The sequence below is a fragment of the Anabaena sp. 54 genome, from assembly GCF_017355725.1.
Taxonomy (GTDB): domain Bacteria; phylum Cyanobacteriota; class Cyanobacteriia; order Cyanobacteriales; family Nostocaceae; genus Dolichospermum; species Dolichospermum heterosporum.
On record NZ_JAAVWA010000017.1, the window covers coordinates 1 to 57,671 of the forward strand.

Here is a 57,671-nt window from a genome sequence, read left to right on the forward strand (position 1 = left end):
CCCCCAACTCCCCCAACTCCCCCAACTCCCCCAACTCCCCCAACTCCCCCAACTCCCCCAACTTCCCCAACTCCCCCAACTCCCCCTACTTCCCCTACTTCCCCTGTTCCCTATTCCCTCCCAAAAATGATTGACAGAAAATCAAAAAAAAAGATATAATCAGGATTTGTTAAAACTTAGATCATAAAGCAGCTTCACGCGCTGTAACTCATGCCAACAATACAGCAGCTAATACGTAGTGAACGCGAACTAGCGCGTCAAAAAACCAAGTCCCCTGCTCTGAAGCAATGCCCGCAACGGCGAGGCGTTTGCACCAGAGTATACACAACTACACCTAAAAAGCCTAACTCAGCACTCCGCAAGGTAGCCAGGGTAAGACTTACCTCTGGATTTGAAGTAACAGCTTACATCCCAGGTATCGGTCATAACTTACAAGAACATTCCGTAGTTATGATTCGTGGTGGTCGGGTCAAAGACTTGCCCGGAGTTAGATACCACATTATCCGTGGCACATTAGATACAGCCGGAGTTAAAGACCGCAAACAAGGCCGTTCCAAATATGGAACTAAGCTCCCAAAAGCAGGTAAAAAATAGGTAGGCGGCGGTTAATCGCGTTAAATACGGTTAATCGTCCTCCCTGCAAACTGCGTAATAAACCAGCAGTAACGAATTTTTTTTCAGAAAATCAAACTGGATCTGGCATAAAAACAAGTTGTATGAGTTTGGAGAAGATAATCTTGTCAACGATAACAGCACTTTAATCTAAATTTTAAAGTTGATTACGTTGTCGTCTTCTGTGTCTGGTAGCAGATAATAAGTGAATTAATTCAGCCTCCTCTCAACTGATAGCGATCGCATGGCGCAAGCCATAAAGGAAAATGCAGGAAAAATCAGCGGCTAATTAAACCGCTTTTAGTTTCCTGTGTTCTGATAGCATATAATTTCGTGGTCAAATTCCGTATTCAAGGATGAAGTATGTCTCGTCGTGGTGTTAGTCAAAGGCGTGCAGTCCCGCCTGACTCAGTGTATAATAGTCGCCTAATCAGCATGATGATGCGACGGATAATGCGTCATGGCAAAAAATCAATTGCCGCAAGAATAGTTTATGACGCTTTGAAAACTATTGAAGAACGCACTGGTGGAAGTCCATTAGAAACTTTTGAAAAAGCAGTGCGTAACGCTACACCATTAGTAGAAGTAAAAGCTCGCCGAGTTGGTGGAGCAACTTACCAAGTACCAATGGAAGTACGTACAGATCGCGGTACTACCCTAGCGTTGCGGTGGTTGGTGCAGTATTCTCGCCAACGTCCAGGAAGAACTATGGCTGGGAGACTAGCTAATGAATTAATGGATGCTGCGAATGAAACTGGTAGTGCTATTCGTAAGCGCGAAGAAACACATCGGATGGCGGAAGCGAACAAAGCGTTTGCACATTATCGTTACTAACTAGAAAAACGATATATCGTCTTCTCGTGTGCGGTATATCGTAGAATTTATAGCTAATGCCCAAAAAGGCAACTGCCTAGCTAGGCTAACAAAAAAAGACGGTTTTCCGTAAAAGTATAGAATCTTAACAAAGAGTAATATACGAGATATCATGAGGCGACAACGTTAGGAGGTAACTGTGGCACGCACGAACCCGCTAGAGAAAGTACGCAATATCGGCATTGCGGCGCATATAGATGCGGGCAAAACAACGACAACAGAGAGAATATTATTTTACTCTGGGATCATTCATAAAATTGGCGAAGTTCACGAAGGAACTGCTGTTACAGACTGGATGGAACAGGAACGGGAGCGGGGAATTACCATCACTGCTGCTGCCATTAGTACCAGTTGGAATGATCATCAAATTAACATTATTGATACTCCCGGTCACGTGGACTTCACAATTGAAGTTGAACGTTCCATGCGAGTATTAGATGGTGTAATCGCTGTATTTTGTTCCGTAGGTGGTGTCCAACCACAATCAGAAACAGTATGGCGACAAGCAGACCGCTATAAAGTCCCTCGCATTGCCTTTATTAATAAGATGGATCGCACTGGTGCGAACTTCTATAGAGTGCATGACCAAATGGTCGATCGCTTGCGAGCTAACGCCATTGCTATTCAACTGCCTATCGGTAGTGAAACTGAATTTAAAGGGATTATAGACTTGGTGAAAATGTGTGCATATATGTACACAAACGATCAAGGAACTGATATCCAAACCATAGAAATTCCCGCCGAACTAGCCGAAAAAGCAGCCCAATACCGCACCAAGTTGGTAGAAGCAGTATCAGAAACTGATGACACGCTGATGAATAAGTACTTCGATGGCGAAGAACTGACAGAAGCAGAAATCCGTACTGCTCTCCGTAAAGGAACAATTGCTGGGACAATCGTACCAGTGCTTTGCGGTTCAGCCTTTAAGAACAAAGGCGTGCAATTGATGTTGGATGCGGTGATAGATTACCTACCATCACCACTGGAAGTTCCACCAATTCAAGGCACACTGCTCAACGGTGATCCCGTTGAACGTCATGCTGATGATGAAGAACCATTATCAGCTTTGGCATTTAAGATTATGGCTGATCCTTACGGTCGCCTCACCTTCGTTCGTGTTTATTCTGGGGTGCTGAAGAAAGGTAGTTACGTTCTTAACGTCAGCAAGAATAAAAAAGAACGGATCTCTCGGTTAGTGCTGATGAAAGCAGATGACCGACAAGACGTAGATGAACTACGGGCGGGTGATTTAGGTGCTGCTTTGGGATTGAAAGACACATTGACAGGTGATACCCTTTGTGATGAAGGTTTCCCAGTAATTCTGGAATCCCTGTTTATTCCTGAACCTGTGATCTCGGTAGCGGTTGAACCCAAAACCAAGAACGACATGGATAAGCTTTCCAAAGCGCTGCAATCTTTGAGTGAAGAAGACCCCACCTTCCGTGTGCGTGTTGATCCAGAAACCAACCAAACCGTAATTGCGGGCATGGGAGAATTGCACCTAGAAATTCTCGTAGATCGGATGTTACGGGAATTTAAAGTAGAAGCAAACGTTGGTGCGCCCCAAGTGGCTTACCGCGAAACCATTCGCAAAGCCGTCGAGAAAATTGATGGTAAATTTATCCGCCAGAGTGGTGGTAAGGGTCAGTACGGTCACGTGGTGATCAATTTAGAACCAGGTGAACCCGGTACAGGTTTTGTCTTTGTTTCTAAAATTGTCGGTGGGATTGTACCTAAAGAGTACATAGGACCGGCTGAACAGGGCATGAAAGAATGTTGTGAATCTGGTATTTTAGCCGGATATCCACTCATTGATGTCAAAGCCACATTAATACATGGTTCTTACCATGATGTAGACTCTTCAGAAATGGCTTTCAAAATTGCCGGTTCTATGGCAATCAAGGAAGCGGCTACAAAAGCCTCTCCTGTGATCTTAGAGCCGATCATGAAAGTTGAAGTTGAAGTACCTGAAGACTACATCGGTAACGTGATTGGTGATTTAATCTCCCGTCGGGGACAGATTGAAAGCCAAAGCACTGAACAGGGACTGGCAAAAGTGGTATCGAAAGTTCCATTGGCAACCATGTTTGGTTATGCCACTGATATCCGGTCGAAAACCCAAGGTCGAGGTATCTTTACAATGGAGTTTAGTACCTACGAAGAGGTGCCTCGCAGCGTGGCTGAGGGCATCATTTCAAAAAGTAAAGGGAACGCTTAATTAAAAAAGGAAACGATTATTCATGGCACGCGCAAAGTTTGAAAGAAATAAACCTCACGTTAATATCGGTACTGTTGGTCACGTTGACCACGGCAAAACTACTTTAACAGCAGCCATTACAATGACCTTAGCGGCTATGGGTAACGCTGTGGCTAAAGGCTATGACCAAATTGATAATGCACCTGAAGAAAAGGCACGGGGTATTACAATCAATACTGCCCACGTTGAGTATGAAACCGAAAAACGCCACTATGCTCACGTAGATTGTCCTGGACACGCTGACTATGTGAAAAACATGATCACTGGTGCGGCGCAAATGGATGGAGGCATCCTCGTAGTTGCAGCCACAGATGGTCCTATGCCCCAAACCCGTGAACACATCCTCTTGGCAAAACAAGTGGGTGTTCCTAGTCTGGTCGTCTTCTTGAACAAGGAAGATATGATGGATGACGAGGAATTGCTGGAATTGGTAGAAATGGAATTGCGGGAACTGCTCACCGACTATGATTTCGATGGTGACAATATTCCCATTATCAAAGGTTCAGGTCTACAAGCTCTGCAAGCAATGACTGAGAATCCTAAAACCCAGCGCGGTGAGAATAAGTGGGTAGATAAGATCTATGAATTGATGGATGCTGTAGATGCTTACATTCCCACTCCTGAGCGGGCTATAGATAAGCCCTTCTTGATGGCTGTAGAAGATGTGTTCACCATCACAGGTCGCGGTACTGTGGCTACTGGACGGATTGAGCGTGGTGTTGTTAAAGTCGGTGATACTGTAGAATTGGTAGGTATCAGAGATACCAAGACTACCGCAGTCACTGGGATCGAAATGTTCAAGAAGAGCCTTGATCAAGGTATGGCTGGGGATAACGCGGGTGTACTACTACGCGGTATGAAAAAGGAAGACATTGAGCGGGGTATGGTAATAGCTAAACCAGGCTCAATTACACCTCACACTCAGTTTGAAGGTGAAGTTTACGTTTTAACAGAGAAAGAAGGTGGTCGGAAAACACCATTTTTCTCCGGTTATCGTCCTCAGTTCTATGTGCGGACAACTGATGTAACTGGTACAATCAAAGCCTTTACCGATAGTGATGGTAAAGATGTGGAAATGGTTATGCCTGGCGATAACATCAAGGTAACAGTAGAATTGATCAATGCGATCGCTATTGAACAAGGTATGCGCTTCGCTATTCGTGAAGGTGGACGGACTATCGGTGCTGGCGTTGTCGCTAAAATCTTGAAATAACACTCACCTTTTTGCTCTTATTCAAAAGGAGTAGAGATGAATTATATAATCTCTGCTCCTTTCTATTCCCATAAACAATTTTAAATTTCAGATTTGGGATGGAATTTAACATCTAAAAATCTAAAATCTAAAGTCTAAAATTTACCGAACCTGGAAAACTAAAAATGGCAACTCTACAGCAGCAGAAGATTAGAATTCGCTTGAAGGCATTTGACCGACGTTTATTAGATACATCTTGCGAGAAGATTGTAGACACCGCTAACCGTACCAACGCCACAGCTATCGGACCAATTCCTTTACCCACAAAACGCAAGATATATTGCGTACTGCGATCGCCTCACGTAGATAAAGATTCCCGCGAACACTTTGAAACCCGCACCCATCGCCGGATTATTGACATTTACCAGCCTTCTTCTAAAACTATTGATGCACTCATGAAGCTGGATTTGCCTTCTGGTGTAGATATTGAAGTCAAATTGTAAGTTTGTCATTAGTCAATAAATAAGATCCCCGACTTTTTAGAAAAGTCGGGGATCTCTTGTTTTCTTAATGATAAAATATAAACAAAGTGCGGGTAAATTAGAGAACAATATAATACTTTAAGAATACAATTTATACTCAAATAACCATGACATCTTCCTCTAAAATTGCAGTGCGTGAACTACCTCTATTCCCATTACCCGAAGTGGTTCTATTTCCGACTAGACCATTACCTCTACATATCTTTGAATTTCGCTACAGAATCATGATGAATACGATTTTGGAGAGCGATCGCCGATTTGGGGTATTGATGATTGATCCCACCAAAGGGACAATTGCTAATGTTGGTTGTTGTGCGGAAATTCTTCATTATCAGCGGCTACCCGATGACAGAATCAAGCTATTAGCTTTAGGACAACAAAGATTTCGGGTGTTAGAATATGTCCGCGAAAAGCCCTATCGCGTCGGTTTGGTAGAATGGATTGAAGATCAACCGCCAGCTAAGGATTTACGTCCTTTAGCTTCAGATGTAGAACAACTATTGCGGGATGTAGTTCGTCTTTCGTCCAAGTTAACAGAACAAGAAATTGAATTACCAAACGATTTACCAGATTTACCCACAGAACTATCTTATTGGATAGCGAGTAATCTCTATGGTGTTGCTCCCGAACAGCAAGCATTATTAGAAATCCAGGATACAGTTGCTCGTTTAGAACGAGAAGCGGAAATTCTCACTTCTACTCGTAATCATTTAGCAGCGCGTTCTGTGCTTAAAGATACGTTTAATGAGATGGAATAAACTGACCAAACTTTAGACTTTCAAAGTTTGTACACAGCATCCAGTTTCCAGATTCCACAACTTGATTGTGTTATCTTCACTTGCTGTGGCTAAGATTTGCTCTGTGGGATGAAAAGCAACACTCCATACACAAGCATTATGTCCTTCTAGAGTTTGCACACATTTTCCTGTGGCTAGATGCCATACTTTAACTATATGGTCATTGTTAGCACTTGCAATAAATTGAGCGTCAGGACTAAAAGCCATCGGCTTAAAAATGCTAATATGTCTATTAAATTGTTGTTTACTATTGCTGATTTATTGTTCCTGTATAATTCGCTTCAAGACTTTGTGCAGGTTGCTTTTGGTGACTTTTTCTCCTAAAGCTTGGGAGAGCGATCGCCATAGTTCTGAGCCAACGTCTTTAATGTAACCAAGATCGTAATCGGAATCTATAGCCATGTCTAAGTACGTCTGTCCAGTCCAAGACTGACGGAATACAATCTCTTGAACTGTTCTCAAGCGTCCCCGCTTTAATAACTGTTCAACTAGTACAAGAGCTTCTCTATCCGTAATTATCACTTCTTCAATGGTCATTTACTCTTTTGGCAAAGTTAGTATTACAAGGGTGAGTTGATTGTTGTATTATACGGAGTGCGTGATTTGGTTCTTGTGACATATTTATTTAGTCACAATAGTGACATAAAAACCTCGTCGTTGTCAACGCATAAAAGTAAATTTTAAATATAGGGGAACACCAAAAAATAAATTACCCAATTTTGTGGGATGGGCATCCTGCCCGTCCTTGATGATTAGCGGGCTTTTCGTCCCCCACCACAAGAAATTTTTGGGTATTTTTTTAATTGGAAGTCCCTAGGCTCCTATTTGATTTTGATACAAGTAGGTGGGCGTTAAAAATTGTCGTTGGGGCAAGGGAACAGGGAACAGGGAAGAGGAAGAGAGTTTTGAGTGATTTTACTTTTCTTCACATACCTTTAAATTTTCTGTTCACCTACTTACTGAAAACGGTTAATAGTTTAACCAAATATGAAACCCCTCTGGTAAGTAGTGGGACAGAATTAATTACACAATGTCATTGCGTAAGCGTTGCGTGGCGTTAGCCATATGGAACGAAGTGAAATGAAGCAATCGCAAGGGTTGTGATTGCTTCGCTTCGCTCACAATGACTGTAAATATTTTGGTCCAATTACTTAAACCTCTCCCCGCACCTCTCCCTAACCCTCTCCTAAGAGGAGAGGGAAAAGGAATAATATTTAATACTGGAGAGGCTTTGAACTTGTTCTTTGTAAGTAGTGGGACAGAATTAATTACACAATGTCATTGCGTAAGCACAGCGTGGCGTTAGCCATATGGAACGAAGTAAAATGAAGCAATCGCAAGGGTTGTGATTGCTTCGCTTCGCTCGCAATGACTGTAAATATTTTTGTCCAATTACTTATGATAAAAAGGTCCAGCTTCTAGCAGTTTTGAGTATAGCTTGCGTAGCATAGCCATACGTCGGGAGTTTCAGATCCCCGACTTCTCTAAGCAGTGGAGGATATTTCAGCAAAAAGGTCAACATTCTTACAAAAAAATGCCCTCACAGACGACTTTTATGGCTTACGCTACGCTATCAGCAAACCCTATATAGAAGTTAGGAATAATTTTAATAAAAATAGTCACGTCTGTGAATAAAATCCTGGTATAATCAAAAGATGAACCAACAACAGTTTGAACTTATATTTGAAAACCTGACAACCAGACCAAAGGAAGTCTTGCAAAGGATATTAGCGGGTGAAACAGATGCAGATATAGCAGTAGCTATGGAAATTGGAGAGCCTACAGTCAGAAAACATATTGAAAGAATATGTGAAAAATTTGGACTGAGGAGTGAACATACTGATAGTCGCCGCTACAAACGCTCAGAGTTAGTGACACTGGTTGCTAAGTATAAGCCTAACTTACTAACTGAATATCAGCTTAAATTTACAGATAAAGTAGCAGAAATTACAGATAAAGATGACAATAATATCTGCGAATTTATATTACAATTACTATCAGTCAACCAACCCATAAATGAAGAATTTAAGAAATTTATACTGCGTTTTAATTGCAATGAGCAGGAGAAGAAACAAATTGCTAAATCTCTGAATAAAACCGGATATCAACACTATTTGAATAGTGATCTTAACACAGCCTTATCCTATTTAAAATTAGCAATTGAATTTAAACCTGATTTAGCAGCGGCTCATTATAATTTGGGAGCAACTTACGAAAAAATAGATCATTGGACTCAAGCTTGTGAACATTATAAAATTGCTATGCAATATCAAAATCGGGCTGGAGAAGCTGCAATTAATAATTTAGCTCGATTGGAAATTTTACAAGGAAATAGTTCTGCTGCTGTGGAAATGATTTCGCCAATTTTATCAAAGGTTAAAGATCATACAGTCAAAGCTGCATTACATAAAAACCTTGGTTGGGCTTATTTTCAGCAAAATTTTTATGAACAAGCAAAACAGCATTTATTCATATCTTTAGAATTGGAAAATGATTATGTTCCAGCCTATTGTTTATTAGCACAAGTCCAAGCAGCAGTAGGAGATAAAGAAAATTCTCTAATATTCTGGAGAAAATTCTTAGAATCTTATTCCCAAGAGCAAGAATTAAAAAGTGTTCAATGGCATTTACCAGAACTAGAAATTTGGAAACTTGATGCTATGAGAAATATTATGGAAACAGCGATATAAATATGACTTACGCACAAGTCACAAAAGAATGAACCACGTTCGCGTAGCGTCCCGCAGGGATAGGAACGAAGGACACGATGGAAAGAGAGTTTAAGAGGTTGTTTGAAAAGTCATGATTGTTGTATCAAATGTTTTACCCCTCCCTAACCCTCCCCTTATAAAGGGGAGGGAACTGGATTTTTATTGTTTCCCCCCTTTACAAGCTATCGTGTAGACACAAGTTAAATTACCCCCCTTTCCCCTTATAAAGGGGGGTAACAATGTGATGAAAATTACGGGATACCACTTTAAAAACATCCTCTGAGAGATATTTTGCGTAAGTCCTAATAAATAGGAAAATCGCTGTAATTTTTTTCGATATAATATCAATTGGGAGGAACGATTGGATCATCATCCTCATCATCACCATTAATAATGTTTCCTATCATTGATAATGTAAATATCATGGCTCATTTCTCCATTGAGATTAATTGATGAATAAATCAAGAAGAAGCGAGGGTACCCATTTTGCTGTTTAAGTTTCTTGTTTCATATCTTTTGATTTGATGTTTTTATTATGGGTGGATTTGGAGAAAGTTCAAACACTAAAAAATAGGGAATATTTATCTAGGTTTAGCAGCAATTTAAACTCAAATCAGTAGTAAAAAATAAGTGGGAGTTATATTTATTAATTAAAAAGTAGGGAAAAGTAAGGTAGAACAATAAGATCCCCAAGATCCCCGACTTCTTAAAGAAGTCGGGGATCTGACCCATAAATTAGGATAATTGCTTGATCCAATAATCAAATTACGGTAAAATAATGAACATTGATTTTATGTATATTATTTATGTCTTTCAAAGTAGATATATCTTGGGAGCAAATTCAAGAATTTGTGGATGAAATTGTATGGAAATATACTGACAAACATCTAAGCGATGTGGAAGTACAGGTACTCAAAGGAAGTTGGGAAGGGAAAAGGTATGAAGATATTGCTACAGCACTACATTTAACTACTACATATATTCAAAATGATGTTGGTGCTAAATTATGGAAAAAGCTCACAGATATTATTGGAGAACCAGTGAGTAAAAGTAATTTTCGTCAAGCACTGTATCGGGAAAGAGAAAAACGAAAAACACCACAAATAGTTTTATCTATGAACAGACTGGAACTTCCTCATAACCCAGTATCCCTAAATTCTCCCTTTTATGTAGAGCGATACTCCATTGAGTCTCAAAATTATACGATTGAATCTTTATGTTATCAAGCGATCGCTCAACCTGCTGCACTTATTCGCATCAAAGCACCAAGACAGATGGGAAAAACCTCACTACTTGACAGAATTTTAGCTCAATCACGTAAATATGATTATCTAACAGTACGCATAAATCTACAAGATGTAGATGAATCAAACTTTAGCAATTTAGATAATTTTTTACGTTGGTTTTGTACGTACATTAGCCTAGAATTAGGGATTACAGATCGGGTTGATGATTTTTGGAAGCAGCCTATTGGTAGTAAAATTAGTTGTAAAACCTATCTACAAAACTACATTCTTAAAGAAATTAATAGTCCTTTAGTGTTAGCTTGTGATGAAATAGATCGAGTTTTTAACTACCCTCAAATTTCTCAAGACTTTTTTGGACTATTGCGAAGCTGTCATGAAGAAGCTAATAATCGAGATATTTGGAAACAACTGCGATTAGTTGTGGTGCATTCCACCGAAAATTATGGATTATTAGATATCAACCATTCACCTTTTAATGTGGGAGAACCAGTAGAATTAACGGAGTTTACCGCAGAACAAGTACAAGATTTAGCACAGCGTCATCAACTTAATTGGAATCATAGTTTAGTGCAAAAATTGATGGCTATGATAGGAGGTCATCCATATTTAGTTCGGATAGCATTTTATCACCTCGCTCAACCTGCTCCCGGAAAGTGGGGAGATATCAAACAGTTATTGCGAGATGCTCCTACAGATGTGGGTATTTATACTCAGCATTTACGTCGGCTATTGGGAATGCTCAGGGAAAATACAAGACTAGCAGCAGCATTCACAAAGGTTATTAGCACTACTGAACCAGCACAATTAGATTCCATACTTGGATATCAATTGTACAGCATAGGACTAATTAAATGGCAAAATAATCAAGTTATGCCTCGCTGTGAGTTGTACCGTCAGTATTTTGGAGAAAGGTTGGAAAGTTGACAGTCTCAATGTGTAAGTATTCAGCTATAGCACTCGTTTATACCCAGATCCCCGACTTCTGACATCAATTTATAATTTGTGGACACAATAAGTAATTAGACAAAAATATTTACAGTCATTGGGAGGGAAGGGAAGCAATCACAACCCTGGCGATTGCTTCATTTCACTTCGTTTCATATGACTAACGCCACGCTGCGCGAACAGAATGACATTGGGTATTTCTTTCTGTGGAGTTCTCTAAATAAAAGAAGTCGGGGATCTTATCACCCCACCTGAATTCTTACCTCAATGTGATATAGTAATCCCATCTAAGTTGTAACAATTAATTTTTATTATCCACACAAATGAACTCTGGCGTATCAATTATGTCAGCTTTTAATTATTACAAAGTTGGGGGTAGTTTACCATCTGACATTCCCAGCTATGTAAAACGACAAGCAGATGAAGAACTGTATCAAGGTTTAAAAAATGGAGATTTTTGTTGTGTGTTCAATTCTCGACAAATGGGAAAATCTAGCTTGCGGGTACAAACTAGAGAAAAACTTGAGTATACAGGAATAAGATGTACTTCCATTGATATGACAACTATTGGTAGCTGTGAATCCACTGCTGAAAATTTCTATGCGGGTATAACCTTTGAATTGTGGAATGGTTTTTTTGATGACTCATCTACTTTTTCTCAATGGTGGGAAAACCATATATTTTTGTCACCAGTGCAGCGATTAAGTCAGTTTATTGACAAAGTTTTATTAACCAAATTACCTCAAGATATTGTTATTTTTATTGATGAAATTGATAACCTAATTAACAGAGAAACTAAAGATGAATTTTTAGAATTTATTCGTGCTTGCTATAATCAACGTGCAGAAAAAACAGAATATAAACGAGTTACTTTTTGTTTACTGGGAGTGGTAACACCATCAGATTTAAAGGATAAAATGGGTACACCATTTAATATTGGTAGAACAATTGAGTTGACTGGGTTCAAAATACAAGAAGTGATCCCATCTTTATCTCAAGGATTGCTTGAAAAGGTAGATGATCCTGAAATTGTTTTAGAACAGATATTATATTGGACTGGAGGACAACCATTTCTAACTCAAAAACTATGCAAATTAATTATTGAAAAAGCTGAAACCCGAAAGCCTAATATTAATAATCTAGTGCAAAATTATATTATTAAAAATTGGGAATTTCAAGACGAACCGGAACATTTAAGAACTATTAGGAATCGGCTGATTGCGGAGAAGGAACTTATTTATAAAAAGTTAGAAATTTATAGACAAATATTGAGAAGTTACAGCATAGATACTGATGATACACCGGAAAAAATGGCATTAAGATTGTCAGGACTGGTAGTTAAACAACAAGGAAAAATGAGTATTTATAACCCTATATATGAAAAAGTTTTTAATGAAGATTGGATTGATAAACAATTATCTTTAATATCAGTATCTCCCTCATCAGAGATAAATTCTGATTCAAAAAATATCAAATTTTTAAACAAATTTTTGAGTCATGGTGTATTAGCAACTATAGCAATTATTCTATCTGTAATTAGTGGTACATCACTATCTTTTTCATATATAATAATTGACAGTAACCCTTGGCAGCTTGCATTTAATCAAAATGGAATGGGAGTGATATATGAATTTATTCGTACTTGTTTTTTATTAATGTTAGAAGTGTATTTAGTAGGTTATGAATTTAAGCAAGATGTCATTCATTTGATCTTGGATAAAAAGTTTGTTTTCAGACGCAAGGTAATGTTTTCTATAGCCTTAATATTTTTAACTATTGTGCTATTTCATCACTTGTGGTATGCTCCTCATGAATTATTGGCAAATGATCAAGTTAGCAACAATGAATATTTTGATAGTTATCTACTACCCTATATATGTTATTTGCCATATTCCTTAATTAACTTTATTTGTATAGGTTCTGTTTTAGCCAATTTGAGTATAAATATTGTGATAGAAGATTGTAAGCGGATTGGTCTAAAAATGCAAGAATATAAAAACTATCTAGGAGAAATTAGTAAGGATTCAGGAAAATATACTGCTGAGGATATTTCTGTGATTAATCAGGGAATTATTCAGCAATTAAAGCAAATATATTTAGAGTTTGGTCGAAAAACTCAACCGCATCTTAATCTATTTTTAGGGATTCAAATTGCTATTTCTACATTGGATACAAGTAATTTTTCAAAAAGTGCCTATACATGGACACAATTATTTCTTACATTTAGCTTAGTTCCTCCTATAAGTACATTGATTCTATGGGGATTATTAGGATACAATAAAATATTAGATCAAACTAACGAAGTTTTATTTAATTTAAACTGTGATTTCAGTGAAATTGAAAAAAAGTATAATCCTTTAAATTTGTTAAAGAAAATTTTTATATCAAATTTTTTCTTTTGGATAATTTGTATAATATTTTTATTAAAAATAATCTATTTGATATTTACGTCTTATTTCAAATGGTCTAGTTGATATATATAGCGGTTCTTACAGGATGTTTTAAAAGTGGTATTCCGTAATTTTCATCACATTGCTACCCCCCTTTCCCCTTGTAAAGGGGGGAAACAATAAAAATCCAGTTCCCTCCCCTTTACAAGGGCAGGGTTAGGGAGGGGTAAAAAATATTTGATACATCAACCATAACTTTTCAAACACCCTCTTAGTTGAGTGAAATACAAGAACCCCACCCCCCAACCCCCTCCCCGCAAGCGAGGAGGGGGCTATAATATATCTCATGTGGATACTGCTATAGAATTTTGTGGTTCTAATAGGAAATTTTTCGGCGTTGGTGAATGAAACTATGAATTAGTCTCACGCAAAGGCGCAAAGATTAAGAGTTTCAGGAAGGGAATTTTTGATTTTCATACCTCAGAGGATATTTGAAAAGTATCAGAATTAATCGAGATCCCCCCAACCCCCCTTTGTAAGGGGGGCTAAATTCCTCAAAGTCCCCCTTTTCAAGGGGGATTTAGGGGGATCTGCGGGTGTCAGATCCCACACGAAAAAGTTTTCAAACAACCTCTCAATTCAGCAATACCAATTTTTCACTACCTCCTTGATTTATGTTCAAAATCTCCAAAAGAAAAGTTACAAAAGCAGAAGCAGAGTTACTTGTTAGACAAATAAAACTAACACCTAATATTATGGGTTATTCATTAACGGAATGGATGTCAGCCGAATATATTATAGTTGCGGAAGATGAAAATGGTAAGATGGTAGGAGCTTGTTTAAATTATGATTTTCATACAAATTGGCATAAGATAGCTGCATTATTTGTGATGGAAGAATATAGGGGTATGGGTTTGGGAAAAATGTTATTTTATGAATCATATCAGGATGCGATAATTAGGGGGAAAAATATATATACGATGAGTATTAATGAAATTGTGATCAAAATGATGCAGGATTTAGATTTTTTGACTTTTAATAGTTTATTACAAATGCCAAGAATAACTAATGGAGATAAGTTAATATTTTATTTCCATTCTCTTCTATGGTTGATGAATTTTTACAGGGTTAAGGAAATTATCAGAAAAACCATAGTTTATAACCATCACAAAACTTTTGTTTATGGAATCAAGTATTGCAGTAGTAAATGATAATATTTTTATTAATTTATATGTATATAGGTTTGTCTATGTAGTTTCTAACTAAGCAAAGCTCTTTTTGATGTAAGTATTATGCTCTAGCACGATATTAGATTAATTTATAAGTATATGTATAAATAGTAAGTTTTGTTTATTTAAAACTACAATTAAGAAAGAAAAATTGCAGTTTATTACAGCATACATTGCAGAGTATAGTCTTTTTTTATTTAAAAAGTTTACATAAATTTACTTATCAAAAATATCCGACCTTTTCCGACCTTTAATTTTTATACATAGCTGTAGAGTATTGACATGAATAAATTGGAGTACCAACAAGAAGTAGATAAGGATTTAAACGCCTGTTGTCTCTATTTTCAACAAGTGCTTTAAATGCCATTATGCGATGTCTTAATTTTTAATTATTTTTAGGAGGACTCACAATGCGTAAATTATTTCTGACATTGACCATACCACTCTTCACTATGGCAATTGCACCTGCTATCTTTAATGCACCTGCACAAGCTGAAACAAAAACTTTTAATAGACCACGTACTCGCAGTGTTGATTTAGACTGGTGTTTGACTTGGGATGCTAATTGTGGTGAACCAGCAGCTAAAGCTTTTTGTTGATCTAAAGGCTTTAAACTAGCTACAGATTATGACAAGACTAGTAGAAAAGTCACAAGACCAATACGTGATAATTTTTGTAAAATAGGAGTTAACAGTGATCATTATGATGGTTTTAGCTTCATAGAATGCTCGAATACTGATGATAATTAGAAAAAAACTAGCTTAAATATCTGTGATCGCATTTCCATAATTCTATTATTGTGTGCGATCGCATTTCCATAACTCGATTATTGTATGCGATCACATTTTTACCACAATAACAGCAACAATGGCTGGATCAACCAGTAACCCTAACTAAAAATAAATAAACCTTAAGCGATCGCACCCTATCCCCCACATCAAGCTATGATCGAATAGAGTGCCAAAAATCTGTTGCCAATAAATTCTCAGCATCTACCATGACGACTTCCACACCAGAACCCAATCAACCCAACACATCACTTACTGATACAAATCTGGTAGAAGACCGCAGTAAGCTGAGTAAGATGTATCAGCATTATGTAGAAGTGAAAGATAAATATCCTCATGCGTTGCTGCTGTACAGAGTTGGTGATTTTTTTGAAACTTTTTTTCAAGACGCTGTAACCGTCTCCAGGGAATTAGAATTAGTTTTAACCAGTAAACATGGTGGTGAAGTCGGTCGCGTTGCCATGACAGGTGTACCTCATCACGCTTGGGAACGCTACACAACTCAACTAGTGGAAAAAGGTTATGCAGTGGTAATTTGCGACCAAGTAGAAGACTCTGCTGATGCCATTGGTTTGGTCAAGCGAGAAGTAACGCGCATCCTCACTCCAGGGACATTATTAGAAGAGGGGATGCTCAAAGCCAGTCGGAATAACTACATAGCGGCTGTGGTAATTGCTGTCAATCATTGGGGTTTAGCCTACGCAGATATATCAACAGGAGAATTTCTCACATCTCAAGGTAGTGATTTAGAACACCTGACTCAAGAGTTAATGCGGTTGCAACCTTCAGAAGTCCTGTTTCCCACCAACGCCCCCGATTTAGGTAGTTTACTGCGCCCTGGGGAAACCTCCCCATCTCTTCCCCAATGTTTACCACCATCATTTTGCTATAGTTTGCGATCGCAAGTCCCCTTTTCCCAAGCAGAAGCTAGAAGTAAATTATTGCAGAAATTCAAAGTGCGATCGCTCGAAGGTTTAGGTTGTGAACATTTACCCCTCGCAGTTCGCGCTGCTGGTGGTCTTTTAGAATACATCGAAGACACACAAAAAGCCCATCCTGTCTCCCTGCAATTATTACGCACCTATACCTTAACTGATTATTTAATCGTCGATCATCAAACCCGTCGTAACCTAGAAATTACCCAAACCGTCCGCGATGGTACATTTCACGGTTCTCTATTATGGGCTTTAGATAGAACTAGCACCGCAATGGGTAGCCGAGCTTTAAGAAGATGGTTGTTACAACCGCTACTGGAGATTAAAGGGATTAAATCCCGCCAAGATACCATCCAAGAATTAGTAGAAAATACGCCCTTACGTCAAGACCTGCGGCAGTTATTAAGACAAATTTATGATTTAGAGCGGTTAACAGTCAGAGCCGCCTCTGGTAGAGCAAATGCCAGGGATTTAGTCGCCTTAGCTGATTCTTTCTCCCGTTTACCCGAATTATCTCGCTTAGTTGCCGATGCCCGTTCCCCGTTCTTAAAAGCTTTGCAAAAAGTCCCACCCATCCTCGAAGAACTAGCAGAAAAATTACACGCTCACATCGTAGAATCACCACCGACTCATCTCAAAGAAGGTGGTTTAATTCGGGCGGGGATGAATCCGTTGTTGGATGAAAGAAAAGCCACTGTGGAAAGTGATCAACAATGGATTGCCAACTTAGAAGTTGATGAAAGAGCCAGAACAGGAATCCCCACTTTGAAGGTAGGATTTAATAAAACTTTTGGTTATTATATCAGTATTTCCCGCAGTAAATCCGACCAAGTTCCCGATAATTACATTCGTAGACAAACTTTAACAAATGAGGAACGTTACATCACTCCTGATTTAAAAGAACGAGAAGCACGCATCCTCACAGCGCGAGATGATTTAAATCAGTTGGAATATCAGATTTTTGAAGCATTACGCAATGAAGTGGGTTCTCAAGATGAAATCATTCGGAATATTGCCCGTGCAGTAGCCGCGTCGGATGTATTATGTGGTTTGGCGGAATTAGCTGTCCATCAAGGTTACTGTCGTCCTGAGATGGTTACGGGTCGGGAAATTGACGTAATTGATGGTCGTCACCCAGTGGTAGAACAGTCTTTACCTGCTGGTTTTTTTGTCCCTAATTCGACTTGCTTAGGGGGGAAGGAAATGAACCACGAAGGAGCGAAGGAAGCGAAGGAAGAGGAAAAGAAGAATTTATCTTCCCCTGATTTAGTGATTTTAACCGGTCCAAATGCGAGTGGTAAGAGTTGTTATTTGCGTCAAGTTGGTTTAATTCAGTTAATGGCGCAGGTGGGTAGTTTTGTGCCGGCGCGGTCTGCTAAATTGGGAGTGTGCGATCGCATTTTTACCCGTGTTGGTGCGGTGGATGACTTGGCTACTGGTCAATCTACATTTATGGTGGAAATGAATGAAACTGCCAATATCCTCAATCATGCAACGGCAAAATCTTTGGTTTTGTTAGATGAAATTGGTCGCGGAACAGCAACTTTTGATGGTTTATCAATTGCTTGGGCTGTAGCAGAATATTTAGCAGTTGAGATTAAATCGCGGACGATTTTTGCTACCCACTATCATGAGTTAAATGAATTAGCTACAATTGTTTCCAATGTCGCAAATTATCAAGTTACAGTTAAAGAATTACCAGACCAAATCATCTTTTTACATCAAGTTCAACCCGGTGGCGCTGATAAGTCCTACGGAATAGAAGCCGGAAGATTAGCAGGTTTACCGACAGTGGTAATTCAACGGGCAAAACAGGTGATGGGACAAATCGAAAAACACAGTAAAATAGCCATGGGATTGCGTGAAGGACTTTAATATGAGGCTTCTTCGTCTAATGAAGTACAAAATTATCTGCGTTCATCTGTGTTTATCCTCTTCCATCTGCGGTTAATTCTTTCTTCATTGACTTATAGAAAAATTATCCTTCCCAATCTTGAAGAGTATCGCACAGAAAATTATCAGCAATTATATCATCAAATAAATAGGGGCAATCTTCAGGAAAAGTTCTTAATGGTAAATTAGTTTCTCGTAAGGCTAAATCAACTCCTGTTTCAAAAGCATCTAACATAGCTTCTGTTATCCGAGATTTTAAACTAGGGTTTTGTCTGAGATGTCTTTGAATAGCACGACGTTGTTCTCTAATTGTGAGAAACCAACTGCGAGAACGTTGTTCAGGTTGATATTCCCATTTCAATAAATGACCAATTAACACACCCAAACGACTTATCAATTCTCGATATTCATGTCTTCCCAAAGATTGAATTTCCTCTTGCAAATGTTGCCAGTCTAATTCTACAACTAGCTTTTGTTCTAAAGCTTTTGCTTGTTGTTGTGTCCAAGCATAGAAGTCTTGATTATACAAGGAAAAGTTATCCATATTCAGCGAATTTCATTTTCATTTTTAATGATATTTTAATCATATAACTTACAAAATAAGTCAGCAGTCAGAAATTTTTCAAAAAAGGGGCGTTGCTGATTAAGAGTATGAATTTTAGTCTCACGCAAAGGCGCAAAGGCGCAAAGACGCACTGAGGTTTGAGTTTTAGGTCAATGGATTAATCTTAATATCTTAATTTTTAATTTTCATCTGCAAAACTCTAAATATCCTCTGGTTCAAATTGTGCCACTGTGACAGCATTAAACGCAAAAGATAACACTAAAGGAATCGGACATTTCCACAAAAAAGTATAAATCACTGCTAAAATAGTGGTGGATATGGCAGCAAAAGCCCAGTAAATTTCCTGATTGGTTAAGCCGTTTTCTTCTTTAATTACTCTTAACACATTCATGGGAATTGGTTCTGGCATCACTCCCCCCGGAGGAAACGCCCAATAATTACCACGTCTCTCGACAAATAAATCTGTCCAGCCATTTTCTAAGCACCACGCTTCAATCCATTGAATAGAGTAATGATTTATCATATAAATACCAATTTTGTATTATTGATGTATGCTGTTCGTCAATTTTAATAATTTCAAGATTCTTAGTCAGATATAGCAGCAGTCAATAAGTAAAAGATTTCTACTGGATAATTTTTCCCATAAACTTTTTACCTTATTTAAGTACATACTCGCTATAACCGTTGCTGATGATATTCAATTTCATGTCAACATTTAAATGGTTATCAAATATTTTTAGGCATCAAAAACCCCGCCCCCACGGCTACCTCTACGATCCATACATTATCAGTTTTTTTCACTACTAGACTTTAAAAGATAAAAAACTTTACTTGTCATCAAATTTAATGAATTATTGTAAACAGTAATTGGAAAAAGGAGTAATTGCCATTAACCTTCATGCAACGCCCGAATTATCAACTGTTAACTATTCATCACTAATTGGGACTCATTAACTATGTTTTGGCAAAAAGGCTTAGGATGGATTTTGGGAATTATGCTTTGGTTCATCCCACAAACAGCATTGGCAGACTGGACACATCCTTTATCATATAGTAATGCAGAGTTGTCAAGACAAGACTTTTCAGGACAAAGTTTACAAGCTGCGGAATTTTCTAACGCTAACTTGGAAATGGCTAACTTTACAGGTGCGGATTTGCGAGGAACAGTTTTCAGTGCTTCAGTCATGACAAAGGCAAATTTGCATGGAGCAGATTTAACCAATGCGATGATGAATGAGGTAAAATTAATAGGTGCTGATTTAAGTAATGCCGTTTTAATCGAAGCTCTTTTACTCCGCACTGTCTTTACAGATGTTAATATCACAGGTGCAGACTTTACAGACGCAATTTTAGACAAAGCGCAAATTAAAGAGCTATGTCAAAAAGCCAGCGGTGTAAATTCTCAGACCGGTGTAGAAACTCGTGAGTCCTTAGGATGTCAATAAAACTTGGTATAATCGGTGGTGGACAACTGGCTTGGATGATGAAAGATACAGCAAATAAGCTGGGAGTAGAATTAATAGTCCAAACTCCTAATGCAAATGATCCAGCCGTATCTATTGCCCAAGATAGTGTTTTTGCCGCAGTTGATGATGCCGCAGCCACAGAAATTTTAGCAACAAAGTGTGATATCGTTACCTTTGAAAACGAGTTTGTGGATCTTGCTGCTTTATCACTACTAGAAAAACAGGGTGTCTGTTTTCGTCCGACCTTAGCAGCTTTAGCACCTCTGTTAGATAAATATGAACAACGGTGCTATTTACGGGATTTAGGTTTGCCAGTTCCTCAGTTTTTAGCATTATCAGGGGAAAAAGCGGTAGAATCTCAGATTGAAAACTTGGGATTTCCGGTGGTTCTCAAAGCGCGAAGACATGGATATGATGGTCAAGGAACTTTTATCATTCCCGATTTTCCGACCTTATCAAAAATAGTTAATCAAAGTCGTACCCAGTTTTTAGTCGAAGAATTTGTACCTTTTACCAAAGAACTGGCGATAATTGCAGCCCGTTCTGTAAATGGGGAAATTATCATCTATCCAGCGGTAGAAACTCGCCAAGAAGAACAGGTTTGTCGGTGGGTAATTGCCCCAGCTAAAATCACCCAAGAGCAAAATTTAGAAATTGAAGCGATCGCCCATAAACTATTAACTAGCCTTCAATATGTAGGAGTCTGTGGCATTGAACTATTTCTCACCGCCGCGGGTAAAATTCTAATTAATGAAATAGCACCACGCACCCATAACTCTGGACATTTTTCCCTGGATGCTTGTGAAACTTCCCAATTTGAACTACATCTGAGAGCGGTGTGTGGTTTACCATTAACCAATACTAGATTACGTTGTGCTAGTGCTGTGATGGTTAATCTGCTAGGATATGAAAGCAGCCATAGCGACTATCAGAAACAACGTCAACAACTTGCCGCTATTCCCAAAGCTACTGTCCACTGGTACGGCAAAACAGAAGCTCGTCCAGGACGTAAACTAGGGCATATCACCGTTCTCCTGGAGCAAGATACTCTGGATGAAGCCAAAGACACCATACACAAAATTGAATCCATCTGGTATCCCCCAGCAAAAATTTGCCAAAATTTTCCCTAAATAAATACACAAACTATTTTTCAAAGCTATAATGAGTTAGTTGCACTACGACGATTGGTGACTGCCATCAAGTTTTTTGATCTATGTCTTTAACAACAAGGGAGCTAAACAATTCTCGTGGCAGTATACCGGGCTTGTACCCGGAAACTTTAAATGAGAACCCTCAGTTCCCACCTGGTTTAACCAGGTCATAAACTTAGGTAAAACGGCGTTGTGGTGAACTAAAAATTTTAGCTTAAATAGTAGAAGCCTCTCACCTACGCTATAGGAAGGTGATGAGATGAATACGCATAAGTGACTTTATTGACCAACAAGCAAAATTGAGTATCGTAAGGAGCAGGGTAAGGGAGGTAGGGGAGGTAGGGGAGGTAGGGGAGGTAGGGGAGGTAGGGGAGGTAGGGGAGGTAGGGGAGGTAGGGGAGGTAGGGGAGGTAGGGGAGGTAGGGGAGGTAGGGAAGAAGATTTTTCGGTTCTTCGGTTATTTTTATGGAAAACCTGGTTCAAAATCATTGAAAGCCCTATTATGTAGGCATTTCATTGAAAACATGGAAATAATTGTTTATAACCCTTGTCCCGTAAGGGTTTTGTTATCATCAATCCTCAATCACCATAAAAGAGACGCAAGAGCCGATTTTTCCTAATCACCAATTACCCATTCCCAATTACTCATTCCCAATTTTTTCAAGTCTGTCATGACTAACTGAAGAAATAGGCTACACTCATTTTAGGGGCGAACTAATGCAGTTCGTCACAGTACTTCTTGGAAGATATCCCTGTCGCAGGAAGTGGGTTGAAGCCCACTTTTTTTATTGAATTCTCCCATGACTCATCCTTTAATACCACAAATTATTGATTTGGCGACACCAGTAGCCACAGAACTAGGATTGGAAGTTGTTAGTATAGTTTTTCATACGAACCAAAGCCCCCCAGTCTTGCGAGTAGATATCTTTAATCCTCTACAGGACATTGGCCTGAATGATTGTGAAAGGATGAGCCGTGCCTTAGAAGCGTCATTAGATGCGGGAGAGATCATTCCAGACGCTTATGTATTGGAAGTATCCAGTCCTGGTATTTCGCGGCAACTGGTAACAGACAGGGAGTTTATTTCCTTCAAAGGATTTCCTGTAGTTATTTCCACTTCCCCACCCTACGAACAACAGCAAGATTGGATAGGTCTATTGGTGCGTCGGGATGAAACCACAGTTTACCTTAATCAAAAAGGTCGTGTAATCAAAATCCCGCGTGACCTCATTACCAAAGTACAAATAGATGAGCGTAAGTAGGTGAACACAATAAAACCAAGGTGTGTAAAGAAAAGTAAAATCGCCCAAAGCTTCTTCACTCTTGCCTCTTGCCCTCCCATAACGACAATTTTCAATGCTAACCTACTTAGCTAATCAATTTTAGATTTTAGACTTTGGATTAGGGACTGGTAACTGGTAATTGGTAAGGAGTAATTGGTAGTGAAAAAACAATTACTTCTCACTAGTTATCTAATTGTGCTGACTAGCTTACATAAAATTTTAGGAGATTGCGTATGTCAATGGTGACTTTATCTGGATTAAAAGAGCTAATTGAAAGTATTAGCAAAGAACGAAATTTGCCGCGTTTGGCTGTACAAGCGGCTATTAGAGAAGCCTTAATTAAGGGTTACGAACGTTATCGTCGCGCCCAAAATTTAGAACGCAGACAATTTGATGAAGAGTATTTTAATAATTTTGAAGTAGAATTGGATATAGAGGGTGAGGGATTTCGGGTTCTTTCCACCAAAACTATTGTTGATGCAGTTAGTAATACTGATCATCAAATTTCCTTAGATGAGGTACAGCAAGTAGCCCCTGAAGCTCAACTGGGAGATTCTGTGGTATTGGATGTCACCCCAGATCAGGGTGAATTTGGGCGCATGGCAGCCATGCAAACTAAGCAAGTATTGGCGCAAAAGTTGCGAGATCAACAACGTCAAATGGTGCAAGAAGAGTTTCAAGACTTAGAAGGCACGGTTTTACAAGCTAGAGTATTGCGATTTGAACGTCAGTCTGTGATTTTGGCTGTGAGTAGTGGATTTGGACAATCAGAGGTAGACGCGGAGTTACCCAAGCGAGAACAGTTACCCAATGATAACTATCGTGCTAATGCAACTTTTAAGGTATATCTGAAAAAAGTTTCCCAAGGACAGCAACGGGGTCCACAGTTGATGGTATCGCGTGCTGATGCAGGTTTAGTAGTTTATCTATTCGCCAATGAAGTCCCAGAAATTGAAGATGAGGTAGTGCGGATTGTGGCTGTAGCCAGAGAGGCTAATCCTCCTTCTCGTTATGTGGGACCCCGGACAAAAATTGCTGTTGATACCTTAGATCGGGATGTAGACCCCGTTGGCGCTTGTATTGGTGCGAGGGGATCACGAATCCAGGTAGTAGTTAATGAATTACGTGGTGAAAAAATAGATGTGATTCGCTGGTCTCCAGATCCAGCTACCTATATTGCTAATGCCTTAAGTCCAGCACGGGTAGATGAAGTTAGACTGATGGACCCAGAAAGTCGCCAAACTCATGTGTTAGTTGCGGAAGATCAACTGAGTTTGGCTATTGGTAAAGAAGGGCAAAATGTGCGGTTAGCAGCCCGTCTCACTGGTTGGAAAATTGATATTAAAGATCAGGCTAAATATGACCAGGAAGCTGAAGATATTAAATTTGCAGCGGTGAGAGCGCAAAATCAACCACGAAATGATGAGGATGATAGGTCTGACCGAGAATATGAAATGGCAGAAGAATTAGAATTGGATGAGGATAGATTCAACAATAGGGAGGAAGATTAATTCCCCAAATTTGCCTGCAATAATTTGAGAAAGTAAGGGAAGCAGGGAGCAGGGAGCAGGGAGCAGGGAGCAGGGAGCAGGGGGAATATTTCTTCCCAATGACAACTGACATTAAAAAATACATTGTTTAGTATCAGGAAGATATCTAGCTGAATCTGGCAAAAGACTGATGAAACCGAACTATCGGCGTTGTATTAGTTGTCGTCAAGTCAACTTGAAACAAGAGTTTTGGCGGATTGTCCGCGTCTTTCCATCTGGAAAGGTACAATTAGATCAGGGCATGGGGCGTTCTGCCTATATCTGTCCGCAAGAGAGTTGCCTGCAACTAGCTCAGAAAAAAAATAGACTAGGAAGATCGCTGCATGGGACAGTGCCAGACACAGTGTATCAAGCATTGTGGCAACGTCTAAATCACGGCGATCGCCAAAATCGGATTTAATGGTAACAACTAAAATTGCGATAACCTCTAAAGATATTATGACAAAAGCCGAACTATTCACGCTCTGATCATAACCTTTAGTATCGCTCAAGTTAGTGCCAAAATAGTAAATGGATGTAACTAGCTTTCTCGATCTCCTTTTTTTGGACAAGACGCAAGGCATTACTCCCAAAAAGTTTTTTTTTGATTGTATTGTGGAAGACTCACAAATCAGCAAAACAAAAGAACCAAAAATGGCAACCTGGTAGCGTCAAATCGCAGTTCTGCATCAACCATCATTCCTGGTGGAGATGTCAGTATTAACCCGAAACATCTCTCTTTCCTAACTGGAGGCACCGGCAATATCACCAAGGGCAACCGAAAAAACAGTGATCAAAGGGTGGAGATGTCACAAACCAGGCAACCATCCATTAAAACTGTAAATTAAAGGGGAAAGAGTGGATGAACAACGGAAAAGTTAGAATCTATGACTTATCAAAGGAATTGAATTTGGACAATAAAGAGCTACTAGCAATTTGCGATCAGCTCGATATTGCGGTCAAAAGCCATAGCAGTACGATTTCCGAATCGGAAGCTGAACAAATTCGTAGCGCCGCCGAAAAAGTGGCTGCCGCGAATTTAGTCTCCAAAAAGGAACAGGGTAAAAACGGCCATAAACCAAATTCATCCCCAAACCGTTCCAGTGCCAATCACAAACAGCAAATTCTAGAAATTCGCAAACCGAAAATATTGAGAAACACTACTACCAACTCACCAGATACTTCAGTTGCTACTGACGCTACTGAGGCTAATAGTCCTTCACCTCCACGGCCTTTCGCTACACCTGTCTCATCTATGAAGCCGACGGCACCAACTCGACCAGTTCCCCGGAATCAATCCGAGACTCCGCTCAAACCTAATCCTACCCAACCGGAACAGGCATCTAATCCTCAACCGGTGGCGGAAAAGGTAGTAGGGGAAAAATCAGAGAAGATATCTACTCCTAGACCTAAACCAGAGAAACCGCAAAAACCCCAATTGGTTTCTCCCCCTGCCAGAGTAGATGGCACAAAATCGCCAGATACACCAGTAGTCGGAACATCGGAAAAACCTCTGCTCAAACGCGATCGCACCCAGCGGGTCGAGGAAGACAGGCAACCAGTTAGAAGTAAGGTTAATAAGCCCTCATCTGACCAAAGTTCACCATCTGCACCACCTAAACCTAGTCGGGCTAATTCAGCAGCCCCGACAAGACCAGAACAGCGCAGTGGCAGGCCATCCGTTGGCGGTGATATTCAACGTCCTAGACCCGCACGTCCCGGTGAACCAGCAGCCATTCCCACGGCAACTCCACCCAGGCATAATGCCGGCAGCGCAAAAAAAGAATCATTGGATGAAACACCAATTGTTCCCGATCTCCTTGATTTAAAACGCCCTACACCCCCGCGTTTAAACAAAGGTGGGAAGAAATGGCAAGAAGAAGAAATCATTGACGAAATCAAAGAAAAGGCTAAGTTGGGACCTAAGGGCAAACGGGTCAAACCAATCTTAGAAGATGATTTACTCGATGAGGATGATTTAGATGAAAACGGTCTAGAAATTTCCACAACCGTCCAAGCTAGTCTCTCTATTGCCCGTCCACCCAAACCTAAAGGGACTCGTGCTGGTGCGCCAACTGTAGCTGTTGTAGCTGCTCCTACCACCAGAGGTAAGAAATCTAGTTCTTCCCGCGACCACAATCGTCGTCAAGAAAATATCGAGCAAAAACCAGATCGTCCAGCCACACTAGCTGTCACTGGTCCATTAACAGTCCAAGAGTTAGCTGATGCCTTAGTAATTGCCGATACAGAGATTGTCAAAATCCTGTTTATGAAAGGCATGGCTGTCAGTATCACCCAAAATTTGGATATTCCGACCATTACCCTAGTCGCCAAAGAACTAGAAGTAGAAGTCGAAATCGTCGAACGAGAAGCTGAAGCCCGGAAAGTCACAGAAATGATTGACGTGGCTGACTTGGATCATCTCATTCGTCGTCCTCCAGTTGTCACCATCATGGGTCACGTAGACCACGGTAAAACCACTCTCCTCGACTCAATTCGCAAAACCAAAGTTGCTTCTGGGGAAGCAGGCGGTATTACCCAACATATCGGCGCATATCATGTTGATATCGTCCATGAAGGTAAACCACAGCAGATTGTTTTCCTCGATACTCCTGGTCACGAAGCCTTCACCGCGATGCGTGCCAGAGGAGCTAGGGTGACAGATATTGCCGTTTTAGTCGTAGCTGCTGATGACGGTGTTCGTCCCCAAACCATCGAAGCTATTAGCCACGCTAAAGCCGCCGATGTTCCCATTGTTGTTGCCATCAACAAGATTGATAAAGAAGGCGCACAACCAGAACGGGTTAAACAGGAACTCACCAATTACGGTCTCACCGCTGAAGATTGGGGTGGTGAAACCATCATGGTTCCCGTTAGTGCCATTAAGGGCGAAAATCTCGATACCCTCCTAGAAATGATTATGTTGGTGTCGGAAGTAGCCGAACTATCCGCTAATCCAGATCGGGTCGCAAAAGGAACAGTCATTGAGGCTCATTTGGATAAGGCGAAAGGTGCAGTTGCTACCTTGCTGATTCAAAACGGTACTCTCCACGTTGGAGATATGCTGGTCGCTGGTTCAGCCTTCGGTAAAGTCCGAGCGATGGTAAATGATCGCGGTAAGCGTGTAGATATCGCTAGTCCATCCTTTGCTGTGGAAGTATTGGGTTTAAGTGATGTCCCTGCTGCTGGTGATGATTTCGAGGTTTATGAAAACGAAAAAGAAGCTCGTTCTATAGCCAGCGATCGCGCCGATAAGCAACGTCAGTCTCGATTGTTACAAGGTCGTGTCACCCTCACTACCCTGTCAGCACAAGCACAAGAAGGCGAGTTAAAAGAACTCAACCTCATCCTCAAAGGCGACGTACAAGGTTCTGTGGAAGCCATTATCGGCTCTCTGCGCCAAATTCCGCAAAACGAAGTCCAAATTCGGATGCTCCTAGCTACCGCTGGAGAAATCACCGAAACAGACATAGACTTAGCTGCTGCCAGTAACGCTGTGATCATTGGTTTCAACACCACCTACGCCAGTGGAGCTAGACAGGCTGCGGATGAAGCAGGTGTAGATGTTCGAGAATATAACATCATCTACAAACTCTTGGAAGATATCCAAGGTGCTTTAGAAGGTCTACTCGAACCAGAATTGGTGGAAGAACCTTTAGGACAAACAGAAGTTCGTGCTGTCTTCCCAGTTGGTCGTGGTGCTGTTGCCGGTTGTTATGTGCAATCTGGTAAACTCGTTCGCAACTGTAAAGTGCGCGTCCGTCGTCACAATAAGGTAGTTTATGAAGGTGTCCTCGATTCCCTCAAACGGATGAAAGAAGATGCCCGTGAAGTCAACGCAGGTTATGAATGTGGTATCGGCATTGATAAGTTCCATGACTGGGTGGAAAATGACATCATTGAATCCTACCAATTGGTAACTAAACGTCGGACTTTAACTATGACTAAGTAGTGACGTGCATCCAGCGTTGAGTGCTGAGTTGATGAGTGTTGAATTGAGACTGTTTCGAGTTCAACACTCAAATAATGTAAAATCAGCACTCCGCTTAAAAGGAGTTAGGAATTAATGAACCACGTTCGTGTCCCGTAGGGATAGAAACAAAAAACACGAAGGCAGAAGAAAGAAGGAAGAAATAGGTAAAATCCTGTTTGGGTCGGAGTTTCATTATCTATTGATGTCTTAACCCCCTGGGTTTGCTATAAATTTTAAAAAAATTCCCTGTTTAATTGAAAACAAGTTGTTTTAGAAATTTCTCGCAGAAAACTCTGCATTTAGTGATGAATGCGACAGAATTTTCAGGTATAAAACCATTATCTTGAAAACAGATTAAACAAAAATTTTCAATTTTAGGTTTGGGTAACTAGATTTACGTCTTTCCCGGGAATGTGAAATAAATTATCAATCTGAAATCTAAAATCCCAAATTGTCTAAATCTGGAAGTGAACAACAAGGAATGAGGAATTATGGCTCAATTTCCAACTTCTAGCAACTACGCGCATAGTACCGATAGCAAAGGCTATGTCAATGGTGAGCGTATAAATCATCAATTATCTGCTAATACTCAATTTTGGCATAACCTGAAATACGTGATTTCTGCTAGTTCTGGTTTTCAAAGATGGCAATTAGAATGTAACGCTCAATTACAAAGTTTACGTCTAGATCAGCAAGTACAAATGTATTTAAGAGAGACTTTAGAAACTTTAGCTTATTAACCCTTTGACAAAACAAATATTTACCAATTGCTTTAAGCAAGGACTTTGGGGATAAGAAATCTTATCCTCAATTTTTATGTATAACAGAGAACAACAATAATAATTGGAGTTTAGACTAAGGGAACACCAAAAAATAAATTACCCAATTTTGTGGGATGGACATACTATGGCTAACGCCACGCTACGCTATCGACAAGCTCAGCACAAGTCCTGCCCGTCCTTGATGATTAGCGGGCTTTTCGTCCCGCACCACAAGAAATTTTTGGGTATTTTTTTAATTGGAAGTCCTTAAGTTTGTTACTCGTCCTACCATACCACATGATGTCTAGATATGTCTAGTATGTCATGGTAAATTGCGTTCTATATTCTCTCTAGAGAACTCTACAAAAAGAAATTTTCAATGTCATTATATAAGTTTTGCAGATGAATATCTGTTACACTGCACTCTTGTGAAAGTACCATCATTAAAAGCACATAATTCAGTAAAAAAATGAAAAATCAGGGTTTTCACATTTCTCGTTTGTCTTTACAGACCAGTCTCACCGCTTTGTTATTAGTTGCTGGTAGTTCTACTCTCATACTTAGTCAACTTAAAGCTGGTGCGTCCCCAACTTTAACAGCCCAAGTACCAGCTAGTGGGACTGTCATTTACGTTAACTCTGTCACTGGAAAAGATGCTTCTGGTAATGGAACTACAGAAGCCCCCTATAAAACTATCACTTTTGCCCTTTCTAAAGCTACAGCCGGGACGGTTGTTCAGGTTGCTCCTGGAAACTATAGTAAAGATAGTGGTGAAACATTCCCCCTTGTTCTCAATTCTGGAGTCACGCTTCAAGGTAATGAATCCAACAAAGGTGAAGGAATCGTCATTATCGGTGGTGGCTATTACACTAGTCGCACTTTTGCTAGACAGGATATTACCCTGTTAGCGAATAATGGCACTATCATTACAGGTTTAACTTTTACCAACCCCAATTCACGGGGAACGGCTGTATGGGTAGAATCCAGTAACCCTGCAATCAAAAATAGTACCTTTATTAACAGCATCCGAGAAGGGATTTTTGTGACAGGTACGGGAAATCCCCAAATTGAAAATAACATCTTTTTGAAAAATAAGGGGAATGGAATTTCCGTAGCTAAATCGGCTCAAGGTGTGATTCGTGGCAATTTGTTTCAAGATACTGGTTTTGGTGTAGCGATTGGTGGTAGTTCCACACCTTTATTAGAAAGTAACAATATCACCCAAAATACAGACGGTCTTTTTATCTCGGAAACTGCAAAACCCATACTCCGTAAAAATGCCATTCGCAGTAATAAACGAGATGGCATTGTCGCTACTATTAGTGCAGTTCCTGACTTGGGTACGAGTGAAAATCCTGGTGGTAACCTCATCCGTGATAATGCCCGTTATGACGTGAACAATGCCACTAAAGCTGGCAAAATTGTCGCTATTGGTAACGATATCAACGAGAAGCGGATTTTTGGTGCTGTGGATTTTGTCGCGGCTAAGGTGACTACACCTCCCGATAACAATACTGGGAATACTGGAAATACTGGAAATACTGCTTTTAAAGATGTGCAAACAGGTTATTGGGCAAAAGCTTACATTGAAGCCTTAGCTTCTCAAAATATTATCGCTGGTTTTCCAGATGGTAGTTTTAAACCCAATGAACCTGTAACTCGCGCTCAATTTGCTGCCATTATCAATAAGGCTTTTAAACCTTCAGCAACACGCAAAGGCATTACTTTTAACGATGTCAAAAGCAATTATTGGGCTTATAGCGCCATTCAAACAGCTTCTAGTAGTCCGTTCCTGTCTGGTTATCCTGATTTAACCTTTAAACCAGAACAACAAATTCCTAGAGTGCAAGCAATAGTTGCTTTAGCTAATGGTTTGGGTTTAACTGCGAATACTCAGACTGTGATTAACTTCTATACTGATGCTAGTCAAATTCCCAGTTATGCAGTTAGTCCAGTAGCAGCCGCAACTTCACGGCAATTAGTCATTAACTATCCTACTGTTAAAGAGCTTGCACCTCAGCGTCAAGCAACTAGAGCCGAGATTGCGGCTTTTGTCTATCAAGCCCTAGTTAATGCTGGTCGTGTTCAACCCATTAATTCTCCATATTTGGTAACTGGTAAGTAGGTAGAGGCAGAGGGCAGGGAAATATTTACTCTTGCCTTTTGCCTTTTGCCTCTTGCCTATTCTTCCTGTTTTCCCATTTCCAGAGAAACACCATTAACCCAATTACTCCTAGCTGGATTGCGAAATTAGGCGCTGCTTGTTCAATATCGCGTCCTGCTAGGAGTTGAAAGAAGAAGACGAATGCACCAATAAAGCCAGAAGCACCGACACCAATATAGATAAATTGCCTTAACCCTCGATAGGGTGCGGCTACTTCGGCTTTGAGGCGTTCATATTGTTGCGGGTTGAGATTTTTTGGAGAATTTGGTTTTATCATCAATAAATTATGTTATGATGTGTAACTGTGTACGCCGATGTGGCTCAGGGGTAGAGCAACTGATTCGTAATCAGTAGGTCGTGAGTTCAAATCTCATCATCGGCTTTAAGTAATATATACTCTAAACGGCTTTGTCCTTTGATTCTATAGGTAGGGGTAAAGTAAAAGCTTATTGGTGTCAACTTAAGTTAAAAATGGCTTATCTGTTGCCTTCCACAACCGCCAGGGAATGAATTCCCTGTCTCATAGCTTAATTCCATTGAAACGGACTAATACACGGCGTAAGTGAATAAATCATTTTCAAGCCTTGTAATCAATCAAATTTTCAGAGATTTTAATGATCATGTTATTTACGCCAACCTGTACTAGGTAATGAGAATCATAATCAGCAGATAATTTGAGGGTTTTTGCTAGAGTTAGTGCCATTTCGTGAACTTGGGGAAATTGAGAACTTCCATAAAGAACTATCCCCAAATTAACGCATCTTGCAAAGCTTTTTTTGTCTCCTCAATGGTTAATAAATTTGCTTGATTCATGCGATGTAAAGCATTAGTGATTTCATAATAAAATAATGTGGGAGCAATAATAGTATCAGAATTTTGTTGCCAATTTTACCACAAGATCCAGATCCCCGACTTCTTAGATCAATTTACATTTTATTGACAAGATTAAAAAAGAAGTCGGGGATCTTCTTTACGCTAGCTTTATTTTCCGCTTCTTGTCTGATAGTATCTGTGATGGTATCAATGGGAAGAGTAAATTCTACTTTAGTCATAAGATCACAATTTTCTATTTGTAAGTAGTTCTCATTCTCAAAAAACTTGATACTATATATAATATCATTTCTAAAACAACTTTCATTATTCGTTATTTTCCCTGCGAACTTCTCGCACAATTTCACAAATCTCTTCTGTTGTCAAAGGATGAGGATCATTTACTGCTTCTCTTCTTTTCCTTAATTCATTCCAATCAAATTTAGCAGCTTTTTTAAAAAAAATACCATCTTCAGTCATGGTAACTGAATATTTTTGACCATTAACAAATTGTTCTCGAATTTCTGGAGGAAGTTCTAGGTTTCCTTCTGGCGTGAAAGTAATAGTAATTGTTTGTTCCATAATTACCTCATTTACTTACTTTTCAAAACAAAATAATACTATATATTATAGTATATCTAGAGCTTTTAATCGGGGAACTAAAGCTTTTAAAGCATTACCACGATGACTAATTGATTTTTTTAAATCCGTCGTCATTTGAGCAAAAGTCAATTGTTTATCTGGTACATAAAAAACCGGATCATAACCAAAACCACCATCTCCAGAAGGTGCAAACAAAATTTCCCCGTGACAAATACCCTCAGATTGAATTACTATTTCTCCTTGAGGATTTGCAACTGCGATCGCACACACAAATTGAGCTTGGCGATTTTCCTGATCACCTAATTCTCTCAATAACCTCTCAATCCGTTCTGTATCCGTGTTCCCATAACGAGCAGAATACACCCCCGGCGCACCATTGAGGGTATCTACCTTTAAACCAGAGTCATCAGCGATCGCCCAATTACCTGTAGCTTTAGCAACTTCTGAGGCTTTCAGACAAGCATTTTCCGCAAAGGTTTCTCCCGTTTCTTCCACATCTAAATCTTCCGGTTTTAAAGCTAATTCCCAACCAGAATCAGCTAAGTAAGCTTGCATTTCCTTCAATTTTCCGGGGTTTCCTGTCGCTACTACGAGTAATTTAGTCATCAGTTGTTAGTTGTTAATAAAAAGGTAATTACAGCGGTTTCCGCTCTTATGAGCTACATCTTAGCCCCCTCATCGCTTGCGGGGAGGGGGTTGGGGGTGGGGTTCTTGTATTTCACTCAACCAAGAACCGCCATATCAAATTCTGAGATTATTTATGCTAAATTTTCCGAGAAATTGACTTTTTTATATAATTGCTTTAAAGATAATTCTACATTAATTGATGACAAATTTATCATAGCATCTTCAGTTTCATACTCCGTTAAAATCCATTGATTTTCCGAAGTTTTCACATATTGCATCACATAATATTTAGTTTGGTCAATTAAAATATATTCTTTAAATTCAGGAATTGAGCGATAATAAAGAAACATTCGTTTTTATAATCAGCTTTTTTTTCTAATTCTAAATATTCTTCTGGTGTATGGTAAGCTGTAACTACTTTGATTTCTTGGGTAGTAGTTTGTAATTTCATAGATCTATTTAGTAATAGTTACTAAGAGACTTCCAAATAAAAAAATGTCCCAAAACTGATGCAAAAATTCTCTCTCTGTGTACTCTGTGCCTCTGTGGTTCGTTTCTTGGGATAATTTATTTCTTGGAAGTCTCTAATTGAATTTTACCTGATTTTGAATAGTTTGATAATCACTAAATTACAAAACCCGTAGGGGCGCAGGGCTTGCGCCCTAATTTATATTACATTCAAAGGTTTTACTACTGACGGGGTTTCTTCTTGGAAACCTTTAATACAGGTAAAGGGTCAGCGGAAGACTGAGGAGGTAAATAATATTGAGCAACAGGTTCTTCTGGTAAAGCCGGACGCTGCTGCATTCGCCATAATTTAAAGACGAGAGCTATTCCGGCTGTTCCTAAACCAAAGGTGAAAAGTGACCAACTATCATCCAAACCACCAATCAGCGCATCTATTGTTCCCACTGTTATCAACGCACTAATGATAGGTTCTTTGCGGTAGGCTGACTTTAAAAAACGAGGTAATACAGCATTCATCACAGCTTACTTAGTTCCAATTAGAGTTTTTGTATAAATTTACTCAGAATATCCCAACTAAAATTTGTCTGTTTCATCAAAGGCAAATAATAGCACGAACAATTGTAATTTCCTTTGGCAACAAAGGGAGTACGGTAATTAACACCCACAGAAGTAATTGCTTTGAGGATCATCACAGTTATTTCTATTGTACTAGGACTGAGGCACTAAGTTAACTTGGGGAAACAGCCTGAGAGGACAAAAATAAACCGAAAACTAATGTAGAGACGTTCCATAGAACGTCTCTACACCCAATTCATACTATCAGTAACGCCAAATTAAAAGTCTACTTTAAACCGAGCCATGCAAGTACACCTTGATTGGTAACGTATTCAATTACTACCATTAAAATAAAGCCGATCATTGCCGCTCTGCCATTTAAACGTTCAGCATATTCATTGAAACCAAATTTAGGTTCTTCTAATTTGGGGGTGATGGTTGGTTGTTGTTGTGTCATAATCAGTGATTCCTTTCTTGATAATTGGCAAACAAAAATTTACAGGGATTTTTCAAGTAAATTGCTGAAGATGGTCGTCGGTACTTAACAATTTTTAATTATTCTTTATCTATTGTAAGAAGACTGGCGGATTAGTCAAGGTGTAGCGTGAGGGAGAATAAAAATTTTGCATTTTGAATTACTGAATACGGAAATAATCAGCTAGGTACTGGCACGCTAAAGTGAAACAATCAAATATAAGAGGCTATCAATGGAAATTGGTGTTCCCAAGGAAACTAAAGATCAAGAATTTCGGGTAGGTTTAAGTCCTTCCAGTGTTCGGGTATTACGGGAAAATGGTAATAATATTTTTGTAGAAAGTGAAGCTGGTACTGGCGCGGGATTTACTGATGAAGACTACCGCAATGCTGGGGCAGAAATTGTCAATACTGCCGATGCTGCTTGGAATCGGGAGTTAGTTATTAAGGTAAAAGAACCTTTGGTGAGCGAGTATAAATTATTGCAAAAGGAGCAATTGTTATTTACTTATTTACATTTAGCGGCGAATCGCCAGTTAACAGAATATTTAATTGATTGTGGCACTTGTGCGATCGCTTATGAAACCGTAGAACAACCAGGAGCAAATAAACTTCCCCTACTCACCCCCATGAGTATTGTTGCTGGTCGGTTAGCCGTACAATTTGGCGCAAGATTCCTAGAACGTCAACAAGGAGGCAGAGGCGTACTTTTAGGCGGTATCCCCGGAGTCAAAGCTGGTAAAGTCGTAATTTTAGGTGGTGGTGTCGTCGGTACAGAAGCCGCTAAAATCGCCGTCGGTATGGGTGCATTGGTGCAAATCTTAGATGTCAACGTGGAACGTCTATCTTACTTAGAAACCTTGTTTGGGTCGAGAGTAGAACTACTTTACAGCAACTCCGCCCATATTGAAGCCGCAGTCAAAGATGCCGATTTACTCATTGGTGCAGTCTTAATTCCTGGCAAAAAAGCCCCCATTTTAGTATCTCGTGAATTAGTTAAACAAATGCGCCCTGGTTCAGTGATTGTAGATGTTGCTGTTGATCAAGGTGGATGTGTAGAAACATTACATCCTACATCCCACACTAAACCAGTATACATTGATGAGGGAGTCGTACATTATGGTGTTCCTAATATGCCGGGAGCAGTGCCTTGGACATCCACGCAAGCCCTAAATAACAGTACCCTACCCTATACTGTCCAGTTAGCAAATCTGGGACTTAAAGCCTTAGACATGAACCCAGCCTTAGCAAAAGGTTTAAATGTCCAAAATCACCGTCTTGTACATCCTGCTGTGCAAGAAGTATTTCCCGATTTAGTTGGGTGAAACAAAATTAAACATATAGATCCAGTAGGGGCGGACAGAATTCCGCCCTCTTCCTTTGCGTCTTTGCTCATTAGCGTATTTGCGCGAAACAAAAACTACTTCACCATAGATAAAATAATCCCCACCAGCGAACCAAGAATTAGCACGATACCGCTGAGAGAACTAATTGCAAAACCAGGACCGCGTTTTTCAGCAGCTTGATAATATCCCCAAGCATAAGCAATTCTTCCTACTATCCAAGCTGCACCGAGAGCAGAACCCCAAATAGGACTAACATAAATAGAAAACAACCATAAAGCCGGGATAAATAAAGCTAGTTGTTCCAAGGTATTTTGTTGTACCCTTAGCACTCTTTCAAAATCCAGGTTTCCTGTAGTCTGCGGTACAGGGACTTGATATTTAGCTCTAGCTATACCAACATTAATTGTCACTACAAAATATAGTATAAGTGCGGAAACAGTAACTAAACTAGGATAAGGAGACATAGACTTGAGTAAAATGGGAAAATAACGTGCTTTACAAAATATTATAGGTGACAGATGAGAATTTAATTACTAACTAGCAATGACAGAAACATTAGAACCATTAATTGAATTAAAAGGTATTTCTAAAACTTTTGGTAACAACAAGGTTTTAGATAACGTTGATTTAAAAATATACCGAGGACAAGCACTAGGAATAATTGGCCCTTCGGGAACTGGTAAATCAACGGTTTTAAGGATTATAGCCGGATTATTAAAACCTGATGAAGGGGAAATTTATATTCAAGGAGTACGCAGAGAGGGTTTAATAGAAGATGCTGCTGATCCGGTGGGAATTGGTATGGTATTTCAGCAAGCGGCTCTATTTGACTCTTTGACAGTCGAAGAAAACATTGGATTTCTACTTTATCAACATTCTCGACTCAAGCGATCGCACATTCGGGAATTAGTCAATCAAAAATTAGAATTGGTAGGACTAGCAGATATTAGTCACCTTTACCCATCAGAACTTTCTGGAGGAATGCGAAAAAGAGTCAGTTTTGCTCGTGCTATTATGTCAAATCCTCAACGTCCTACAGATAGTCCAGAGGTTTTATTATACGATGAACCTACAGCCGGATTAGATCCCATTGCCTCAACGGTAATTGAGGACTTAATCCGTGACTTACAAAATACACAAGGAGTCTGTAGTACTTACTCCATTGTGACTCACCAAGAAAGCACTATTCGGCGGACATCCGATCAAATAGTATTTCTTTATCAAGGAAAAGTGCAATGGCAAGGTACAGTAGTTGCCTTAGATCATACAGAAAATCCCCTAATTAGACAATTTATGAGTGGAAGTGTCAATGGCCCCATTCAAGTAGCTGGTTAAGTACCAAATCAAAGAAAATTGCTGAGTTTAACGCTATCAGTGGAGGAATAAATGCGAGGTCTAATTAGCAGTTTCACGTCTGCACGCATGATGAGAGAAGGTTCTGTAGGATTGTTGCTCCTGGTGGGGTTAGGCGCATTTGGCACAATTTTACTGTGGTTAAATAGAATCACCCCTGGAGAAACTTCTTACAGAGCAATTATCGAATTTGCCAATGCTGGGGGAATGCAAAAGGGTTCAGTAGTCCGTTTTCGGGGTGTGAAAGTGGGAACTATCACCAAGGTTCAACCCGGAACAAATGCCATTGATGTGGAAATTCAAATTAACTCCCCTGATTTAATAATTCCCAGTAATTCCCTCATTGAAGCTAATCAAAGTGGATTAATTAGCGAAAATATTATTGAAATTACTCCCAAAGGAGATTTACCAGGGAAGTTATCTGCCAAACCTCTAGATAAAGACTGTAATTCTAGCTTGATTATTTGTAATGGTTCTCGATTAAGAGGGACAATTGGCATCAGTGTAGATGAACTGATGCGTCAATCAACTATTTTTGCGGCTCAATATAGTAACGAAAAGTTCTATAAAAATGTGAATCGCACCTTAGAAACCTCGGCTAATGCTGCTGCTAATATCGCCGATTTAAGTAAGGATTTACAAGATTTGAGCAAAACCTTCAAAGGACAAATAAGTGTATTTTCTGGTACGGCATCTACATTACAACGCTCTACAGCCCAATTAACTACAACTGCTACCAAAACCGCAGATCAATTAGGGACAACAGCTAAGGATTTTAGTATCACAGCTAAACAAGCAAATCGCTTACTAACAAATTTAGATAATCTCATCACTACCAATCGTTCTTCTTTAGTTGGTACTTTAAATAGTATGACGGAGACCAGTAATCAACTTCGTCAAACAGTTACAAGTTTATCACCTGCCATTAATCGCTTAACTCAAGGACAATTATTAACCAATTTAGAAACCCTATCGGCAAATGCAGCCGAAGCTTCTGTGAATTTAAAAGATGCCTCTAAAACTTTAAATGATCCAAAAAACATTGTTTTACTGCAACAAACCTTAGATGCGGCGAGAGCAACATTTGAAAATACCCAAAAAATCACCGCTGATTTAGATGAATTAACAGGTGATCCTAAGTTTCGTCAAAATATGCTGCGATTGGTAAATGGTCTGAGTAAATTAGTTTCCTCCAGCAAAGACATCCAGGAAAAAACCAAGGTAGCTGTAACTCTAGATGGTCTCAAAGCTGATGCTAATCAATCAAAGGTAGTAATTACCGCACCTGTTTCCGAAAAACAAATATTAGTAATCAATCCCCAACCCAAAATAGTAGAGAAGGTGGAAACAACCTCCCAACCAGTCCCAGAACCACCCAATTTATCCCAAGAACAACTCCTCCAGCAACTTAGAGAATATCGAGAGAAGGGAATAGGGAACAGGGAACAGGAGAAGTAGGGGGAGTGGGGGGAGTAGGGGGAGTGGGGGGAGTGGGGGAAAAATAACACAACCGACAACTGACAACTGACAACTGACCACTAACTAATTCCAATCCTGCTCATCCTTTTTGCCACGACTTTTGTAAACTCCTCCTGTATCATGGATTTGACGGGTTTTGGCAAATAGTTCAGCTTCAGTTAAACCCCAGCGTTGCAAAACTTTATCTAAGTTGCTTTGAATGTCTCGCGCTCCTGGGAAACCTTGATAGCGAATTTTTAGTCTAGCTAATTCCGATAAATTGTAGTCCGTTGCGTCTTGAGCGAGTAAGATATCAATAAGGGGGCGATCGCGGTTGTAGAGTGGATGTTGTTGGTCTTTACCACCGGGAATTTCTGTCATCATCAATACCTGTACGAAGTTAGCAATCCATCAACAACTCAAGATGAAAAATCTCGACCATTGCTAATTATCCACCATAATCTAGTGAATGACGGCAACTACGCCTTGTCACTTACGGCTCTCACTACTGCCATTCAGCTTAAAATAAAGATACATTATCTTTAAGAAAATACAAGAAACTTTAGATGAGGGTGAACTTATATCTCACCCAAAGTCCAAGCAGCACGAGGGAAAGAACCCGCTATGTTTGAACACTTCACTTCCGAAGCCATTAGGGTAATCATGTTAGCTCAGGAGGAAGCACGACGACTGGGACACAATTTTGTAGGAACAGAACAAATTCTCCTGGGTTTAATGGGAGAAGGAACAGGTGTTGCTGCTAAAGTGTTGGCTGAGTTGGGTGTTACCCTGAAAGAATCCCGTCGGGAAGTAGAAAAAATAATTGGACGGGGTTCTGGGTTTGTCCCACCGGAAATTCCTTTTACCCCGAAAGTAAAAAGCCTGTTTGAGCAATCTTTCCGAGAAGCTCACGGTCTTGGACATAATTACATAAACACTGAACACTTATTATTAGGTTTAACGGAGGCTGGTGAAGGAGTCGCCGCCAAAGTATTACAAAATCTAGGAGTGGATTTACCAGTTATTCGTTCGGCTGTGATGAGCCGATTGGGTGAAGATACAGCGGTTGTCACTGGTGGTAGAAGTAATTCCCAGCGCAATCAAAATTTATCCATAGAGGAGTTTGGCAGAAACCTCACCAAACTGGCTCAGGAGGGCAGACTAGACCCAGTAGTCGGTCGCCAGCCGGAAATTGAAAGAACGGTGCAAATTCTCGGTCGGAGAACCAAAAATAACCCGGTTTTAATTGGTGAGCCGGGTGTTGGGAAAACAGCGATCGCTGAAGGTCTAGCGCAACGCATTGTCAATCAAGACGTTCCCGAAATTTTACTTGATAAACAAGTAATTAGTTTGGATATGGGGTCTGTAGTGGCGGGAACTCGCTTCCGGGGTGAATTTGAGGAACGCCTCAAAAAAATCATGGAGGAAGTCCGCACCGCAGGAAATATCATCTTAGTGATTGATGAAATTCATACCTTAGTCGGTGCAGGTGGCACAGAAGGCGGTTTAGATGCAGCTAATATCCTCAAACCGGCTCTAGCCCGGGGAGAACTCCAGTGTATTGGTGCGACCACATTAGATGAATATCGTCAACACATCGAACGGGATGCGGCTCTGGAGCGGCGGTTTCAGCCAATTTTGGTAGGAGAACCATCAGTAGCAGAAACTATTGATATTCTCTATGGTTTACGCGGTGCTTACGAACAACATCATAGAGTTAATATTACTGATGAAGCGGTAATTGCCGCGGCTGAATTGGCAGATCGTTATATTAGCGATCGCTTTCTACCGGACAAAGCCATTGACTTAATTGATGAAGCTGGTTCTCGTGTCCGTTTGCGTCACTCCCACATTGCCAAAAACAAGGAACTCAAACGAGAATTAACCACCGCCACCAAAGCCAAATCGGAAGCCATCAGAACTCAAGATTTTGGCAAAGCTGGTAAATTGCGGATACAAGAATTAGAACTGCAAGCCAGACTTGATGTAGAAGAAAATCAAGAAACCGTTAACTCTCCCCTCGTCAACGAAGAAGACATTGCCCAAATTGTCGCTTCTTGGACAGGTGTTCCCGTCAACAAACTGACTGAATCTGAATCAGAGTTACTTTTACATCTTGAAGACACCTTACATACAAGGCTCATCGGTCAAGAACAAGCAGTTACAGCAGTTTCCCGCGCTATTCGTCGCGCCCGTGTCGGCTTAAAAAGTCCTAATCGTCCCATTGCCAGTTTTATCTTCTCCGGACCAACCGGTGTCGGTAAAACCGAATTAGCCAAAGCCTTAGCTGCTTACTTCTTCGGTTCAGAAGAATCAATGGTGCGTTTAGATATGTCCGAATATATGGAAAGCCACAACGTTTCCAAGTTGATTGGTTCACCTCCAGGTTATGTAGGATACGACGAAGGCGGACAATTAACGGAAGCTGTGCGGCGCAAACCCTATACAGTGCTACTATTCGACGAAATCGAAAAAGCGCATCCCGATGTATTCAATATGCTGCTGCAAATCTTGGATGACGGTCATCTTACGGATGCGAAAGGTCGGAAGGTAGACTTCAAGAACACATTAATTATCTTGACTTCTAATATCGGTTCTAAGGTAATTGAAAAAGGTGGTAGCAGCTTAGGGTTTGAGTTTGATAATCACGCAGACGCTAGTTATCATCGCATTCGTAACCTAGTTAACGAAGAACTCAAAGCATATTTCCGTCCTGAATTCCTCAACCGTGTTGATGATATTATCGTCTTCACTCAACTCAACAAAGATGAAGTCAAGCAAATTGCTGAAATCATGCTGCGTGATGTTGGTAGTCGTCTCAAGGATAAAGACATCGCTTTAGAGGTAACAGAAGCTTTTAAAGAGAAAGTTGTCCAGGAAGGCTATGATCCTAGCTACGGTGCTAGACCATTACGCCGTGCTATTATGCGTCTCTTGGAAGATTCTTTGGTTGAAGCGATCTTATCTGGAGAAATAGCAGATGGAGATAAGGCTATTGTGGATGTAGACGATGATGGACAGGTGAAAGTCAGAAAATCGGAAACCCGTGAGTTGTTATTAACTAACGTTGGTTAATTACGGATTTCTACAATATTGGTAATTTATTTGGTGGGTGACTTTATGGTTAACCCACCTTTTTTTATGGGTTTTTTATAGAAGAATATGGATAAATGAACCACGAAGAGCGCGGAGGAAGAAGGAAGATATACTCAAGATGGCTTAATTATGTGGGTTCTATAGGTATGGGTAAGGAAAAAGCTCATTGGTTTCAACTTAAGCTACAGATAGCTTATTTGTTTGGCTGACCGACCCATCTGGAACTGAAGTTCCAGGCTAATAGCTAAAGTTTACTAAAGTAAACTAAACAAGTTCAAAAATTTCTGGGTTATTTAGTCATCTTCAGATGACTTCTGCTATAAGACTGGGAATTCATTCCCAGTCGGACTATGGGTTTTACAGGAATATCCGGTAAGCTGGCTGACAGACCCACTCTCCCCGATGCGGGGAGAGGCTTTGAAACCCACATTCCCAGCCTTCGGCACGCTGCGCTAACGTAGGGAAGGGGGGAAGGGGGGTTAGGTTTCTGGAGATTATCGGTTTCATCTAATACTTTTCAAACACCCTCTTAGAGGTATGTTAGAGGAATTTTTACAGTAAAAGTTGTTCCTACTCCAACTTTACTTTCCACCAAAATTTCTCCCTGGTGTCTTTCTACACACTTCTTAACAATTGGTAATCCTAACCCAGTGCCGACAATACCTTCAACATTTTGAGATCGAAAAAAAGGTTCATAAAGCCTAGCCTGTTCCGCTGAAGAAATGCCTATACCTTCATCTATCACCTGAAAGATAGTAGTATCTGGTTGAGAATTTAAAACCAAGGATATACTACCTCCAGATGACGAATATTTGATGGCATTTAAAAGCAAATTACTAAGAATAGAGTACAACAATTTTTCATCTAGATTAGCACGAAAAGATTGACCATGCTTGATAAACTTTATAATATGATTTGTGTGACTAAACATCTGCACATCTTCCAGCAGATTCAAACAAAAGTTTTCCACATTGATTAATTGAGGTTTATAATCTAGTTCACCTGCTTCGGCTCTAGTCAAAGTTAATATATCTGTTAATAAGTGATTGATCAACTTTGCTGAAGACTGAATGCGATCAAGATTTTTTAATTCCTTTTTATCCACCAAATCCAGCAGAATTTCCCGTAATAACTGAGATGAAAGCAATATTACACTTAAAGGTGTACGAAATTCATGGGAAATCATAGAAAATAGCTGAACCTTTAATTCACCAATTTTTTTTTCTTGAGCAAGGGAAGCTTCCAAGGATTTAATCTGTTCTTGTTTTACTCCTTGACGCTCGATGATAAAACATAAACTGCAAATCACAACCAGGCTTAAAATAGTTCCTATTATTTCCATGATTATTCGTAAGTGAATACTCTGTTGCGACTGCTTGAGAGAACTTTCTAGGAAACCTTGTTCTTCAGTTTGAATATTTACAATGATAGGTATAATTTTTTCTCTTAAATTAACACTGATTTCTGTAATATTAGTTTGCTGTTGTAATGCAGTTCTATCTTGTTGATAAAGTTGTATTGATTCTTCTAAAAGAGATAATCTTTGATTAACCAATGATTTTAAACTGGCAAATCTCTGTTTTTGATTGATATTATTATGGATTTGAGTTTCTAATAAACTGACCTTAGTTTTTATATTATTTATGGCATTTTCATAACGCTCTAAATCTTGTCTACTTCCCAAAAATATATACCCTCTTCGTGCTGATTCAGCTACTGTCATAGCCGCATATAAATCAGTCAAAGTATTGAGAGTTTGATAAGTATGCTGAACTTGATTAGCATTTTCCTTAATTTCGGTAGTGTTATTAAATGAAGCGAAGGTAACTAGCACCATTAGCGATATAGCTAAAGAAACTCCAGCCGCAATCCATTTTTCTGAAAAATACGATTTCATAAATTATCCATTTATTTATTTATCAAGTCAATTTAAGTTAATATTTCCCTCATTACCTCTAGTTGAATAAGGGATAAATTATGCGAATTCTGATAGTTGAAGATGATACTCAACTGGCAGAAGCACTTACAGAAGCTTTGACCGGAAGACAGTATGTAGTTGATGTTGCTAAAGATGGAGAAGCAGCTTGGCACGCAACGGAGTCAATGAAATATGATTTAGTAGTGCTAGATGTAACTTTGCCAAAGCTAGATGGAATCAAGTTTTGTCAACGGTTACGGAATACTAGCACGAACAATCCAGCATACAGAAACTCGACAACACCAGTATTAATGTTAACAGCCCGTGATACTGTAGCTGATAAAATTACTGGTTTAGATGCCGGTGCAGATGATTATGTCGCAAAACCATTTGATCTAGAAGAATTAATGGCTCGCATACGTGCTTTACTTAGACGAGGTGGTGCTGCCAGTACAATCAGTTTATCTTGGGGAAAGTTAGCCTTAAATCCTAGCACTTACGAGACAACTTATGACGGTCATCTTATCTCCTTAACTCCTAAAGAGTATGCAATTTTGGAATTGCTAGTTGCAAATGGTAGAAGGGTTTTGAGCCGCTCTAGTATTATTGAGCAAGTTTGGTCTGTTGATGACTCTCCGGTAGAGGAAACCGTAAGGTCTCATATTAAGTCTCTTCGGCAAAAATTAAGACTCTTAGGTGCATCTGAAACTTTGGTTGAAACAGTTCATGGTTTGGGATATCGTCTCAACTAATACAAATTATTTGTGAATTTGCGCTTAATATTACCAATAATAGATAGGATTCATAAGATTTTCAATTTCCAGAATGGTTGATTTATAGAAAAATAGGCTCACCATCATCATACAGACCTCTATAAGATTTTATCTACACAAATTCTGCACAAATTCTGCACGCTAACTGCATATAGAGGTTGTATTCTGATAGTGAAGATAATTTTTAACCCAATAAAGAGTTTATCAATGGAATGGAAAGATCTATATTTTGGCTGGTTAATTGAATTAATACCTTTATCACAAGGTTATATATTCAAATGCTGGATGTCTAATGAAGAAATAGGGATTAGCAATAACCATATTTATCCTAGTTTATCTCAGGCAATGATGGCAGCTAGGACAAGAGCAAAAATCGAATCTGTTAGGTTAGTGCTGATTAGTTTCTTAAATGAATACCACGACAACCACAACTTAACTACGCAAGAATATAAGGATCTAAAAAATTCAATTTCTGAATTCGCTACTGTTGCTAGTCAATTAAAAATGCAGGACTATTAAACTAAGGCGATGAATCAGAAAATTATTGATTATTAAGAGAAGCGAAACAACGCTTTACCACCTATCTTCAAATAATAATCAATTCTTAAAAGATTTTAGTAGTTATGCAGGGTGCATAGCTTAAATCAATTTTTTTTGCATCAAAGAGAGAGAGTAGAAAATGTTAACAAACATTATGTATAGACTTGGACGTGGAAGTGGTAGGCTAGTTATCATTAATTTTTGCATCTGTTGACAGATACAAAATCGGCATAGTAAATAAACCCCAAGCCAAACCAGTAATCAAACCAAAAGGTGTAACAATATAATTATCAAAATCCCACAAACCAAAAATCTGCGCTGCTAATTCCAACGGATAAGCCATCATCAATATACTAGCAAAAGCCGCACCAGTCCAACCATATTGACTTAACCAAAAAATGCCTTTGCCATTAGTTACCGCATACAAAATTCGAGTAATTAATAACCCTGTCACTGTGCCATAGCAGCGCATACAAACTGCCATAATAAAAGGTGGTGCTAACTCCAAACCCATAGTAGGCTGCGGACATACATGATTACCCATAAAGTAAATAATGTCCGCAATCCCCGGAAGCACAAACACACCAGACCCAGCCAAAAAAGGAGCAAGAGGGGGACCAAAAACCATACCAGCTAATAGGAAATCAGCCAAAAAACTTACCCAATTAAGTTTAAACTGTAAATTCCCGGATAAAATTGCCCTTTGCATCTTTTCTCTGTATCCTCTGTGCCTGGAGTGGTTTGTTTATTTAATTATAAATCATAAATCATCATCTGGATTTATACCCATTGCTCGTAAACGTTCGGCTAATTGTGCAGCCTTTCGTTCTGCTTGTTCAGCCCTTTGTTGTTGTTGTTCAGCCCTTAATTTTTGTAATTGGGCTTCTTCTTGACCTACCAATAACAAATTACCATCTAAATCCCACCAGCGCAGCCAAAGTTGTTCAGGATTATTTAAGTAACTTCCTTGCCATAGTCCCAATTCTACACCTAATGGCGCAATAGGATAATGTCCACGTTCGTTAGGCTGGATTTTTTGGTAAGAAAAATCTACCAAGTGATAAACCTCTAATTTATCATTATTAACTTCATAGATGGCATAATAGGGAACACGGATAATACGTTCATATACCCAGAATTTACCAGGTTTTTCACCTCCCTGTAAACCCGCTAGAGGGGTTGAATCTCTTTCTTCTTCACCATTACCACTGGCTAATTCTATAACAATTAATGGAGGAATATATTCCCGCCATAAAACATAGGAACGACGAATTTTACCATCTAATCTTGGTGCTACATCAGGGACATAAAACCAATCTGGTGCTACTGTACCTTTTTCTGGTGGTTCAGTTTCGCGCCAATAAATCCCACAATCTTGACCTATACAAAATTGTCCGTCGGGATGTTTTTTTTGTAAAGTTTGAATTATGGAATCTGTGATAATTATGCTTTGGGGATGTTCTTGAAAGTTTTTCACAAACGTACCATCAGACTCTGGTAGTTGAGTATGATCAGGAAACTGCGGTGGTATAGCAATATCAGCCAGGGTTTCACTCATACTATTTAAAAGATTGCAGTTGTTTATTTAGTATTATATAGCGATTATCGGTTAAGTGAGATACAAGAACCCTACCCCCTCCCCACAAGCGAAGCTACGGTGTACACAGAAGTTATCGAATCACCATTATTCCTCAAATTACCCCACCCTAACCCTCCCCTTGTCAAGGGGCTACGGTGTACACACAAGTCGATGTAAACTAGGAATAGAATGAAAGCGAGGAGATAATATCCGCTTTTCAGGTATTACCTTAGATGTACGGTTCTTGCCCTGATCCTGTTTGCCATTACTGGCAGAATCATCTCTGACAAGCGTAACTTTCCGAGAGTCCCCCGGTAGGTTTTTAATGTCTTTGCTGACAAATTTTAAATTAGCTCCTAAGATAATCAACCAGAAATATCCCATGAAGAATCAGTATCAATTGCTTCTAACTTAGCTAATATTTTAGGTTTAATTTTTTCATATTCTTTTTTCAATATATTTTTACTAATCTGAGCATCCGTTGATAAAGTTGAACCCTGACTAGAAACAAGCCACTCTTGCAATCTTTCTCTTTGAGCCGCAGCAATACTTGATTGTAATATATGTGTGCAAGGATGAGGAGTTTCTTTAGTAAAGAATAATAAACGATATTGCCCAGTATTCTGTAGTAACCCCGTGATTTCTTGACCAGAATTAGTTTTGAGATCCAAATAATAAGACAACCATTTAGCCCCATGTTCACGAGTATAAATAACTGTAATCCACAACATGACCGGATGAGGAGAAGAAATAAATAGAAATTGATTGTAGCGAGTACAAACTAAGCGTTTTTGAATTTCTTCTTGGGGTAGCATCACCCATAACGCTGGTAACAAAGTTTTATCGTGGTAAATGGGTTGAATAAAAACAATATTGGCAATTGGTTTATTGTGTGGCCAAGTAACTAACTGCGTGATGTCATGATCAACTGAATATCTCCGTAGTTCGACTTGTGTATTGTGATTGGTAATGGGAATTGCCAGCAGATTGGTTTTTATTGTCTCTGCTGGTGCAGGAACTACAGGGAAGTTGGGGTTAATAATTTCTTGAGCATCTTGATATATAAGAGTATTATTAATAACCGAAGTATCTTTAATGAAATGAGTATTATTAATAACAGGATTATCTTTAGTGGTATTATGCGTGTCCTTTTGCTGTTCTACAGTAGTAAGAATATTAATAATTTCATTGATACTTTGGGGACGTTCACTAGGTTTTTTGCATAAACAATTCATAATTACATCTTCTAATTGGTTGGGTAGGTGCAAATTAGGAGAAATTTCCGCAAAGGAACAGGGTTTTTCAAAAGTGTGCGCTTTATACCATGATCCAAAAGTGTTGGTTGATGCCACCACAGGAATTTTACCAGTCAGCATTTCAAACATCATGATCCCAAAACTGTAGATATCAGAACGACTATCTAGTTCTTTACCTTCAATTTGTTCAGGAGAAGAATAAGCCAAAGTTCCTAAATAAAACTTGGTATGGTCACTATCAGACATGAGTAATTTAGCAATACCAAAGTCTAAAACTTTGACTAATTCTCCAAAACTGGGATCTTGAATCACCATGATATTGCCCGGTTTAATATCACGATGGATGATTGGACAAATTTTTCCATCTACAGGAATACCATCATGAGCGCACTGTAGTCCTAAACCGATTTGCTTGGCTATTCTGAGAAATCTTGGTAAACTTAGGTGTTTTTTGCGAATGATCTGACCTAATGTTTGTCCCTGTAGATATTCCATAACGTAGTATATTTCATCTACCCCATAGTCCATGACTCGGACGATATGGATGCTTTTTTGACCGAGTAAGGCGCAAGTTTTAGCTTCTCGCTCAAATCGTTCTTGCCAAGGCATCCTTTCGTTTTGCATTGATAAAGTTAGAAACTTGACTGCAACAGGGACACCTCCCAGCAACGTATCCTTAGCACGATAGACTCGTCCCATTGCGCCAAAGCCAATTAGCTCTTGTAGTTGGTAACGGTTTCCGAGTAAGCGACCAATGTTGGGGTCTGACATAGAAAATTCGACTCCAATGTTTAACAGTTCAAGGGATAGTTTTGTAGGTTTTGGTGATTAGAAAATAGGTTGAAAACCTGAAAATTAAAACCGAAAATTCATCAATCAAATCGGATTGCTATTAACTAAGTAGGTTAAGTAGGTGAACACAATAAAACCAAACTGTGTAAAGAAACGTAAAATCGCTGAAAATTTCTTTACTCTTGCCTCTTGCCTCTTGCCTCTTGCCTCTTGCCTCTCTGCTCCTTACCGCCTGATACCAAGGACAATTATTTACATCCCACTTACTTAATGTAATTGGCGTTCTAGACTAGCTTCCATTGTGCTATCTAAAAAATGACCAACAAGAATGCCACTAGTTAGATAATATTGATTATCATTAATTCGATGTAGGGTTTCAAAACCACTCTGTCTCTGACGGTGGCGAAGGTCAGTGGAGCTATCTCCGAGTACCCAATAACGCTGAACAATTGTATTTGGACAAATCCAGCCTTCACCTTCTATTTGTCCGAGGTAATTATGTTGAAGCAGAAAAGTATACTGCCGATCTCCTTCATGAAGTCGTCCTTTATACTGGAAAGAAATTTCTGGGCGATCGCTGTTAGGAAAGATTAATTTTGTAGCCATAGAGAACCAATTATCTCGATTCCAAACCACTAATGTTAAACCTTTCAAGGGAATTGGTTGACTATTGCGCTCCAACCAACTACCTTGGATCACCCACCGTCCTGGTTCTAATAAAAAAGTATGTCCCACCTGCTAAATCCCTTGTTTTAATCCAGCACAGTCGAAGTTTAGAAATACTTGCTAACATAGTATTTTGAGAGACAAGAGACTAAATTAGCGATAATTATCGTGAATTTCTCCTAAAAGCATCTCTTGATATGCTCCTGTGACTGCGGGTAAGTTACCAGGAATATTGATGTTTCGCCAGTATGCTAAAACCGCAAAAGCGATCGCTTCTTTAAATGCAGCACTTAAGCCAAACTCATCTGTAGTTGACACTGGAACATTCCCTAACAGCAACTGTAAGCGATTTTTCAAGTAACTATTACGACTGCCACCACCACATAATATTACCTTATGTGGTCTTCTGGGGAGAAAATTATCATAACTATGGACAATAGAAACTGCCGTTAATTCTGTGATAGTTGCTAAAAAATCTGCGGAATTAAGTTGGTAGGGTTGGGCATCCTGTAAACAATCATGTAAGTAGGTAATCCCAAATAACTCCCGTCCAGTAGATTTAGGTGGTGGTAAATGGAAATATTGGTGACTTAGCCATTGTTCCACCAAGGGGTAACAGGGTGTACCACTGGCTGCCCAATCACCATTATTATCATAGCTTTTAGTGCCACTTGTAAAATGCTGGACGGCTAGATCCAATAAACTATTACCTGGACCTGTATCCCAGCCGCGAATTTGCGACAACCAATCATCACTACGGGCGGGAAGATACGTAACATTACCAATACCCCCAATATTTTGAATACAACGTTCTTCCTGGGGATGACTGAGTAAATAGGCATCTACTTTAGGAACAAGGGGCGCACCATGACCATAAGCAGCTATATCTGCTATTCGGAAATTACTGACAGTAGTAATACCTGTTAAATGGGCAATCATCGCTCCCCGTCCCAGTTGGCAGCTATAACCCAGTTCTTCTAGTCCTTGGGGTGGACGATGGTAAACAGTTTGACCATGAGAACCGATGAGAGTGGCTCTGTGATGACCAATTTGAATATGTTGAGCAGCTTGGGCAAAATTATGAGCGATCGCATCATCTATGGCGGCTACATCTGCCATTGACATCGCAGTACCAGCCCCAAGCCCTAGAATATGTTCTCTGAGTTGAGGGGAGTAGGGATAGGTTTCCCCTGCCAGTAATTCCACCTTCAGATCCAAATCTCCACCAGAAATTTCTACTAAAGCGGTATCTATCCCATCTACAGAGGTACCACTCATTAAACCAATCACACGAGTCGGTTGCATTGACTCAAATACTTTTATGAATTTGCGATCGTAGTGTAATTGATCCTATTACCCATGTCAAAACAATACTTCTACTATGCTTGAACTTAAAAATCCCTTGTTATGTAAGGCTTGACCATACAACCTATAATGATTGTTCCTTCCTGCTACCTCCTGAATGGGCGCAAGCCCTGCGCCCCTACATTTTATACCACGCTTCATTATCAGCAACCCCTAAGAGGGTGTTTGAAAAGTCATGATTGCTGTATCAAATATTTTACCCCTCCCTAACCCTCCCCTTATAAAGGGGAGGGAACTAGATTTCTATTCTTACCCCCCTTTACAAGGAGAAAGGAGGTAACAATGTGATGAAAATTACGGCATACCACTTTTCAAACAAGCCTTAACTAATTTTGCTAACGATTAATATCTTGTAAATCCAAAGCATAATTTAAACGTAAAATATTTACCCCTGGTTCACCAAAAATCCCTAAAAACCTGCCATCAAAATACTTATTAATCAACGGAATAATATCATCTTCCTTAATACCCCGTGCCTGTGCCACTCTCTCTATTTGTTGTCGTACTGCTTTTAAAGAAATATGCGGGTCTAAACCAGAACCTGACGTATAAATCAAATCACCCACAGGTTGTTTATCCTGATTCTGTAATTCTTCCACCTGCTTGAGAATACGTTCTTTAAGTTCTGGATTAGTGGGAGCGAGATTACTACCTCCAGAAATACCAGTCGGTTGAGCTTTTTTACCTTGACTATATCTAACAGCGCTGGGACGACCATGAAAATAACGATCAGATGTAAATCCTTGACCAATTAAAGTCGAACCAATAGGTTGATTATTGATATTTAAAATCATACTACCATTAGCTGAAATCGGGAAAAAAGACTGACCGACTAGCAATATAAAAAGAGGATAGACAATTGCTGTTAATAACCAAATTACCAAAGTTATTCTAATTGCCTTGAAAGTTTCTCTAAAAATAGACATAATTTAATCTTGATTTAATCTGGAATTTAATAAGAGGATTCACCGAAGTAGGGGCGCAGGGACTGCGCCCAGTCAGGATATAGGAGTAAAAGTGCTGTATGGCTTTTTCTATAAATTTTGTAACCCATTCAAATACATATCGCTATGATTTATCAATTATTAAAATCGTTCTGGCTGAAAAATGACTGTTAACAAATAAACCACCAACATTATAGTAGTAAACCCTAAAACCCCCATTGCCCAAGTAGAAACCCTATCTAAACTGAGAGTAGTATTAGCATAAACCACTGGACTCATAAATAAACTGAAACACATCACTATAAAAATAGTGATTGGTAATTGGTGTTTAAACTTGGACAATCGAATCAATGGTATCATTTTCATAAAGGAAAAGGGTTCTTCGGTTATTTTTATGGAAACCCTGGTTCAAAATCATTGAAAGCCCTATTGTGTAGGCATTTCATTGAAAATATGGAAATAATTGTTTATAACCCTTGTCCCGTAAGGGTTTTGTTATCATCAATCCTCAATCACCATAAAAGAGACGCAAGAGCCAGGAAAAGGTAATATACAAGAAGTAAAAGGCAAGAATTATCAATTACCTATTCACGTAATTACACCAGAATTCACCGAGTCAGGAGTAAAACTGTCTGGCTGTGAATATAGATCCTGGACTTGATTAATCTGCAATCTGCTATATTTACGCTAAACCCACAAATGTAATCATCATATCTATTAATTTAATCGCAATAAATGGAGCAATCACCCCACCTAAGCCATAAATTAAAATATTTCTTTGCAGAAGTTGATTAGCGGTTAAAGGTCGAAACTGAATACCTTTTAATGCTAGAGGAATCAAAGTTGGAATAATTAAAGCATTGTAGATCAACGCTGAAAGAATAGCCGAATTAAGGCTACTCAACTTCATAATATTCAAACTTCCTAAATTAGCAGCCGTGAAAAGTACGGGAATAATTGCAAAATATTTAGCAATATCATTAGCGATAGAAAATGTCGTCAACGCTCCACGAGTAATTAACAATTGCTTGCCAATACTAACGATATCAATTAACTTGGTGGGATCAGAATCTAAATCCACCATATTAGCCGCTTCCTTAGCTGCTTGCGTTCCCGTATTCATAGCCACACCTACATTAGCTTGTGCCAAGGCGGGAGCATCATTAGTTCCATCCCCTGTCATCGCTACTATTTTACCCTCAGCTTGTTCCCGTTGAATCACACTGATTTTATCTTCTGGCGTAGCTTCAGCAATAAATTCATCTACTCCAGCTTCTTTTGCAATCACAGAAGCAGTAATCCGGTTATCTCCCGTCAGCATGATAGTCCGTACTCCCATGCGTCGGAGTTGGTCAAATCGTTCGCGGATACCTGGTTTAACAATATCTTTGAGATAGATAACACCGTAAATTTCGTTATCAAGACAAACAGCTAAAGGTGTACCACCTTGATGAGAAACTTGTTGATATGCAACATCTAATTCTGGTGTATCTCTTCCATGACGGGAGAGAACAAAGCCTTGAATTGCTCCTACTGAGCCTTTGCGTACCTCCCTACCCCCAGGTAAATTAGTACCACTCATGCGGGTTTTTGCTGAAAATTCTATCCCCTGTGCTTGTTTGCGGTCTAAATCAAAATTTGCCCCTAACTTTTCTGCCAGTCGGACAATAGATTTACCCTCTGGAGTATCGTCAAAAATACTAGCCGCCAAAGCCACGTTAGCAATTTCCGCCATTGAATGACCATTAATGGGGATAAATTCTTCTGCTAAACGGTTGCCAAGGGTGATTGTTCCAGTTTTATCAAGCACCAGAGTATTAATATCACCACAGGCTTCTATTGCCCTACCAGAGGTGGCAATAACGTTAAATTGTGCCACTCTGTCCATCCCGGCAATACCAATGGTACTCAGTAAACCGCCAATGGTTGTGGGGATGAGGGCTACCAAAAGAGCAATGAGAACAGGAATGCTCACAGGACTATTCACATAGTAGGCAAAGGCGGGCAGAGTGGCTACTACGAATAAAAATACTAAACTCAGAACTGCTAATAATACTGTTAAGGCAATTTCATTAGGGGTTTTAGTCCGTTCTGCTCCTTCGACCAGAGCAATCATCCGGTCAATAAAGCCTTTGCCTGGTTCAGCCGTAACACGAATAATCAGTTCATCAGAAATTATGCGTGTACCACCTGTAACTGAACTGGCAACGTCTGAACCTGATTCTTTGAGAACTGGGGCAGATTCGCCTGTAATTGCTGATTCATCTACAGAGGCAACACCCATGATGACTTCACCATCTGCGGGGATGACATCGCCTGAGACTACATATATAGTGTCTCCCTGTTTTAAGCTGTTGGCAGGAACTTCTGTGATTGTGCCGTCAACGGTGATAGTTTTGGCAATGGTGGCTGATTGGGTTGAACGTAAAGTATCGGCTTGGGCTTTACCTCGTCCCTCGGCTACAGCTTCGGCAAAGTTGCTAAATAGAACGGTGAATAATAAAATTCCCGTTAATAGTCCGTTAAACAGATGGGGATTTTTTTGACTTACTGGACCAAATAATTCAGGGTAAATGGTGACAGAGAAAGTGATGATTGTTCCTATCCATACTAAAAACATCACTGGATTTTTGATGGCATATTGGGGATACAGTTTAATAAAGGCATCTCCTATTGCCCGGAAATACAGTCCTTTATGAGATACCCGCGTTTTTCTGTGTTTCTTACGGCGATAACGGGGACGGGGAGCTTTAGAATGAGAGGTAGTTGCTGAGTTCATATATAAGTAATTGGTCAGAGGCAAGAGGCAAGAGGCAAGGGGCAAGATAAATATTAGACCTATCTTTGTATTTCCTCATTACCTCCCAGAAGCGAGTTTAAAGCCTTCGGCAATTGGGCCTAAAGCTAGAACAGGGAAAAATGTGAGGATGCCTAAAATTAGGGTGACACCAGCAGTAATTCCCGTAAATAGCAGAGAATCAGTTTTTAAAGTTCCCCGGCTTGCTGGACTGGCTTGTTTTTTAGACATACTATCAGCTAAGAGAAGTAGGGCAATAATGGGTATATAACGTCCTGCGAAAATACTGACAGTTGTACTTAAGTTCCACCATAATGTGCTGTCATTTAATCCTTCTAAACCAGAACCGTTATTGGCTGCGGCTGAGGCGTATTCATAAACTACTTGGGAAATTCCATGAAAACTTGGGTTACTAATTCCCGACAAAGATATAGGATAAGCCATAGCTATGGAACTAGGAATTAAAATCATCATCGGGTGAATTAATAGGACTACACTAGCCAGAACAATTTCCCGTTTTTCAATTTTGCGTCCAAAAATTTCTGGTGTGCGCCCTACCATTAAACCTGTGATAAAAACGGTGAGGATCAGATAAATAAAGAGATAAGCTGTTCCTATGCCTTGTCCTCCCCAAATTATTTGTAAAAATAGGTTGAATAAGGTAGAAAATGTGCCACTGGGCATGAGGGAATCGTGCATTCCGTTAACAGCACCGCACATGGTGGCTGTGGTTGTAACCGCCCATAGTGCGGTTTGCGCCCAATCAAATCTGACTTCTTTGCCTTCTAAGTTGGGTAATTCTAATCGCAAAGCATTGTTAATGAGGGGATTTCCTTGTAATTCTCCTGTGGCTGTAACGCCAATGAGAACGACAAAGATGATAAACACCATTGAAAATAATAGCCAGGTTTGTTTGAGGTTGTTGGCAAATACTCCGTAGGTGTAAATTAGGGAGGTGGGGATAGCCAACATAGCGATGATTTCTATTAGGTTAGAAGCACCATTGGGATTTTCAAAAGGATGAGCAGAATTAGCTGCAAAAAAGCCGCCGCCATTTTCTCCTAACATTTTGATCATTTCCCAGGAGGCTACTGGACCTCTGGCTATGTACTGGATTCTCCCTTCTAAGGTTTCTACTAAGGCGGTTTTGGCTAGGGTTTGAGGTACACCGGAGATGATGAGAGCGATCGCCCCCACAACAGATAAAGGCAATAAGATCCTAGTGATAGCCTGGGTAAAATCTACATAGAAATTCCCCAGTTTTCTCCCTGTTAACCCACGAATAAAGGCAATTCCCACTACTAAACCACTAGCTGCTGAGGTAAACATTAAAAAACCTAAAGCTGATGTTTGACTAAAATAACTAAAGGTATTTTCTGTGGCGTAGTGTTGTTGGTCGGTATTGGTCAGGAAGGAAATTGTGGTATGTAGTAATAAATCCCATCTCATCCGCCCCAGTCCATTGGGATTCCAGGGCAGAAATTTCTGATAATAGAGGAGAGCATAAACTACCGCACCCATGACTAAGTTACTGCATAGTAAGGCGCGGATATACTGCCAACCCGTCATATCATTTTTTTTACCCACACCCCCTAAAATATAAATTATTGCCTCTAGGGGCTTGATCACAGGATCAAGAATTGTCCTCTCTCCCAAAAAAACACGGGCTATGTATTTCCCTAGCATTGGCGTAATAAATACGACAATGCACAGCGTTAAAGCAATTTGTAAAAAACCTTGACTCATGTAGTTTGCACTTTATTCAACTGAAGTTCTAGCCAGTTAACACTCAACAATAATGCCTAAATTAGTAATAGATTGAATTTTTAGTGATTGGATGATTTTTTACACCACCTAAATCAATATAGTAGAAAATTAGATATTAACCCAGCGACTTGATAAACTATGGCTGAACTACCAAAAACCTTAGAAGATGCGATCGCTCAATCTTGTGAAGCGGTAAAATCAGCTTTAGCTGATGGTATAACTCGGATTCAAGTTGAGTTATTATTTCCAGAACTCAAATTCATGACGGTTGCAGAACAATTTCTCCCCCAATTTACTGAATACGAATCCCGTCTCAAAGTCTTCTTTGCTGATGCTGGTGCGGCTGCTTTAGCCCGTCGTGATTGGACAGATACACAATTCCAAATTTCCGATATTGGTACTGGTAGGGCTGCATCCCTAGAAGCAAAAATTCAGCCAGAGGATGAAATTTTCCTATTTATTGCCCCCACCTCCGTAGAAGTGCCACAATTAGAAAAGCTGTGTGAACTAATCGGCGATCGCCCCGTAATCATGTTAACACCACGACTCGAAGATTCTAGTGTAGTTGGTATCGGTTATACAGCCAGAGAAACTCGTCGTCGCTTCATTAGTACCATCGAATCTTGTTACTATATCCGTCCTGTAGATGATGAATCTGCCCTTTTCCGTTGCTACCCTGGACAATGGGAAGTATGGCAAGAAATAGAGGACGAATATCAAAAAATTGTTGAACTCTCAAACAAACCCTCCGGTGATGAATTAGACGCGATTCTTATGGGAGGACAAACGGCAAACACTACGGACGCTACACCCGCCAGAAAACCCAGTGTATTCAAGAGTTTGCAAAGGTTTATCAAGGCTTTAAGCAGTTAAGATCACAAAGTAATGGGGAAATCGCTGAATCACCTGATTACCCATTACCAATTACAATTACCAATTCCCCCATTATTTAATTTAAAGATGAAATTAATCTGTTCTCAAAGTGATCTTAGTAGCAACCTTTCTCTCGTCAGTCGTGCAGTCCCGTCCAGACCAACTCATCCTGTTCTTGCCAATATCTTATTACAAGCAGATGCCAAAACTAATCAAGTTAGTTTAACAGCCTTTGACCTCAGTTTAGGTATCCGTAGCAGCTTTAGCGCCGAGGTCTTAGAAGGGGGGACAATTGCTCTCCCTGCCAA

The 57,671-nt window shown here is 39.6% G+C and carries 51 protein-coding genes, 1 tRNA gene and 1 other RNA gene (1 of these 53 running past the window's edge); 30 read left to right on the plus strand and 23 right to left on the minus strand.

Annotation, left to right across the window (positions count from 1 at the left end; translation table 11 throughout):
* Positions 1-210: 210 nt before the first annotated feature.
* From rpsL to HEQ36_RS15740, 6 genes are all read left to right on the plus strand, one after another.
* Positions 211-594, plus strand: coding sequence for a 30S ribosomal protein S12 (gene rpsL / locus HEQ36_RS15715; protein WP_015078104.1), 384 nt, complete (start codon positions 211-213; stop codon positions 592-594).
* 381 nt (positions 595-975) lie between these two features.
* Positions 976-1,446 carry a 30S ribosomal protein S7 gene (rpsG, locus tag HEQ36_RS15720; RefSeq protein ID WP_027402058.1) on the plus strand — a complete coding sequence of 157 codons (471 nt, stop codon included), beginning with the start codon at positions 976-978 and terminating at the stop codon, positions 1,444-1,446.
* Positions 1,447-1,624: 178 nt separating this feature from the next.
* On the plus strand, positions 1,625-3,703 hold the full coding sequence (gene fusA, locus HEQ36_RS15725) for an elongation factor G (RefSeq protein WP_168634944.1): 2,079 nt from the start codon (positions 1,625-1,627) through the stop codon (positions 3,701-3,703).
* Between the two features lie 22 nt (positions 3,704-3,725).
* Positions 3,726-4,955 carry an elongation factor Tu gene (gene tuf / locus HEQ36_RS15730; protein WP_168634945.1) on the plus strand — a complete coding sequence of 410 codons (1,230 nt, stop codon included), beginning with the start codon at positions 3,726-3,728 and terminating at the stop codon, positions 4,953-4,955.
* 164 nt (positions 4,956-5,119) lie between these two features.
* Positions 5,120-5,437, plus strand: a complete 318-nt coding sequence (gene rpsJ, locus HEQ36_RS15735; RefSeq protein ID WP_015113498.1) for a 30S ribosomal protein S10 — start codon at positions 5,120-5,122, stop codon at positions 5,435-5,437.
* Between the two features lie 146 nt (positions 5,438-5,583).
* Complete coding sequence (locus HEQ36_RS15740) at positions 5,584-6,234, plus strand: LON peptidase substrate-binding domain-containing protein (RefSeq protein WP_053538423.1); 651 nt, start codon at positions 5,584-5,586, stop codon at positions 6,232-6,234.
* A 12-nt stretch (positions 6,235-6,246) separates the two neighbouring features.
* Here the strand turns inward: HEQ36_RS15740 and HEQ36_RS15745 are convergent, their stop codons facing one another.
* Positions 6,247-6,480: a WD40 repeat domain-containing protein gene (locus HEQ36_RS15745; RefSeq protein ID WP_168634946.1), complete on the minus strand. Its 234-nt coding sequence runs from the start codon at positions 6,478-6,480 to the stop codon at positions 6,247-6,249.
* A 51-nt stretch (positions 6,481-6,531) separates the two neighbouring features.
* The gene (locus tag HEQ36_RS15750; RefSeq protein WP_205748389.1) at positions 6,532-6,810 is read right to left on the minus strand and encodes a hypothetical protein; all 279 of its coding nucleotides are present in this window, start codon (positions 6,808-6,810) and stop codon (positions 6,532-6,534) included.
* A 1,118-nt stretch (positions 6,811-7,928) separates the two neighbouring features.
* Here HEQ36_RS15750 and HEQ36_RS15755 point away from each other — a divergent pair.
* The 6 genes from HEQ36_RS15755 (at position 7,929) to mutS (ending at position 18,393) form a co-directional block, all read left to right on the plus strand.
* On the plus strand, positions 7,929-8,963 hold the full coding sequence (locus tag HEQ36_RS15755) for a helix-turn-helix transcriptional regulator (RefSeq protein ID WP_168634947.1): 1,035 nt from the start codon (positions 7,929-7,931) through the stop codon (positions 8,961-8,963).
* Between the two features lie 827 nt (positions 8,964-9,790).
* Positions 9,791-11,155 carry an AAA-like domain-containing protein gene (locus tag HEQ36_RS15760; protein ID WP_205748390.1) on the plus strand — a complete coding sequence of 455 codons (1,365 nt, stop codon included), beginning with the start codon at positions 9,791-9,793 and terminating at the stop codon, positions 11,153-11,155.
* A gap of 365 nt (positions 11,156-11,520) precedes the next feature.
* Entirely contained in the window at positions 11,521-13,650 is a 2,130-nt protein-coding gene (locus HEQ36_RS15765; RefSeq protein WP_053538419.1) for an AAA-like domain-containing protein, read from the plus strand.
* A gap of 590 nt (positions 13,651-14,240) precedes the next feature.
* On the plus strand, positions 14,241-14,777 hold the full coding sequence (locus HEQ36_RS15770) for a GNAT family N-acetyltransferase (RefSeq protein WP_168637127.1): 537 nt from the start codon (positions 14,241-14,243) through the stop codon (positions 14,775-14,777).
* Positions 14,778-15,205: 428 nt separating this feature from the next.
* Positions 15,206-15,394, plus strand: coding sequence for a hypothetical protein (locus HEQ36_RS15775; RefSeq protein ID WP_053538417.1), 189 nt, complete (start codon positions 15,206-15,208; stop codon positions 15,392-15,394).
* A 398-nt stretch (positions 15,395-15,792) separates the two neighbouring features.
* Positions 15,793-18,393, plus strand: coding sequence for a DNA mismatch repair protein MutS (gene mutS, locus HEQ36_RS15780; RefSeq protein WP_168466579.1), 2,601 nt, complete (start codon positions 15,793-15,795; stop codon positions 18,391-18,393).
* A gap of 103 nt (positions 18,394-18,496) precedes the next feature.
* Here the strand turns inward: mutS and HEQ36_RS15785 are convergent, their stop codons facing one another.
* Both HEQ36_RS15785 and HEQ36_RS15790 read right to left on the minus strand, forming a co-directional pair.
* Positions 18,497-18,955 (minus strand): DUF29 domain-containing protein, encoded by a 459-nt coding sequence (locus HEQ36_RS15785; protein WP_053538416.1) that lies wholly within the window; start codon positions 18,953-18,955, stop codon positions 18,497-18,499.
* A gap of 220 nt (positions 18,956-19,175) precedes the next feature.
* Positions 19,176-19,499, minus strand: a complete 324-nt coding sequence (locus HEQ36_RS15790; RefSeq protein WP_053538415.1) for a hypothetical protein — start codon at positions 19,497-19,499, stop codon at positions 19,176-19,178.
* 433 nt (positions 19,500-19,932) lie between these two features.
* On the opposite strand from HEQ36_RS15790, the gene HEQ36_RS15795 reads away from it, so the two are divergent.
* The 9 genes from HEQ36_RS15795 to HEQ36_RS15835 all read left to right on the plus strand — a co-directional run bounded on the left by HEQ36_RS15795 (position 19,933) and on the right by HEQ36_RS15835 (position 31,264).
* The gene (locus tag HEQ36_RS15795) at positions 19,933-20,421 is read left to right on the plus strand and encodes a pentapeptide repeat-containing protein (protein ID WP_039205198.1); all 489 of its coding nucleotides are present in this window, start codon (positions 19,933-19,935) and stop codon (positions 20,419-20,421) included.
* Positions 20,412-21,572 (plus strand): 5-(carboxyamino)imidazole ribonucleotide synthase, encoded by a 1,161-nt coding sequence (locus HEQ36_RS15800; RefSeq protein WP_168637128.1) that lies wholly within the window; start codon positions 20,412-20,414, stop codon positions 21,570-21,572. Before HEQ36_RS15795 ends, HEQ36_RS15800 begins: the two co-directional genes overlap by 10 nt.
* 39 nt (positions 21,573-21,611) lie before the next feature.
* Positions 21,612-21,796: non-coding RNA, 6S RNA (gene ssrS / locus HEQ36_RS15805), on the plus strand.
* 597 nt (positions 21,797-22,393) lie between these two features.
* Entirely contained in the window at positions 22,394-22,855 is a 462-nt protein-coding gene (rimP, locus tag HEQ36_RS15810; protein WP_168637129.1) for a ribosome maturation factor RimP, read from the plus strand.
* 254 nt (positions 22,856-23,109) lie between these two features.
* A complete protein-coding gene (gene nusA / locus HEQ36_RS15815) occupies positions 23,110-24,387 on the plus strand; it encodes a transcription termination factor NusA (protein ID WP_174763439.1) in 1,278 nt (425 codons plus the stop codon).
* Positions 24,388-24,556: 169 nt separating this feature from the next.
* On the plus strand, positions 24,557-24,826 hold the full coding sequence (locus HEQ36_RS15820; RefSeq protein ID WP_053538412.1) for a YlxR family protein: 270 nt from the start codon (positions 24,557-24,559) through the stop codon (positions 24,824-24,826).
* Positions 24,827-25,267: 441 nt separating this feature from the next.
* A complete protein-coding gene (gene infB / locus HEQ36_RS15825; protein WP_168637254.1) occupies positions 25,268-28,357 on the plus strand; it encodes a translation initiation factor IF-2 in 3,090 nt (1,029 codons plus the stop codon).
* Positions 28,358-28,869: 512 nt separating this feature from the next.
* Positions 28,870-29,118 carry a hypothetical protein gene (locus tag HEQ36_RS15830; RefSeq protein WP_039205187.1) on the plus strand — a complete coding sequence of 83 codons (249 nt, stop codon included), beginning with the start codon at positions 28,870-28,872 and terminating at the stop codon, positions 29,116-29,118.
* A gap of 490 nt (positions 29,119-29,608) precedes the next feature.
* Positions 29,609-31,264 carry a DUF1565 domain-containing protein gene (locus HEQ36_RS15835; RefSeq protein WP_168637130.1) on the plus strand — a complete coding sequence of 552 codons (1,656 nt, stop codon included), beginning with the start codon at positions 29,609-29,611 and terminating at the stop codon, positions 31,262-31,264.
* 25 nt (positions 31,265-31,289) lie between these two features.
* Here the strand turns inward: HEQ36_RS15835 and HEQ36_RS15840 are convergent, their stop codons facing one another.
* Positions 31,290-31,580, minus strand: coding sequence for a DUF3493 domain-containing protein (locus tag HEQ36_RS15840; RefSeq protein ID WP_039200401.1), 291 nt, complete (start codon positions 31,578-31,580; stop codon positions 31,290-31,292).
* A gap of 33 nt (positions 31,581-31,613) precedes the next feature.
* Here HEQ36_RS15840 and HEQ36_RS15845 point away from each other — a divergent pair.
* Positions 31,614-31,685: transfer RNA gene (locus tag HEQ36_RS15845), tRNA-Thr, on the plus strand.
* 755 nt (positions 31,686-32,440) lie between these two features.
* Here the strand turns inward: HEQ36_RS15845 and HEQ36_RS15850 are convergent.
* From HEQ36_RS15850 to HEQ36_RS15875, 6 genes are all read right to left on the minus strand, one after another.
* The gene (locus HEQ36_RS15850) at positions 32,441-32,695 is read right to left on the minus strand and encodes a hypothetical protein (protein ID WP_053538409.1); all 255 of its coding nucleotides are present in this window, start codon (positions 32,693-32,695) and stop codon (positions 32,441-32,443) included.
* A 45-nt stretch (positions 32,696-32,740) separates the two neighbouring features.
* Entirely contained in the window at positions 32,741-33,322 is a 582-nt protein-coding gene (gene rdgB / locus HEQ36_RS15855; protein WP_168637131.1) for an RdgB/HAM1 family non-canonical purine NTP pyrophosphatase, read from the minus strand.
* A gap of 152 nt (positions 33,323-33,474) precedes the next feature.
* Positions 33,475-33,621: a hypothetical protein gene (locus tag HEQ36_RS15860; RefSeq protein ID WP_233455593.1), complete on the minus strand. Its 147-nt coding sequence runs from the start codon at positions 33,619-33,621 to the stop codon at positions 33,475-33,477.
* A gap of 23 nt (positions 33,622-33,644) precedes the next feature.
* Positions 33,645-33,794, minus strand: a complete 150-nt coding sequence (locus tag HEQ36_RS15865; protein ID WP_233455594.1) for a hypothetical protein — start codon at positions 33,792-33,794, stop codon at positions 33,645-33,647.
* 239 nt (positions 33,795-34,033) lie between these two features.
* A complete protein-coding gene (locus HEQ36_RS15870) occupies positions 34,034-34,327 on the minus strand; it encodes a hypothetical protein (protein WP_039204548.1) in 294 nt (97 codons plus the stop codon).
* Positions 34,328-34,652: 325 nt separating this feature from the next.
* A complete protein-coding gene (locus tag HEQ36_RS15875) occupies positions 34,653-34,823 on the minus strand; it encodes a chlorophyll a/b-binding protein (RefSeq protein WP_027402036.1) in 171 nt (56 codons plus the stop codon).
* Between the two features lie 250 nt (positions 34,824-35,073).
* Here HEQ36_RS15875 and ald point away from each other — a divergent pair, with 250 nt between their 5' ends.
* A complete protein-coding gene (ald, locus tag HEQ36_RS15880; protein WP_053538407.1) occupies positions 35,074-36,165 on the plus strand; it encodes an alanine dehydrogenase in 1,092 nt (363 codons plus the stop codon).
* 95 nt (positions 36,166-36,260) lie between these two features.
* Here ald and HEQ36_RS15885 read toward each other — a convergent pair whose 3' ends face one another.
* Positions 36,261-36,650: an MAPEG family protein gene (locus HEQ36_RS15885; protein ID WP_015083489.1), complete on the minus strand. Its 390-nt coding sequence runs from the start codon at positions 36,648-36,650 to the stop codon at positions 36,261-36,263.
* Between the two features lie 79 nt (positions 36,651-36,729).
* Here HEQ36_RS15885 and HEQ36_RS15890 point away from each other — a divergent pair, with 79 nt between their 5' ends.
* Complete coding sequence (locus HEQ36_RS15890; protein WP_168637132.1) at positions 36,730-37,521, plus strand: ABC transporter ATP-binding protein; 792 nt, start codon at positions 36,730-36,732, stop codon at positions 37,519-37,521.
* A gap of 51 nt (positions 37,522-37,572) precedes the next feature.
* Positions 37,573-38,997 carry an MlaD family protein gene (locus tag HEQ36_RS15895; protein WP_168637133.1) on the plus strand — a complete coding sequence of 475 codons (1,425 nt, stop codon included), beginning with the start codon at positions 37,573-37,575 and terminating at the stop codon, positions 38,995-38,997.
* 84 nt (positions 38,998-39,081) lie between these two features.
* Here HEQ36_RS15895 and HEQ36_RS15900 read toward each other — a convergent pair whose 3' ends face one another.
* Positions 39,082-39,378, minus strand: a complete 297-nt coding sequence (locus HEQ36_RS15900; RefSeq protein WP_168637255.1) for a DUF3288 family protein — start codon at positions 39,376-39,378, stop codon at positions 39,082-39,084.
* 243 nt (positions 39,379-39,621) lie between these two features.
* Between HEQ36_RS15900 and HEQ36_RS15905 the strand changes: the two genes are divergently transcribed.
* Positions 39,622-42,072 (plus strand): ATP-dependent Clp protease ATP-binding subunit, encoded by a 2,451-nt coding sequence (locus HEQ36_RS15905; RefSeq protein WP_168637134.1) that lies wholly within the window; start codon positions 39,622-39,624, stop codon positions 42,070-42,072.
* Positions 42,073-42,622: 550 nt separating this feature from the next.
* Here the strand turns inward: HEQ36_RS15905 and HEQ36_RS15910 are convergent.
* Entirely contained in the window at positions 42,623-43,990 is a 1,368-nt protein-coding gene (locus HEQ36_RS15910; RefSeq protein WP_053538402.1) for an ATP-binding protein, read from the minus strand.
* Between the two features lie 80 nt (positions 43,991-44,070).
* On the opposite strand from HEQ36_RS15910, the gene HEQ36_RS15915 reads away from it, so the two are divergent.
* On the plus strand, positions 44,071-44,763 hold the full coding sequence (locus tag HEQ36_RS15915) for a response regulator transcription factor (RefSeq protein WP_053538401.1): 693 nt from the start codon (positions 44,071-44,073) through the stop codon (positions 44,761-44,763).
* A gap of 228 nt (positions 44,764-44,991) precedes the next feature.
* Positions 44,992-45,303 (plus strand): hypothetical protein, encoded by a 312-nt coding sequence (locus HEQ36_RS15920; protein ID WP_027402027.1) that lies wholly within the window; start codon positions 44,992-44,994, stop codon positions 45,301-45,303.
* Between the two features lie 205 nt (positions 45,304-45,508).
* Here HEQ36_RS15920 and HEQ36_RS15925 read toward each other — a convergent pair whose 3' ends face one another.
* The 9 genes from HEQ36_RS15925 to kdpA form a co-directional block, all read right to left on the minus strand.
* Positions 45,509-46,033, minus strand: coding sequence for a DUF2085 domain-containing protein (locus tag HEQ36_RS15925; RefSeq protein WP_053538400.1), 525 nt, complete (start codon positions 46,031-46,033; stop codon positions 45,509-45,511).
* Positions 46,034-46,084: 51 nt separating this feature from the next.
* Positions 46,085-46,882, minus strand: coding sequence for a Uma2 family endonuclease (locus HEQ36_RS15930; protein ID WP_053538399.1), 798 nt, complete (start codon positions 46,880-46,882; stop codon positions 46,085-46,087).
* Positions 46,883-47,268: 386 nt separating this feature from the next.
* On the minus strand, positions 47,269-48,930 hold the full coding sequence (locus tag HEQ36_RS15935) for a serine/threonine-protein kinase (RefSeq protein ID WP_168637135.1): 1,662 nt from the start codon (positions 48,928-48,930) through the stop codon (positions 47,269-47,271).
* A gap of 288 nt (positions 48,931-49,218) precedes the next feature.
* Positions 49,219-49,686 (minus strand): hypothetical protein, encoded by a 468-nt coding sequence (locus HEQ36_RS15940; RefSeq protein WP_027402023.1) that lies wholly within the window; start codon positions 49,684-49,686, stop codon positions 49,219-49,221.
* Between the two features lie 84 nt (positions 49,687-49,770).
* Entirely contained in the window at positions 49,771-50,922 is a 1,152-nt protein-coding gene (locus HEQ36_RS15945; RefSeq protein WP_168637136.1) for an anhydro-N-acetylmuramic acid kinase, read from the minus strand.
* Between the two features lie 395 nt (positions 50,923-51,317).
* A complete protein-coding gene (gene kdpC, locus HEQ36_RS15950; RefSeq protein WP_168637137.1) occupies positions 51,318-51,908 on the minus strand; it encodes a K(+)-transporting ATPase subunit C in 591 nt (196 codons plus the stop codon).
* 159 nt (positions 51,909-52,067) lie between these two features.
* Positions 52,068-52,205: a potassium-transporting ATPase subunit F gene (locus HEQ36_RS15955; protein ID WP_160170615.1), complete on the minus strand. Its 138-nt coding sequence runs from the start codon at positions 52,203-52,205 to the stop codon at positions 52,068-52,070.
* Between the two features lie 403 nt (positions 52,206-52,608).
* A complete protein-coding gene (kdpB, locus tag HEQ36_RS15960; RefSeq protein WP_168637138.1) occupies positions 52,609-54,705 on the minus strand; it encodes a potassium-transporting ATPase subunit KdpB in 2,097 nt (698 codons plus the stop codon).
* 78 nt (positions 54,706-54,783) lie between these two features.
* Positions 54,784-56,469: a potassium-transporting ATPase subunit KdpA gene (gene kdpA / locus HEQ36_RS15965; RefSeq protein WP_168637139.1), complete on the minus strand. Its 1,686-nt coding sequence runs from the start codon at positions 56,467-56,469 to the stop codon at positions 54,784-54,786.
* 159 nt (positions 56,470-56,628) lie between these two features.
* Between kdpA and HEQ36_RS15970 the strand changes: the two genes are divergently transcribed.
* Positions 56,629-57,363: a DUF1995 family protein gene (locus HEQ36_RS15970; RefSeq protein WP_053538392.1), complete on the plus strand. Its 735-nt coding sequence runs from the start codon at positions 56,629-56,631 to the stop codon at positions 57,361-57,363.
* Positions 57,364-57,450: 87 nt separating this feature from the next.
* Positions 57,451-57,671, plus strand: the 5' end (the start) of a protein-coding gene (gene dnaN, locus HEQ36_RS15975) for a DNA polymerase III subunit beta (RefSeq protein ID WP_039204433.1). It continues 931 nt past the right edge of the window; the window shows 221 of its 1,152 coding nt (coding positions 1-221); it begins with the start codon at positions 57,451-57,453; the stop codon falls past the right edge of the window.

What these genes read in the sequence shown, in the direction of transcription:
- HEQ36_RS15890 (WP_168637132.1), top strand. Translation starts at nt 36,730, where the DNA reads ATGACAGAAACATTAGAACCATTAATTGAATTAAAAGGTATTTCTAAA.
- HEQ36_RS15865 (WP_233455594.1), bottom strand. Translation starts at nt 33,794, where the DNA reads ATGAAATTACAAACTACTACCCAAGAAATCAAAGTAGTTACAGCTTAC.
- HEQ36_RS15970 (WP_053538392.1), top strand. Translation starts at nt 56,629, where the DNA reads ATGGCTGAACTACCAAAAACCTTAGAAGATGCGATCGCTCAATCTTGT.
- HEQ36_RS15955 (WP_160170615.1), bottom strand. Translation starts at nt 52,205, where the DNA reads ATGAGTCCAGTGGTTTATGCTAATACTACTCTCAGTTTAGATAGGGTT.
- HEQ36_RS15915 (WP_053538401.1), top strand. Translation starts at nt 44,071, where the DNA reads ATGCGAATTCTGATAGTTGAAGATGATACTCAACTGGCAGAAGCACTT.
- HEQ36_RS15785 (WP_053538416.1), bottom strand. Translation starts at nt 18,955, where the DNA reads ATGGATAACTTTTCCTTGTATAATCAAGACTTCTATGCTTGGACACAA.
- HEQ36_RS15930 (WP_053538399.1), bottom strand. Translation starts at nt 46,882, where the DNA reads ATGAGTGAAACCCTGGCTGATATTGCTATACCACCGCAGTTTCCTGAT.
- HEQ36_RS15790 (WP_053538415.1), bottom strand. Translation starts at nt 19,499, where the DNA reads ATGATAAATCATTACTCTATTCAATGGATTGAAGCGTGGTGCTTAGAA.
- rdgB (WP_168637131.1), bottom strand. Translation starts at nt 33,322, where the DNA reads ATGACTAAATTACTCGTAGTAGCGACAGGAAACCCCGGAAAATTGAAG.
- infB (WP_168637254.1), top strand. Translation starts at nt 25,268, where the DNA reads ATGAACAACGGAAAAGTTAGAATCTATGACTTATCAAAGGAATTGAAT.
- HEQ36_RS15885 (WP_015083489.1), bottom strand. Translation starts at nt 36,650, where the DNA reads ATGTCTCCTTATCCTAGTTTAGTTACTGTTTCCGCACTTATACTATAT.
- HEQ36_RS15900 (WP_168637255.1), bottom strand. Translation starts at nt 39,378, where the DNA reads ATGACAGAAATTCCCGGTGGTAAAGACCAACAACATCCACTCTACAAC.
- tuf (WP_168634945.1), top strand. Translation starts at nt 3,726, where the DNA reads ATGGCACGCGCAAAGTTTGAAAGAAATAAACCTCACGTTAATATCGGT.
- HEQ36_RS15870 (WP_039204548.1), bottom strand. Translation starts at nt 34,327, where the DNA reads ATGAATGCTGTATTACCTCGTTTTTTAAAGTCAGCCTACCGCAAAGAA.
- HEQ36_RS15835 (WP_168637130.1), top strand. Translation starts at nt 29,609, where the DNA reads ATGAAAAATCAGGGTTTTCACATTTCTCGTTTGTCTTTACAGACCAGT.
- HEQ36_RS15830 (WP_039205187.1), top strand. Translation starts at nt 28,870, where the DNA reads ATGGCTCAATTTCCAACTTCTAGCAACTACGCGCATAGTACCGATAGC.
- HEQ36_RS15910 (WP_053538402.1), bottom strand. Translation starts at nt 43,990, where the DNA reads ATGAAATCGTATTTTTCAGAAAAATGGATTGCGGCTGGAGTTTCTTTA.
- HEQ36_RS15850 (WP_053538409.1), bottom strand. Translation starts at nt 32,695, where the DNA reads ATGGAACAAACAATTACTATTACTTTCACGCCAGAAGGAAACCTAGAA.
- HEQ36_RS15875 (WP_027402036.1), bottom strand. Translation starts at nt 34,823, where the DNA reads ATGACACAACAACAACCAACCATCACCCCCAAATTAGAAGAACCTAAA.
- HEQ36_RS15775 (WP_053538417.1), top strand. Translation starts at nt 15,206, where the DNA reads ATGCGTAAATTATTTCTGACATTGACCATACCACTCTTCACTATGGCA.
- HEQ36_RS15925 (WP_053538400.1), bottom strand. Translation starts at nt 46,033, where the DNA reads ATGCAAAGGGCAATTTTATCCGGGAATTTACAGTTTAAACTTAATTGG.
- rimP (WP_168637129.1), top strand. Translation starts at nt 22,394, where the DNA reads ATGACTCATCCTTTAATACCACAAATTATTGATTTGGCGACACCAGTA.
- HEQ36_RS15745 (WP_168634946.1), bottom strand. Translation starts at nt 6,480, where the DNA reads ATGGCTTTTAGTCCTGACGCTCAATTTATTGCAAGTGCTAACAATGAC.
- HEQ36_RS15860 (WP_233455593.1), bottom strand. Translation starts at nt 33,621, where the DNA reads ATGCAATATGTGAAAACTTCGGAAAATCAATGGATTTTAACGGAGTAT.
- HEQ36_RS15755 (WP_168634947.1), top strand. Translation starts at nt 7,929, where the DNA reads ATGAACCAACAACAGTTTGAACTTATATTTGAAAACCTGACAACCAGA.
- rpsG (WP_027402058.1), top strand. Translation starts at nt 976, where the DNA reads ATGTCTCGTCGTGGTGTTAGTCAAAGGCGTGCAGTCCCGCCTGACTCA.
- HEQ36_RS15945 (WP_168637136.1), bottom strand. Translation starts at nt 50,922, where the DNA reads ATGCAACCGACTCGTGTGATTGGTTTAATGAGTGGTACCTCTGTAGAT.
- HEQ36_RS15920 (WP_027402027.1), top strand. Translation starts at nt 44,992, where the DNA reads ATGGAATGGAAAGATCTATATTTTGGCTGGTTAATTGAATTAATACCT.
- HEQ36_RS15935 (WP_168637135.1), bottom strand. Translation starts at nt 48,930, where the DNA reads ATGTCAGACCCCAACATTGGTCGCTTACTCGGAAACCGTTACCAACTA.
- kdpC (WP_168637137.1), bottom strand. Translation starts at nt 51,908, where the DNA reads ATGTCTATTTTTAGAGAAACTTTCAAGGCAATTAGAATAACTTTGGTA.
- HEQ36_RS15765 (WP_053538419.1), top strand. Translation starts at nt 11,521, where the DNA reads ATGTCAGCTTTTAATTATTACAAAGTTGGGGGTAGTTTACCATCTGAC.
- HEQ36_RS15750 (WP_205748389.1), bottom strand. Translation starts at nt 6,810, where the DNA reads ATGACCATTGAAGAAGTGATAATTACGGATAGAGAAGCTCTTGTACTA.
- rpsL (WP_015078104.1), top strand. Translation starts at nt 211, where the DNA reads ATGCCAACAATACAGCAGCTAATACGTAGTGAACGCGAACTAGCGCGT.
- ald (WP_053538407.1), top strand. Translation starts at nt 35,074, where the DNA reads ATGGAAATTGGTGTTCCCAAGGAAACTAAAGATCAAGAATTTCGGGTA.
- nusA (WP_174763439.1), top strand. Translation starts at nt 23,110, where the DNA reads ATGTCAATGGTGACTTTATCTGGATTAAAAGAGCTAATTGAAAGTATT.
- HEQ36_RS15760 (WP_205748390.1), top strand. Translation starts at nt 9,791, where the DNA reads ATGTCTTTCAAAGTAGATATATCTTGGGAGCAAATTCAAGAATTTGTG.
- mutS (WP_168466579.1), top strand. Translation starts at nt 15,793, where the DNA reads ATGACGACTTCCACACCAGAACCCAATCAACCCAACACATCACTTACT.
- HEQ36_RS15795 (WP_039205198.1), top strand. Translation starts at nt 19,933, where the DNA reads ATGTTTTGGCAAAAAGGCTTAGGATGGATTTTGGGAATTATGCTTTGG.
- HEQ36_RS15800 (WP_168637128.1), top strand. Translation starts at nt 20,412, where the DNA reads ATGTCAATAAAACTTGGTATAATCGGTGGTGGACAACTGGCTTGGATG.
- rpsJ (WP_015113498.1), top strand. Translation starts at nt 5,120, where the DNA reads ATGGCAACTCTACAGCAGCAGAAGATTAGAATTCGCTTGAAGGCATTT.
- kdpA (WP_168637139.1), bottom strand. Translation starts at nt 56,469, where the DNA reads ATGAGTCAAGGTTTTTTACAAATTGCTTTAACGCTGTGCATTGTCGTA.
- HEQ36_RS15770 (WP_168637127.1), top strand. Translation starts at nt 14,241, where the DNA reads ATGTTCAAAATCTCCAAAAGAAAAGTTACAAAAGCAGAAGCAGAGTTA.
- HEQ36_RS15905 (WP_168637134.1), top strand. Translation starts at nt 39,622, where the DNA reads ATGTTTGAACACTTCACTTCCGAAGCCATTAGGGTAATCATGTTAGCT.
- HEQ36_RS15740 (WP_053538423.1), top strand. Translation starts at nt 5,584, where the DNA reads ATGACATCTTCCTCTAAAATTGCAGTGCGTGAACTACCTCTATTCCCA.
- kdpB (WP_168637138.1), bottom strand. Translation starts at nt 54,705, where the DNA reads ATGAACTCAGCAACTACCTCTCATTCTAAAGCTCCCCGTCCCCGTTAT.
- HEQ36_RS15840 (WP_039200401.1), bottom strand. Translation starts at nt 31,580, where the DNA reads ATGATAAAACCAAATTCTCCAAAAAATCTCAACCCGCAACAATATGAA.
- HEQ36_RS15895 (WP_168637133.1), top strand. Translation starts at nt 37,573, where the DNA reads ATGCGAGGTCTAATTAGCAGTTTCACGTCTGCACGCATGATGAGAGAA.
- HEQ36_RS15820 (WP_053538412.1), top strand. Translation starts at nt 24,557, where the DNA reads ATGAAACCGAACTATCGGCGTTGTATTAGTTGTCGTCAAGTCAACTTG.